The following is a 41,182-nucleotide window of genomic DNA, read 5'->3' as shown; positions in this document are numbered from 1 at the left end:
TGGATGGTCATGGAAATCAAGCAGGTCGTTGAGAAGTGGCATAAGAAAACGGCTCCCTGTAGTGGAAGCCGTTATAGTGCCGTAGTTTAAGGATCGGTCAACCGATCCTTAACTGATCGGCATTACGTATTGCACGGGCTTTATCAGTGACGCGGTTATCAGAACTGGTAAACAATACCTAAGGCGAATTCATCGCCTGCATTCAATTTCGTGCTGACAACATAATCTGTCTCACGCAGCAGGTTGAATTTATACGCAGCATAGACGTTCATATTTTTATTAAAGTAGTACCAGCTACCGGCTTCGATGTAGTTAACCCGCACCGCGTCGCCACCGGTAAAGGTGCCACGCGCCTGCAAATCTTTTCCTTTTGAATAGACATAACCCAGAGAAGGGCGCAACCCGGACTCGAACTGATACTGAACAACGGCTTCGATGTTTTGCGTTTTGTTGGCAAACTGACCGTCGTTTTCACGCGTGAGGTTATGGCTTTCGCCGTAGGTTACCGCGACGTAAACCTGGTTAGCATCATATTTAGCGCCAACAGCCCACAGCTCAGCTTTCTTACCCTGATGGTCACTGCTTTGTGCATCGGTGCGATCGGAGTTGGCATAGGTCGCGCCGAACTTAAATCCGTCGACAGCCCAGGTGGCCGCTGTGCTGTAACCATCGCCGTTTGACTTCATTTTATTACGCTTACTATTTTCGTTCTTACCCTGGTACTGCACGGCAAAATCCAGACCTTCAACCGCGCCGAAGAAATCCGTATTACGCCAGGTCGCAAGACCGTTACTGCGCTTGGTCATAAAGTTGTCGGTGGCAACCCAGGAGTCGCCGCCCCACTTGACCAGCATATCGGTAAACGCTCCCACATTATAAGGTGCGCCGTAGCTGCGCCCGTAATCAAAGGAACCGATCTGCGCCATCTTCAGGCCCGCATAGGCCAGACGCGTCGATTGTGACTGGGTTTCGTCGGGGACATCTGCGCTCAGGTTATGCTCAAAATGACCGTAGCCCGTCAGCACGTCGGTGATTTGCGTTTGACCCTTAACGCCGAAACGTGCGTAGGTAGCATCCACATTATCCCTGTTGTGCTTGTCGGCATCACTCCAGACGCGTTCGCCGACTATTTTCCCGTACAGGTCGACCTTATTACCGTTGTTATTATAAATTTCAGCTGCCTGTACAGTTCCGGCAGCCATTAATGCCGGGATAATAATGGCCAGTGCCTTTCTTTTCATTATTTATTCCTTTGCTATCATCATTTATATGAATATGTTATTGGCGACGATTAAAATAATGTCGCGAAAAGATAGTATTCTATTTAGTTCAATTTATTTACGCATAAAGATGTAACTATATTATATTAAATATTTCAAATTATTTCTTTTGACTAAAGGTATTTTGCAAGTGAATGACAATAAAAAACCTATGCAATCTAGTGATTTAAACGTATTTTTTGGTGTGATAGTTTGCCGGTTGTGTAATGGTTATTAATATATAATCATAATCTGGATGGTTTGGTGCATTAAATTTTTATGGTGAATGCATATTCACGGCGCAAAAAAAAATCCTGGCAGAAAATGCCAGGATCGCGTTGCCAAAAAGTTTTACGGCTAAGTAGAGGTTAAGAAGATAAATAATAATGACGTGAAGATGGTCGCATAAAAAAGACGTAAATGAAATAGCCTTTAGCAATAAGAATGATTATTTGTCTGTGCAATGATTATTACTGAATTAATTACTGATGTGATTATTCTTCGATGGTGATGTTTTTTTGCAACCATAATTTTGTCGAATAAATAATTAGTGTGAATATATCCACAAAAAATATACCTAAACTATATAATGTGAAGGTAATCACCGTCACATTGAAATGACAGGATGCATTTCAGTGAGGACTATGCGAAAGGTAGCATTATGCAACATCAAGCTGTTCGAAGCCTGGGCGGTAGACTGGCCCTGTGGTTGTTCATGATTTTCTGCATCTATTTCGTCTGGAGCCTGTTAAATACTTTGTGGGCGCTTATGCAGAGCGGGGCCCGTGTTGAAAACTGGGCCGCTGCGCTGTCAGTGGTGTTCGCCCTGGTTTTGGTTGGAACTATTCTGGGCGCGATTGCGTGGTACACGCGGCCCGTCGATCCTGATGCCTGATCGCGCGCAAGGTGTTATGGTTTCTTTTTTAAATGCAGGACAGAGCATGAATACCGTTGACTGGCAAACTCGCTTCGACACATGGATGACACAGCATTTTAATCATGGCGATATCGCTCATGATATTTCACATTTTCGGCGGGTATGGAAAACAGCGCAGACGCTGATGCACGGTGAGCAAGCCGATGAGCTGGTTGTCCTGACCGCATGCTATTTCCACGATATTGTCTCGCTGGCGAAAAACCACCCTGAACGCCACCTGTCGTCGGTATTAGCCGCAGAAAAAACGGCTACGGTGCTGGCGCAGGATTTCCCGACCTATCCTGTGAGTAAAATTGCGGCCGTGCGCCATGCCATAGAGGCGCATAGTTATAGCAGCGGTATTGCGCCGCAGACGCTGGAGGCCAAAATCGTCCAGGACGCCGACAGGCTTGAGTCACTTGGCGCCATTGGCCTTGCACGCGTATTTGCCGTGGCCGGATCGCTGGGAACGGCGCTGTTTGATGCCGACGATCCGTTTGCCGAAGAGCGGGAGCTTGATGACAGGGCATTTGCCCTTGATCATTTCCGCTGCAAATTACTTAAACTTCCAGCCAGCATGCAAACCGCGAAGGGGCGGGAACTGGCGAACCAGAATGCAGATTTTATCGTACAGTTCATGGCCAAGCTTGGCGCTGAATTGCGCGGCGATTTTCAGCGTCTGGATGAGGATATCCTTACTCGTTTTGCCAGCCAGGTTCATTAAGAGAGAAACGTGATGGCGGATGTTCATGATAAAGCCACGCGCAGCAAAAATATGCGTGCTATTGCGACGCGGGATACGGCGATCGAAAAACGGCTGGCGGCCTGCCTGGTATCGCTGGAACTGGACTTTCGCGTACAGGATGCGAGCTTGCCGGGGCGTCCCGATTTTGTTCTGGATGACTATCGGTGCGTTGTGTTCACCCATGGCTGCTTCTGGCATCACCATCAGTGCTATCTGTTTAAAGTCCCGGCGACGCGTACGGATTTTTGGCTGGAAAAAATCGGCAAGAATGTCGAGCGTGATGCCCGCGACACGGCGCGTTTGCTGGAGCAAGGCTGGCGCGTGTTGATTGTCTGGGAGTGCGCGCTGCGCGGAAAGCTAAAGCTTGGCGACGAGGCATTGTGTGAGCGGCTGGAAGAGTGGATCTGCGGGGGAGGGCAAACCGCGCAGATCGACACGCAGGGCATTCACGCCATGTAGGTTATTTTTTGGTCTCGCAGGTCGCGTCTTCCTGGCGCTGTGGCAGCAGATATTTACCCAGCGTCACCAGCACGACCGCCATAATAATAATCCCCAGCGCAATCCATTCGACAGAAGAGAGATGTTCTCCGCCAAAGCCGGTACCCAACAAAACGGCAACTACCGGGTTAACATACGCATAGCTGGTTGCCACTGCCGGGGTGACATTACGGATCAGATACATATAAGCATTGATGGCGATAATCGAGCCAAACAGGGCAAGGTAACCGACAGCCAGAAAGCCGGATGCAGGGGGCATGGCGGTCAGCCGCTCACCGGTTAGCGTTGACGCGACCAGCAGCACAATACCCGCCGTGAGCATCTCGATGGCCCCAGCCATCATGCCATCCGGCAGTTCCACCCGCGCGCCAAACACTGAGCCAAATGCCCAACTCATCGAACCTATCAGTATCAATACTGCACCCCACGGATTGCCGCTTAAATTGCCGCCGCTATTGAGCAAAATAATACCCATCAAACCGATGGCGATACCGAGCCACTCAAGTTTTCGCGTCCTGATGCCAAAAAAGTGACTAAAGCACAGCGTGAACAGCGGAACCGTGGCAACGACCACGGCGGCAATACCGGAAGGGACGTTTTGATGCTCAGCGACCGTCACAAAACCGTTTCCCACCGCCAGCAGCAGTATGCCAATCAGCGCAGCGTTTAGCAGAGGGCGCGGCCTGGGAAGTTTATGCCCTGTCAGTAATAAAAAGGCCATCAGCAATGTGCCAGCACTTAAAAAACGAATACCGGCCATCATAAAGGGAGGCCAACTTTCCACCCCGATGCGGATAACAAAATAGGTGGAGCCCCAAATGATGTACAACGCAAAAAGCGCACCGATAAGGGGTAAGACTTGCCTGAAACGCATACTGCCTCGCGGGAAAATATAAAAGACTTATAGTTAACGCGAAAACGATTAAGCTGGCGAGTGCTTAATCGTGCGTTGAGTGTTAAATTTTTGTGGATTTCAGCCAGCACTTTTTCGTTGGCGGATTTTTATTTCATACTCAGTATCACCCAGCGCAATCCGCGCCGTATGCAGAAGAAGGAAGAGAACCTTGGCAGGAAGTAGTTTATTGACCTTACTGGACGATATCGCCACGTTACTGGACGACATCTCCGTCATGGGGAAACTGGCGGCAAAAAAAACCGCTGGCGTTTTGGGCGACGATCTCTCCCTGAACGCGCAGCAGGTGACCGGCGTTCGCGCTAACCGTGAACTGCCCGTGGTCTGGGGCGTGGCGCGTGGTTCGTTGCTTAACAAAGTGATCCTCGTTCCGCTGGCGCTACTGATAAGCGCTTTTATCCCCTGGGCTATCACGCCGTTGCTGATGATTGGCGGGGCATTTTTGTGCTTTGAAGGGGTGGAAAAAGTCCTGCACACCATCGAGTCGCGCAAAAATAAAGAAGACCCGCAGGCATGCCAGCAGCGCCTGGAAGCACTGGCGACACAGGACGCGCAACAGTTCGAGAAAGATAAAATCAAAGGCGCGGTACGTACCGATTTTATTTTATCGGCGGAGATTGTTGCCATCACGCTTGGCATTGTTGCCGATGCGCCGCTGCTCAATCAGGTGCTGGTGCTTTCCGGTATCGCCTTGTTAGTGACCATCGGCGTGTATGGTTTGGTCGGAATCATCGTCAAACTTGATGATATGGGATACTGGCTGGCTGAAAAACGCAGCCTGCTGGCGCAAGGGGCAGGAAAAGGGTTGCTCATCCTCGCGCCATGGCTTATGAAAGCGTTGAGTATCGTCGGCACACTGGCAATGTTTTTGGTCGGCGGCGGCATTGTGATACATGGTCTTGCGCCGTTACATCATGCTATTGAACATTTCGCTGCCGGGCAGCATGCGGTGCTACAGATACTGGTACCTTTGCTTGCAAACCTGCTTCTGGGCCTGGTTATTGGCGCTGTGGTGGTTATCGTGGTGAAGGGAATTTCCCGCTTGCGTGGCCAGGCACATTGAAAAAAACGCACGGCAGAAACTATGCAAAATGAATAAATTTCGTCTAAGGTGAAACAGTTTCGCCCTGATAAAGGAGGCAGTAATGGTCTTTTTGGTCAGCGATGAAGTTGAACCTAAAAATGGTGGTCCGCGCATGATCGTGACCGGTTATGCCAGCGGGATGGTGGAGTGCCGCTGGTATGATGGTTATGGTGTCAAACGGGAAGCTTTTCGCGAAGACGAACTGATGCATGGCGACAGGCAAAGGAGCGTCGAAGAGGTATAACCATAAAAACGCCCGGCATTGCCGGGCGTTTTTATGGTCTGTCATTCCCGAACCAATGATTGGCCGACCGGAAGCATAACAACACCTGTCAGGAAAAGATTGTGAACAAAAATCGCCTGTCTGGAAAGTTAAAAGCCTGGTTCGAACCCTCCCGCGTGGTAAATCTGTGCTTTGTGGTCGTTTTAATCTGCTCTACCGTGCTGACATGGCGAGAGGTCAACGTACTGGAAGGCGCGTATATCTCCAGCCAGCGCAGCTTGTTGGTTAACGTCAGCAATGCGCTCGAAAAGCATATGCAGGTGGGTATCGACAGGCTGCTATTTTTCCGTAATGGCATGCAGCAGGCGCTGCAAATTCCTCTGGGGTTTGAAGTATTTCGCAATATTAAACACGAGTTTGAGCGCGTACGCACACAGCCGCAGTGGCAAATTACGCTTGATGCCCGGCGCACATTACCCCTGTACGGTGTTTCCGATCATTTTGTCAATGAAAGCGGGACGCTTAACCGCGACAATCCGCTGTTACAAAATGAGTTAACAGCGGCGATGGAGCTTGGCTATTTGTATCGTCTCTCCGACGATGCCGATATGCTGCCGCGGCGTGCGTATTATGTTTCTCGCGCTGGTTTTTTTGTCGCAACGCACGCCCTGAACGGTGAGCAGGAGATTGTGCCCAATTATTACAATTTACTGATGCGCCCGTGGTTTCTCGGGCAGAGCGAGCGCGAAAACCCCAGGCGTGGTGTGCGCTGGTTTACCGATCAGGCGCATCGTCCCAGTGAGGCGGACAGTTTTATTACCGCCAGTTTGCCGCTTGATGCGCGCGGATACTGGTATGGTGTCTTAGTGATGAGTTTTCCGCTGACGGTTATCAACGAGGTGATTCATGATGCCTGGCATGTCGCGGATAAGGGCGAATATCAACTCTATGATAGCCAGTTTACGTTATTGACCTCCACCCTGGATGCGGGCAACGCCGAGCAAACCTTCAGCGTTAAACAGCGCCAGTATCTGCAAAAAGAGATAGCGCGCGATCCGCAAGGTGAAGTACGGCTGGGGACGCGTTTCATCAGCTGGCAGAAACTCAAACATTTTGACGGCACATTATTACGGGTACACGTCTTGCACGATGGTATTCGGGATGATTTTGGCCGCATCAGTATTGCACTGTTATTGCTGTGGCTGTTATTCACCACGATGCTGTTTCTGGCATGGGTAGTTATCCGACGGATGGTAAAAAATATGCTGCGCATGCAGCAAACGCTGCAATGGCAGGCGTGGTATGACCCGCTGACGCGGTTATGTAACCGCCGTTCGCTGTTTGAGCGTGCCCGGGTGCTCTCGGAGCAGTGCCGTAGTCAGCAACTCCCGTTATCCGTTATTCAGTTAGATCTCGATCATTTTAAAAATATCAATGACCGCTACGGCCATCAGATCGGGGATTTGGTGCTCACTATGACGGCCGGTGTGATAAGCCACGCGATCCGCGCGCATGATGTTGCAGGTCGCGTAGGAGGGGAAGAATTTTGTGTTGTGCTGCCAAATTGCCCGCTGGCGGAAGCGGTGGAAGTGGCGGAGCGCATACGCTCGCGCCTTAACAGTAAAGAGATGCTTATCAAAAAGCATAAAACTATTCGTATCAGCGCGTCGCTGGGGGTCAGCGGCGCACCGGAGCAGCGAAGTTATGATTTCGAACATCTGCAATCTGTTGCCGACCACCGCCTGTATCAGGCGAAAAAACAGGGGCGAAACCGGGTCTGTTACGAGGACGACGCCGCAAAAAACTGATCCAGTCCTTCGCGCCAGCCCGCCGCGCCTTCCTGCTGCGTGCGATAGACTCTGTCCGGCGTATCTTTGCGAAGCACAATGCCCTCGCGGTTAAGGCCTTTAACCACAATGGCATAATCGACGCTATCCAGCAGCGGCGCATCGTTAGGGCCATCGCCCAGCCCAAGGGTAGAATAGCGTTTCCCGGTGTAATGGCGATAGCGCCGCGTAAGCCAGTTAACCGCCTGATCTTTACCCGCGCGCTCATCCAGCACATGCCAGAAACGCGCGCCCTGCACAAAACGAAGCCCAAGCTGCGCCAGCGCTGCATCAAACGCAGCCATTTGCTTGTCGCTGTCACGCCAGATAAGGGTTTCTGAAGCTTCCTGCAAATGCGCCAGTCCCGCCTGCGTGGCCGTCAGGCCGGTCAGTTCTGCCAGAACATGTTCGCCCAGCTCGCTAAATGTGGTGAACTTCCAGCCGTTTTTATGGCGCATCTGGCTCAGCACGTTGGCTATCTCCTCGTGAGGAGAACCGGTGATGATACGCGGGTAGTTTTCATCATCCTGCCATTTTTCATCCAGTTGAATAACCGCACCGTTCTCGGCAATAAATGGCAGTCCCTGTAGTCCAAGCGTTTTTTGCAAATCAATCATCTCCGCAGCGGTTTTGCTGCTGCATAAGATAACCGGAACGTGGTGCTCGCGAAGACGGGTTAACCAGTCAGCTGCGGCTTGCCATTCGCCGGTATGACTGTCGCATAATGTGCCATCAACATCGGTAAACACCAGTAACGGGTCGTCCAGGCTCGGCATGTGCGGCTCCTATAAACTTTGTATCCACTGGAATACAGTTGTATTTGTTAATTATTAGTTCTGTTAATAAATCTTGTCAGAATCATTTATTGAGGCTAAAGTGGTCGTACATCAGATTCCCTGGTGTACGAATTTTTTAAGTGCTTCTTGCGTAAGCAAGTTTATCCCGGCGGCTTCCGGCGGCCGGGATATTTTCTCAGCGATTCACTTCAGTGACGCTGAAATCATGTATATCCAACTCGAATGCTTCAGCCAGTTCTCGCCAGGTGTGATACTCACGACCGTCCACACTGACGCGCTGTCCTTCGTCATCATCCACGCGCTGTATTTCGCTCTCGCTGATTTCATTGATCGCTTTCAGTAGCGCATCAACGTCCACATTGACGTCGCGTTTCGCGGTCTCGCTATACTCTTTCTCAGTATTCATGCCATCACCTCATTCACCATACCAATGCTTAGTATAGTCGGTAGAAAAATGCGGCTGTTAAACATCAGAAGACTGCCAGAGCGACGGATTTGTTCTAAAATGGCGTAAATACGAGAGGAGGGAGTGATGAAGGTAAACGATCGGGTGACAGTTAAAACGGACGGTGGTCCTCGCCGTCCGGGTGTGGTGTTGGCTGTAGAAGCGTTTAGTGAAGGTACAATGTACCTGGTTTCATTGGAAGATTACCCGCTCGGTATCTGGTTCTTTAATGAAAAAGATCATCCGGACGGCGTATTTGTAGAAAAAGCAGACTGATATTCCGCCCTCCTTGCGTGGGAGGGTGTAGTAATAACAGTTTATTTAACGCATATTAACAAATATACCTGTGGTGACGTTATCGGTCAGACGCACGACGTGATAAATCACTTGTTTATTATGCGTTTTTATTTTTCTTTTAATATTCCCCTTATGTGATGATACCGTCTTGGCTTTAATATTCATCTGATCTGAAATTTGAATCGTATCTTGCCCGGACATCCACATCTTCAGCATACTGGACTCGGTACGACTCAGCGATAGCGTCGGTAAATTAACCGTGCTGGCACTTTTTTTCTCTTTATTCAGACAATCTCCCAGAATATTATCCAGAGACTCTGGTTTAATCGACTTCGAACTGATCAATAAGTTTTTGCGAACCAAAAGGTATTCATCAAAGTGAATATTGGCAATGGCCATAAACACAATAAATAGCGTTCGGGGGTGCTGATTAATAACTTGCTTTATATGCTGACTACTGCATGGGTCATGAATAAAACAGTCTTCGTTGATAAATACCACTGAAGGCTGAAGTGTATTGCAAGCAGCTTCGAGTTCATCAACAGTTTGTATATCGTTGATATCTCGTTTTTTAACCCCCCGACTTGTCAGATACCCTGTTAATCCCAACCGGGTATAACTGCATAAATCCATAATAATCGTCGACATGGCATACCCTCACTCAATGCGTAACGATAATTCACCACCCGCCTGAAGCTTCAGAAGCCATTACAGAAAAAATATTGATATAACTGAAGTGGATAAAGAAAACTCCAGGCGAACCCACTATCCCGTAAAGTTACGTATAATTTGCCAGGAAACATCTTAAAGTAAAGTAAATGTTGTGTTCTGTGAGAGTGTTAAAAACAAATAAGCCGCGTCCTGTGTATGCTTGCAGGTGATTTACGTTTTTCACTTTAGGATTATCCTCAAAGGAAACATTACGGCGGCTAAGGGTTTGTCGTTTGCGGCAACTCGCTGACGATATCGGCTAACAGGTTGAATAATTCGCTGAATAACCGCTCGCAGAACGGTGCGAGCAGGGGCATCATTGCCGCGATCAGCAAAATTCCAACGCTGAGTGTGACCGGAAAACCGATTACGAATACTGATAATTGCGGAGCCATACGGTTCAGCAGACCGAGTGATAAATTAACGGTCAGCAGCAGCGTAATAATCGGTAATGCCAGCATCAATCCATTAAGAAATATCATGCCTGCCGCCCGTGTTAACGCCAGATACGCGTTACTGTTCACCGGGTTCCCACCAATGGGTAACGTGTGAAAGGTATCCACCAGCATTGATATTAACCACAAATGACCGTTAAACGTCAGGAACAGCAGCAGCGCCAGCATATCCAGGATACGGGCCAGGACGGGCATATTAAGATGACTTGTCGGATCAACAAAGGTCGCGAAGGACAGCCCCATCTGCAGGCCAATCAGTTCACCGGCGGTACGGATAGTGGCAAAGGCGAATTGCATGGTAAACCCCAGCGCAACGCCAATGAGGATCTGCTGCATCGCCAGCCATAATGCATCCATCGAAACGATAGGCACATCCTGGGTTGCCGGCAGTGTCGGCGCGATAACTATCGTGATAACGACACCGAGGCCCAGTTTTACCCGGCGTGGAATGCGTGATTCGCTAAGAATCGGCGCGGTCATTATCAGGGCCAGCACCCGCAGCAGCGGCCAGAAATACATGGTCAGCCACTGTAGCCATTGATCGCTGGTGACGCTCAGCATAAGCCTGCTTATCCGATAATATAAGGAATGTTGCTGAACAGGGTACGCATATAATCAAGCAATAAATTCAGCATCCACGGCCCGGCAATCACGATTGCGGTAAATACCGCGATAATTTTCGGGATAAAGGAGAGCGTCATTTCGTTGATTTGCGTCGCCGCCTGCAAAATACTAATAACAAGCCCGGTTATCAGGGCGACCAGCAGCAGAGGGGCAGCGAGAGCGAGAGCCACTTTCATCGCTTCGGTGCCCATCATCATGACCGACTCTGGCGTCATCTCTTACCCTCAACTGTAAAAACTTTGCGCCAGCGAGCCGACAAGCAGCTGCCAGCCATCTACCAGCACAAACAGCATCAGTTTGAACGGCAGGGCGATGGTTGCAGGCGGTACCATCATCATCCCCAGCGCCATCAACACGCTGGCAATCACCAGGTCGATAATCAGGAACGGGATGAAAATCGTAAAACCAATCTGGAAAGCGGTTTTTAGTTCGCTGGTGACATACGCGGGCAGCAAAATGCGCATCGGCACGGCTTCCGGCCCCTGGATAGGCGGGCTATTGGCCAGGCGGGCAAACAGCGCAAGGTCGGCTTCGCGGGTCTGGCGCATCATAAATTCGCGCAGCGGCTGCGCGCCGCGCTCAAGCGCGACATCCACAGAAATCTTGCTTTCGCTAAACGGCTGATAGGCGTCGGTATAAATCTTGTCAATAACCGGCGACATAATGAAAAAGGTGAGAAATAGCGCAAGCCCCAGCATCACCTGGTTTGGCGGAGCAGAAGGGGTGCCCAGCGCGTTTCGCAGCAGGCCAAACACAATGATGATGCGCGTAAAGCTGGTCATCATCAGTAAAATTGCCGGCAGGAAGGTGAGGGAGGTGATAAATACTAGCGTCTGCACCGGCAGTGACCAGCTCTGGCCGCCGCCCGCTAACGGCTGGCTGACCAGCCCTGGAAGTTGCGCGAATGCACAGGGCGACGCCAGCCACAGACCGGCCAGCGCAAGGGATAACAAGCGGCGCATCAGGATCTCCCGGAACGCTTAAGCAAATTCTTCATCACAGACTGAAAGTCTGCATTTTTCTCGTTCACGTCTTCGCTGTTCGCAGGTGCGGGAGGAAGCTTGTGTAACAAATTGATAGTGTTTGGCGTAATGCCAAGCACCAGGCGTGCATCTTCCACATCGACAATCACCACGCGCTCGCGCGTACCGACGCTTGCGCTGGCGCTCACTTTTAATCCCCGCGCACCGGCGGTTTTACCACCAATACCTACGCGTTTTGCCAGCCATGCGGCAATCAGGATAACGGCGATGATGCCGAACAGCGCGCCACTGACTTGCAGCAGTGGCGAACCGGGAATAGCGGAAGGGTGGCTAACCGTAGCCTGTGTTTTCATAGACTCAGCGGCTCAGACGACGCATACGCTCGGAAGGGGTGATAATATCGGTGATACGCACGCCATATTTATCAGCGACAACCACCACTTCACCCTGGGCAATCAAATAACCGTTGATCAGGATATCCAGCGGTTCACCCGCCAGACCGTCAAGCGCAACCACGGAACCTTGCGTCAGGCGCAGCAGCTCTTTGATGGTCATGCGGGTACGACCCAGTTCAACGGTCAGCTTAACCGGGATATCCATAATCAGGTCGATATCCTGGAGATTGCCGCCGACATCACCACCACCAAGCTGCTGGAACACGGCATCCGCCGGGCTCTTATTGCTGGTGGTCGTTTTTTGTTCGTTCAACGCGTCAGCCCACAGATCGTCCATTGCTCCGCTGTTCTCATCGGACGGATTGTTCATATCACTCATTTGGGCTGTTCCTCATTCAGCGAATTCAAAATCGGGTTTATCAGATGCTCAACACGTAACGCATATTGTCCGTTGACCGTACCGTACTGGCTGGTAAGCACAGGTACGCCGTCCACATGAGCGATAATGCGATCGGGTTTATCAATCGGCAGCACATCGCCGGGTTGCAGCTTAAGTATCTGCGACAGGCGCAGGGGAATATCCGCGAAATTAGCGATCAGTTGCAGCTCTGAGTGCTGCACCTGGCGCACCAGATTGTCACGCCAGTTCTGATCTTCCGTGCGTGAGTTTTCCAGCGGCGGGTTGACCAGCGTTTCGCGCAGCGGTTCTATCATGCTAAAGGGCAGACAGATATTGAACTCGCCCGTCAACGTACCGATTTCCACATGAAAAGGGGTGTTAACGACGATATCGTTTGGCGATGTGGTAATGTTTGTAAACTTAACCTGCATTTCAGAACGCACGTATTCCACATCCAGCGGGTTGATGGCCTTCCACGCATCGCTGTAGGCTTCGAGCGCCAGTTTCAGCATGCGGTTAATCACGCGCTGTTCGGTATGCGTGAATTCACGGCCTTCCACTTTAGTCGGGAAACGCCCGTCACCACCAAACAAGTTATCCACGGCAATAAACACCAGGCTTGGCGAGAAAACGAACAGGCCGGTGCCGCGCAGCGGCTTGAGGTGGATAAGGTTAAGGTTGGTCGGAACCGGTAAGTTACGCGCAAATTCATGATACGGCTGGATGCGGATCGCGCCGACGGTAATATCCGGGCTACGACGCAGCAGGTTAAACAGCCCCATACGAAACTGGCGCGCAAAACGTTCGTTGATTATCTCCAGCGCTTGCAGACGCTCACGCACCACGCGGCGCTGGGTATTGGGATCATAGGGGCGAATATCGTTATCGCCGCCCATGCCCGGTTGCGGATCATCACTCTTATCGCTGTCTCCGTTGAGCAGCGCATCGATTTCGGCCTGAGAAAGAATGCTATCGCCCATGTCTTTACCGCAAAATGAAAGCTGTATAAAGAACGTCGGTGACTTCCTGTTTCGGCAGCGAAGGCACTAACGGCGTTGCGATCGTTTCTTTAATCGCGGTCGCGAGATTCTGCTTGCCTTCATTGGTTGCAAGCTGCGTTGCGTCCTGGCGAGAGAACAACAACAGCAGGCGGCTACGCACTTCCGGCAGGTATTCACTCAGTCTGGCGCGCGTCGCATCATCTTTCAGGCGCAGCGTAATGCCCACATACAGCACACGATCGGCATCGCCCAGGTTCACGGTAAACGTGTCGAGAGCAAAGAATACCGGGGCTGGCGGCGGAGGCAGCTCCGCTTTCGCGCTGGTGGTGGGGTGCTGTTGCATACGCCAGTAACTGTAGCCAGCTGTAGCGCATGCCGCGAGGGTGATTAACACCAACAGCGGGATCCAGATAGAGCGCTTACGTTTTTTGTTAAGAGCGGAGTCAGTCATCTGATACGTGCTTCCTGTTAGTACTGCCTATGAGGTGATTATCCCGTGTCCTGTCCGCGTCAAAGCGCGGAAAAGACGGGGATAATCATGCTACCTCTGGCGTTTAGGCAAAGATGTCGACGGCGCCATTGCCGCGCGCGGCGGCCTGAAGACTTGCGGGGGCGATGACTGCGTCGTCATTATCGGCACCAAACAGTGAGTCGGCGCCGGAGTGTGATGCGTGCTGTTGCCGGGAAGATTGCTGCTGTTGCTGGCCTGCGAAGCTTTCGCTACTGATATTGCTCTGGCCTAACTGAATACCGTTCTCCGCCAGCTGCGTACGCAGAACGGGGAGCGCGGCTTCCAGCGCCTGGCGAACATGGCTGTGAGCAGAAACCATATGCAGCTGCGCCTGGTTATCTTCCAGTTTGATAGAAATTTGCACCTGGCCGAGATCTTCAGGGTGCAGGCGCAGCTCGGCGCTCTGCTGACCCTGGCGGGTAAAGAGCGTGACGTGCTGGCTGATATTCTGCTGCCACTCATGGCTACCCAGCGGGGCGCTCACCACAGGAGCTGCTACCGGTGCGCTGCTCTGCGCTGCGCTGACTGTTGTGGTCACAGGCGCAATGCTGGCGGTGGTGTTTGTCGTTTGCAGCGCGTTGTCAGCGTCTTGTTTCACAGCGACTGCGGCGCTCAGCGGCGCATTTTGCTGCCCGTCATCGGCGAGGGCGAACTTGCCTGCTGCGGCGTTATCATTTTTTGCCGCCGTCTGTGGCAGATCGGCACCCGCAGCATTATTCAGCGACGTCGTTTTCAGTGCACGACTGGCCGCGGCAGCAACATCACTTTGCGACGGCTGCGCGCCGGTAGTAAGCTGCGTAGCTTGTTGGTGCGGCAGCATTGCCATCAACGCGCTCAGCCCGGCGAGGTCTTCATCGCTAAGCTCGGTTTTATCTTCACCTGCCTGCGCGTTTTTACTTAGCGCCGCCAGCACATCACTTTTCGCCGCAGGCGTCAGGCCGGAAAAGATTTTTTGCACATCCGTCGCGACCTGAGCATCCGCCACGATGGCGGTTTTATCGCTCTGGCGCGCCAGCAAGTCGGCCAGCTTCTGCGCCGGAGACTGGGCTTCTTCGCCCGTTACCGCCGCAAGTTTACCTTTCTCCAGCTTGCCACCTAAAACCGCGGCCTGCAGATCGGCAAGGGTGAGGGGAGCATCGCTCTGCTGGCCCGGCGTGGCGGACATCGCGCCCGCCAGCAGAGACAGAAAGTCCTGCGCCGTATCGCCGCCCGCTTTACCTGTCTGTGCGCCGGCGGTTGCATCTGATTCTGTCACTAACAGTTTTTGCAACGTGATCATTGGTTTTTCCTCAGGGACGCTCGCTGTGCAAACTCATCCATTTTTTTCTGATCGAGGCGGTTTTCCGCCAGTAGTGCTGCGGCGTTTTGCCGGTCCTGCAATGTAAGCCAGGCCTGTAAACGTTGTTTTTTCTCCCGCCAGCTTCCCAAAGCCACATCCACTCTCTGGGTCCACTGCGCAAGCTGCTGACGGTGTTGTTCAATCGCTTTTTCCAGCGTCTGAATAAACTGCTGATAATTTTGCCAGCGCTGGTTATCGATCCCCTGGCTCATATCGCTATTCAGATTGCTGCGATACTCATGCTGATAATCAATCAGCATTTTGAGTTGCTCTTCGGCTTGCTGGCAGCCCCGGCGCATTTCACCCAGTTTGAGCGCTGCGTCGTCCACCTCTTTTTCAGCCAGATCTTTTAGCGTCGTTAATGCGCTGTTTTGCGTCATGAAGTCAGCTCTCCGCTACATTATGCTGTCGGGAAGATAAGCTCTAATGCCTGTATGGAATCTTCCCAACCAGCCCGTTCGAAAATGCCCTGCTGTAAGAACGCTTCAAGTTGCGGCCACAATGCGATGGCTTTATCCAGCATTGGGTCGCTACCGCGCGCATAAGCGCCAACGCTCACCAGATCACGGTTGCGCTGGAAGCTCGACAGCAACTGTTTAAAATGTCGTACTCTTGCGTAATGTTGTTCAGTGATGAGCGCGGTCATCGCACGGCTGATAGAGGCTTCGATATCAATGGCCGGATAGTGGCCAGCTTCAGCCAGTCTGCGTGACAGAACGATATGCCCATCGAGAATGGCGCGCGCAGAGTCAGCAATCGGGTCCTGCTGATCATCACCTTCGGTCAGCACGGTATAAAAAGCGGTGATCGAACCGCCGCCGTGGATACCGTTCCCCGCCCGTTCCACCAGCGCCGGTAATTTGGCAAAGACCGAAGGGGGATAGCCTTTGGTTGCAGGCGGTTCACCGATAGCCAGCGCGATTTCACGCTGCGCCATCGCATAGCGCGTCAGGGAGTCCATAATCAACAGCACGTGCTGACCACGGTCACGGAAATCTTCAGCAATGCGCGTGGCGTAAGCCGCACCCTGCATACGTAATAAAGGAGAGACATCCGCCGGGGCCGCGATGACGACGGAACGCGCGCGGCCTTCAGCACCGAGGATGTTCTCGATAAAATCTTTGACCTCACGACCACGCTCACCGATTAAGCCAACGACGATAACGTCTGCCTGGGTGTAGCGGGCCATCATGCCCAACAGCACGCTTTTACCCACGCCGGAACCGGCGAACAGGCCCATACGCTGCCCACGGCCAACGGTTAACAGCGCGTTAATAGCACGCACGCCGGTGTCCAGCACATGCTCAATCGGCGTACGCTGCAACGGGTTAAAGGGCTGGGTGATCAATGCGCCAGTTTCGCCTGTGTCGGGTGAAGGCAGGCCATCGAGCGGTTTACCGCTGCCATCCAGTACGCGACCAAGCAGGGCAGGGCCAAGCGGCAGTTGTTTGCCGCTCTGTAAACCTTCGCTGGTCGTCACGCGTGCATAAACGCGCGCGCCAGGTAACACGCCTTCCACCTCTTCAAGCGGCATCAAAAACAAGCGCTGGCCGTTAAAACCCACGACTTCACTTTCCACTTCACGCGTTTCTGCGCCATCCTGACGTTCGATGATACAAGTCGCGCCCAGCGGCAGTTGCAGACCGGTGGCTTCCAGCACCAGGCCGGTAGCCCGGGTCAGGCGTCCATAACGACGAACAGATGGCAGTTGCGCCATCCGTGTTTCAAAATTATCAAGCGTTGTCAGCCAGCGGTTTAAGCGTGCGGTCATTAAACGACCCCCGGTGCCGCCAGGCGGCACAGTTCCTGCCAGCGCGTGGCCACGCTTGCATCAAGGTCGCCTTCATCGGCAGAGACTTTGCACCCGCCCTGATGCAGGGTCGGATCGCCGCGCAAACGCCAGCCGTGTAAACTCAGCGTGGCGCCGAGCATCTCTTCCACACGCTGTAAATCGTCAGGGTGAACGCGCAGCTGCGGTTTGCCGCTGAACAGCGGTTCTTGCTGTAACAACAACTGAATCTGTTTGATAAGCGCGCTGTTATCAACAACAGGTGTCTGGCCGATAACCTGGCGCGCGGCTTCCAGCGCCATTTGCATCAGGCGGGAAGCGATAACACTGTCGAGCGCATCCAGCGTGTTCTGAAACTCGCTCACTAACTGTTGCATGCGCGCGGTGAGAGGAGCCTGCTGCTGGCGGGCCTGATTCACACCCTGCTCCACGCCCTGCGTCAGTCCTTCCTGATAGCCCTGGTCATGGCCTGCTTTACGGCCTTCTGCGAGGCCCGCGTTATAGCCAGCCTCGTGCGCCTGCATCTGAATTTGCGCCAGATGTTGCTGCTGGCGCTGCTCTTCAGAGATCTCGTCTTCGTCCTCGTCTTGCGCGGGTTCTTCCTGAGTTAACAGCGGCGCAAACTCGGCAGCAAACGGGACGGTTAAATCGTCCGGCGTCCAGACCTTCCACGGCATATCGTTAGACATAGGTATCCTCGCCGCTGCCAATTACCATTTCGCCGGTTTCCGCCAGACGACGAACAATAAGCAGGATGGCTTTCTGTTCGTTTTCCACCTGCGAGAGACGTACCGGGCCACGGTTGGCGAGGTCGTCGCGCAGGATATCCGCTGCACGCTGGGACATATTGCGCAGGAATTTCTCGCGCAGCGGCTGCTCGGCACCTTTGAGGGCGATAAGCAGGGATTCCGAGTCCACTTCCTGCAACAGGCGCTGGATACTGCGGTCGTCCACATCCACCAGGTTTTCGAACAGGAACATCTCGTCGATAATTTTTTGTGCCAGTTCGCCGTCGAACTCGCGAACCGCCGTAATAACCGCTTCTTCCTGCTGCGTTTTCATCAGGTTGATGATTTCGGCTGCGGTTCTCACGCCGCCCATTTTGCTGCGCTTGAGGTTCTGACCGTCGAGCAGGTTGTTAAGCACCTCGGTCAGTTCTGCCAGCGCGGCAGGCTGGACGCCGCCGAACGTGGCGATACGCAGCATTACATCGTGGCGCATACGTTCATCAAACAGCGCAAGAATATCCGCTGCCTGCGAGCGCTTCAGATGCACAAGGATGGTTGCGATAATCTGCGGATGCTCGTCGCGGATAAGGTCGGCGGCACTCTGCGGCTCCATAAAGTTGAGCGTTTCGATGCCGCTGGTGGTATCGCGGGTTTCGAGAATATCTTCCAGCAGGCTGGAGGCGCGCTCTTCGCCGAGTGCTTTTACCAGGACCGAACGCAGGTAATCGTTGGCGTTGATATTCAGCGCTGCGAACTGTTCTGCTTCGGTTTCAAACTCCTGCAATACATCCATTAACTGTTTGTTGGAGATCTGACGAACGCTGGCCATGGCCGTACTCAGGTGCTGGACTTCGCGGGCAGAGAGGTGTTTAAACACCTCTGCTGCGCGATCTTCGCCAATGGTCATCAGCAGGATGACGCTTTTGTCCGTTCCGGAAAGATTATTGCTCATGTTCGTTACTCATCCACTGGCGAATGACCAGCGCCACCACGCGCGGATCGTTATCTGACATTTCGCGAATACGCTGGCTCATGACTTCCGCATTCAGGCGCTGATTAGAACGGCGCTGCTGAAGCTGTTCGTCTTTGCTGAGGCGAACTTCCACGGATTCTTCGATTTCTGCCTGCGCCAGCGCAGCTTCTTGTGCGGCTTTCGCTTCTTCCTGGCGGCGAACGATTTGCGGACGCACCGCTTTACGCCACAGCAGCCAGGCGACAATCAATACCAGCAGCCAGCGGCCTGCGGTCATCAACTGATCGATAAACGACTGCTGCTGCCAGAAGGGGAGTTGACCACCCAAATCGTCCGTTGCATTAAACGGCGAGTTAACCACGTTCAGGCTATCGCCACGCTTCTCGGTGTAACCCATCGCTTCACGCGTTAAATCTTCGATCTGCTTTAACTGATCGGCGGTCAGCGCTGCCGTTTTGCCATCGGTCAGCGTGCGGTAGTTAACGACCACAGCCACCGACAGACGCTGGATATCGCCCACGTTCATTTTGGTGTGGCGAATCGTGCGATCGACTTCGTAGTTTGATGTTTCGTTATGCGTGGTGTTGCGCGGGCCGGTCGTCGTTGTGGCTGTTGACGTCGTTTGACCTTGCTGACCATTTTGATTCTGCTGACCGTTCTGCTGGTTAGCCGCTGGCGTGGTGATTGGCGCGGTATTTGCTGGTGCCGGTTGGTTAGAGAGCGCACCCGGCACGCCGCCTGGATACTGGCCGCCAATTTGTTCGCTTTCATTAACCTGACGCGAGCGCAGCGCTGCCTGCGAGGCGTCGCCATTCGGACGATACTGCTCTTCGGTCTGCTCTTTGTTCGCAAAGTCGAGCTGTGCAGTAACCTGAGCGTGCACATTGCCGTTACCGACAATCGGGCCGAGAATCGCTTCGATACGGCGCTGAATGCGGCCTTCAACATCGGCGGTATATTTCAGTTGCGCATCATTCAAATCACGACCGGCGGTGCCGGATTGCGTCAGCAGACGACCGCTCTGATCGACAACCGTGACGTTGCCCGGCGGTAAACCGGCGACAGCGCTGGAAACTAAATGCACAACGGCGCTGATTTGACCATCGTCCAGCGCGCGTCCTGGCTGTAAATTCACGGTGACAGAAGCGGAAGGGGATTTCTGCTCGCGCACGAACAGCGACGGTTTTGGCATCGCGAGATGTACGCGAGCGCCTTTCACCGGGCCGAGCGTTTCAATAGTGCGTGCAAGTTCACCTTCCAGCGCACGCTGGTAGTTCACTTGCTCGCTGAACTGGCTGATGCCGAATTTTTCTTGATCCAGTAATTCAAAACCCACCGCGCCGCCTTTGGGCAGGCCCTGCTGGGCGAGACGCAGACGCAGTTCGTGCACTTTATCCGCAGGGACTTCAAGCGCTCCACCATTGTCGGAGAAACGGTAAGGCACGTTCATTTGGGTCAGTTGCGTAACAATAGCACCGCCATCCTGGTCGGACAGATTGCTGTAAAGGGTGCGATAATCCGGGCTTTTAGCCCATAAAACCAGAGCGACAACAATCGCCACGGCGGCGGCCGCAGCCACCATTAAAGGGATTTTGGGGTTCGCGCGTAAGCGGTTAAGCCACTCAAGAGATTTATTCTGCGGTGCAGTTGTTGCAGTTGCACTCATTGCGCACCTCGTAACTCTGGGTGGATGTTGTTATTTGAGTTGAAAAACAAAACAGACTCCCGGGTCGGCAAACTCGACATTTCCATTAACATGGCCCTGCCATTATTTGATGATTCCGAATTTTCTATGCCTCAAATAACCTGGTTTTTTGTCGCTATTTACCGCCTTTATCCCATTGACAAGCTGTTAATCTTGTCCGGAATCAGAACCTCCTCAGGAAATCATCATGGCTATACAGGGCATTGAAAGCGTTGTCAGTCAGCTGCAGGCTATCGCTGGCACGGCGCGCAATCAGAGCGTGGAGAGCACGCCAACAGTCAATTTTGCCGGGCAATTGCACGCGGCGCTGGACAGGATCAGCGATACGCAAAACGCTGCGCGTACGCAGGCAGAAAAATTTACCCTCGGCGAACCGGGTGTGGCGCTGAATGACGTTATGACGGATTTACAGAAATCATCGGTCTCTCTGCAAATGGGTATTCAGGTGCGCAATAAACTGGTGGCGGCTTACCAGGAAGTGATGAATATGCAGGTGTAGATAATTTTTATCTGCCTGAGTGTCCGGCTCTCATACTTGTTCAGGTAGAGCCGGATAACTTTTTCCCGACTCACATGGGTTGCGAAATACGCCGGGGCTGAGAAGTCTGCAGGTGTGCTTTTGGTGTCTGAAATACGTTTTATCCCCGCCTTTGAAATCACTATTGCGAATTCTTCTATCTTTCTGAATTGACAGTATAAATACCTATCAATTAATACTCCGTGGTAGTAAATATTCGGCTAATTTAATACCGCATTTATTTTGCTATTGTGGCGCCCGGTATTTAACTGAGGCTATCCACAAATGACGAGTAAATTAACCGCGCGCGTGCCGCATGATGCAATATTTCGCCAGTTTTTAATGCAACCCAATATTGCCCGGGATTTTATGGAGATCCATCTTCCTGCTGAGCTGCGCGCCATTTGCGACCTGAGTACGTTGCAGCTGGACTCTGGCTCCTTCGTTGAAGAGAAGCTCCGGCCTTATTACAGCGACGTGCTTTATAAGCTCAATACGACGGCTGGCGATGGGTATATACATGTACTTATTGAACATCAGTCCACGCCGGATAAACACATGGGTTTCAGGCTGATGCGCTACGCACTGGCAGCCATGCAGCGCCATATAGATAAAGGCGGTAAAACATTGCCGCTGGTAATACCGGTACTGTTTTATGCCGGAAAGCGCAGCCCGTACCCCTATTCAACAAACTGGCTAAAAGAATTCGCAGATCCTGACCTTGCAGCCCGACTCTATACCGGCGAACTGCCGCTCGTGGATATCACCATTATTCCGGATGATGAAATAATGGAGCATCGCAGTATGGCTGCGTTGACACTCCTGCAAAAGCATATTCGCCAGCGCGATCTCGCGGAGCAACTCGACAGCCTGACCAGTGTACTGCTTGCAGGCTATCTCTCTTCGTCTCAGGTCATTTCACTGGTACACTACATAATAAAAGCGGGTGAAACATCAGATGCCAAAGCCTTTGTACACGAACTGGCGCGGCGGGTACCGGAATACGAGGAGGAACTGATGACAATTGCAAAACAACTGGAAAAACTGGGCGTGGATAAAGGCATCCAGCTTGGGGTCGAAATCGGTATCAAAGAGGGCCTGAAAGAAGGCGAAAAGCAAGGCAAAATGGAGGTCGCGCGTGCCATGCTGGAAAACGGTATCGACACGCACACGGTGATGAAAATGACCAACCTGAGTGAAAGCGATCTCTCACAGCTCCAGCATTGATTTCACGTCCTGTTACTCCCCCTGTCGCGCCATCGCTGCAAAAATGGGGCAGGGGGGAACGCTTTTTACGTCCACGATGGCTTTATATTATTTGAAACACCGCACTTCTTTCTCCTGTTCTCTTCGCGCTGTGCCAGCGAAAATGTGTATATATCCCGCTAAGTACGAATAACGCCTCGTAAAGACACAATTTGATAAGAATAGTGTATTCTTGAAGGGTATGTTTGCGCACTAAATTATGATTTGAATGAATGTTTCTGCATGAAAGTTAATACGCGTGTTTCATCGGTTCCTCTGCTTTTACTGTTATTTTCCTGCATTATTCCTTTCTATCCTGATCTGCGTTTGCCGCTTTATCATGGCGAGCTGGTAGCATGGATTGAAGGGGCACAGGCGCTTTGGTTGCTCTTTGGCGCGCTGTTTACCGGTTATTACTTGCAGCAAACCGAGCTGCCCGACGGTGCCAGGCGCTTCTGGCGCTGGTCTGTAATCTGGTGGCTGGTGTTGTTTGGCCGCAGTATAAGCTGGGGGCGTGATTATTTTCCTGAGGGGCCAAAGCTACTGTTTCGTGCAATATCAGTCGTGCTGATTGGGGCCTTAGTGCTCTATTTTTTGCTCTCACCAACGCTACGTAAAGAGCTGGCCTGGCGGTTGCGCCATGAGGCGCTGCCACTGTGGACTTTCGCCCTGGTCGTTGTGACATTTATCATTTCAGATAGCGTGGAGCATCATCGCTTTATTGCGCCGTTGTTTTTACATGATACGGGGTATCAGGATCTCATTGAGGAGCTTTACGAAATCCCATTTATGGTCGGTCTGTTCTGCGTTTCGTATGATTTAATGCAGCGGCAAAAATAGCGGCGCTAACGCGCGCAAAAGTACGCCTCCCGTGCTGGCGGGAGGCGAAATACTATTTCTGAATTAAATAACGAATGGTTGGCCCATCCTGCTGAATATCCAGCACCGTATACCCGTGGTTGCGTGCATCATGCGGGATATTATTGATTGATTGCGGACAATCGCTTATCACTTCAAGGATCTCCCCTTTCTTAAGCTGGGGCAGCGCTTCAAGTGTGGCAACTGCCGGGTAAGGGCAGGGTTCGCCGGACATATCCAGACGGTAATCAGGAACAATATTCATGCAACCTCCTTACGGTTCGTCAGCGTCGCGCGACGGAAGAACTGTTTTTCCCAACCGATAACAAACAACAGCGCAGCCAGTAGCAAAAGATAGGTCACCAGCAGGCCGCCAAGGGGGCCAAACGTATTGAGCAGGTTGATTTTATCCCAGCTCGTTGCCAGCGCCGGTGATAAATCGTCCCAGAAGTAAGCGAGAATCGTCGAGCCGATGACGTTACCAAGCCCCACCCACCAGTAATGCACCTGGCCTTCAACGGCGCGGTACATCCAGCCTGTTTCACAGCCTCCTGCCAGCACAATACCAAAACCAAACAGTAAACCGCCCAGTACCGCATTCGGGCCTGCCCACATGATTTTGGCTTCCACACCAAGCTGCACATAGCTGAAAATCCCGATAGCGCTCACCGCCATCCCAAAGATAATCGCTTTTGCCATCATGGTGCGCCCGGTTATCCACATATCGCGGAAAGCTGACGTGAAGCAGATTTGCGCACGTTCAATCAACAAGCCAAAACCCACGCCAAACAGCATTGCCAGCCCCAGTTTCGGTTGATTGAACGCTGTCAGCAACGCCCAGCCAATCATCCCGGCGAACACCAGCATGCCAAGACGAAAGCGACGACGCGCCTGGCTGGGTTTTTGTGTTAACGGCGAGGCGGCTGACACTTTCTGCATTTTTACCGGAATACGAAACAGCGGCAGCAGGGTAAAGCGCGCGCCAAACCAGGAGCCGATGGCCGTCGCAACGGCAAAGAACCAGGCGTGTAGCGAGAACTGAGGGATGCCGGTAAAGAATGCGGCAAGGTTGCAGCCCATGGCCAGACGAGCGCCGAAACCCGCGATGATGCCGCCAATGATGGCCTGCGCGATACGCACACGGCTGTGCGGGAAGCGTAGCTTCACGTTATTTGCCCACAGAGCGGCTGCGAAACACCCGCCAAACATACCGATTATCATCACGCCGTCAATACGTGTCAGCGGCGTACCGTCGAGATGAATCAGTTTGAAGTAACCCCACTCTTCGGTATGAACGCCTGCCAGTTGCAGCAGTTGCCCACCCCAGCGGGTGAATTCACCCGTGACGGCCCAGAACGTGCCGGTAATGCCGAAATAATACGTAGAGAGAATACCGGCGGCGATGACGGCCGGAACAGGTGACCAGAACTTAATAAGAAAGCTATTTTTAAAATATTGCCATGACATGGTAAAGAGCCTCTGAACTCAGAAGGAACAACACGACGTGCAAAAGAAACCGGATAATACACGCGTCAACGGGAGGCTGGCATAAAAAAACGTAAAAACATGGTGCAGATCAAATGCGTTTGCGTCAGGGGAAAGGCTGGCGGCGTTAACGCTTTAATGCCACAATATTTTCTTTCATGGAGCAGGACAAATGATGAAAAAGATAATGATGCTGGGTGCGCTGGTTTTACTCAGCGGCTGCGTGGAGGTGGAGAATTACCAGGCGGTGGTTAAACAGCCTGCGCCGGCGGGACTGGCGGGTTACTGGCAGTCTGCCGGACCGCAAAGCAAACTGGTCAGCCCGGAGGCTATCGCCAGTCTGATTGTTACGCCGCAGGGTGATACGCTTGATTGCCGCCAGTGGCAGCGGGTGATCGCCGTGCCGGGTAAACTGATGCGCGAGGGTGATAAGCTTTATAACGTCACGCAAAAGCGTGAGGTTTATCGCCTGAAGCGTGAAGGCAGTGAACTGACCTTTGACGGCCTGACGCTAAAACGCGTGGATAAACCGACTGTCGAGTGCCAGAAGGCGCTGGAAGATGCCGGGCTGAGTCTGCGCCAATAACCTGTTGTGCCGGGTGTTCCCGGCACATCTTATAGAACATCTTCCAGTACCCACACGCTGACACTGCCGCCATTACAGGTAAACACGGCCTTGCCGTTTTCATCCGTTTTGACGGTTTCTTGCCGGTAGCCGAGAAAATCCCGCCATACTTTGTTGCCGTAATTTTCCCCCAGCGTCACGGTTTTTTCCCCATCGTCCCCGTTAGAAAGCACCACCACGCAGCCGGGATCTTCATCGGTACCGCTGCGGCTAAAAGCGACACAGTTGGGATGATCAAACCACAGGGTTTGCACCCCGTGTGCAAAACGCTGGCGGGCAAGCAGCAGCGGGACGAGCGGTTCGATGACGGGCATATCAATATGGTACTCATTACCATCGTTACCGATATCATCGTAGCTTGCGCCATAGAGATCAGGATAAAACACCGAAGGGATACCGTTTTCCCGCAGCAGGATCAGCGCATACGCCAGCGGTTTAAACCAGGGTTCCACAGGCGCTTCGAGCGATTGCAGCGGCTGGGTATCATGGTTGGCAACCAGCGTCACAGCGTGGAAGGGTTCTGCTTCAACCAGCGTGCCGATGTAAATTTGTCGCATGTCATAATCACGCCCTTGCCGCGATGCTTCATGGAATTTTAATTGCAGCAACGTATCGAACAGCATGGTTTTGCCTTCCACCTGCGCGATGTAATTTTGTAATTTAGCGAGTTCGTGTGACCAGTATTCGGCGACGATAAACAGCGGCTTCGGCGCGACATCCTGTACGTGCTCGATCCACTCTTTAAAAAACCAGGCCGGGATGTGCTTCACGGCATCAAGGCGAAAGCCGTCGCATTGCGTTTGCTCCATCGCCCAGCGCGCCCAGTACTTTATTTCCTCTGTTACCGCATGGTTGCGAAAATCGATATTGCATCCCATCAGGTAATCAAAATTACCCATTTCATCATCCACCTGATCGTTCCAGCCATCGCCGGTGTAATCGTTGATGATTTTAAAAACGCCTTCTTCATCCGGGTTTTCAATATGGTCGATACCGTTAAAGCATTTATAATCCCAGATGAACTCAGAGTATTTTCCGGCGCGGGCGGGGAAGGTGTAGCGTGTCCAGGCGTCGCACTCAATCACTTCATCATCGATTTGCGTGCGATCCTGCTCGTTGACCCGGTTCACGCGGATGCGTTCTTTCTCGTCAGCCCCCATTTTATGGTTAACCACCACGTCCATTAATACGGCGATACCGTTCTGTTTGAGCGCAGCTATCGCGGCTAATAGTTGTTGTTTATTACCGTACTTGGTCGCGATGCTCTCTTTTTGGTCAAACTCGCCCAGGTCGAAAAGGTCATAGCTGTCATAGCCGACGGAAAGCCCACCGGACGCGCCTTTATACGCAGGCGGAAGCCAGACCATATTGATGCCAATATCGTTAAAACCGGCAGCGTTATTGCGCAGCTCTTCCCAGAGCGTGCCGCCCTCAGGGGAGTACCAGTGGAATGTTTGTAATAGTGTGGGATTTTTCATCGCTGTGCTCCAGAAGTCTCAAGAGTGACTCCTGGAGTATGGATGAAAATGAAGCGAAGCGATTACTGATTCATTTCATTTATCTCGCCCGGGAATAAAATGTTCCCGGAGAGACGACCATAAGCGATATTCAGGTTTTTTTGTTTACCCGTGCGGCTTATCAGCCCTTGCAACTCGCTCATGCGCTCCTGCAATAGTTGCTTGAGCTCGACCTCATTTTCCAATACTTTGGCGAGCACAACCTGCGCCTGATCCTGCAACATATGGCTGCCAGGCGGGAAGGGGATCCTGCTGATATCTTCAACAAGTGTAACGTAGGCGACTTCCTGTTCGATAAGCTCATCCCATTTCCCGGATTGAGCGAGGCTTAGCATGGTGCGGCTAAGCGCATAAAGTGAATGCCACTTTTTTAGGGATAAGCTGGAGTCGTTCATCAAAGTTGATCCTGCGCGTTAGAATAACCAGGGCCGATTTGCTTCCATGCGTCAGAAATATTTAGCAGCAGCGTCTCAACTTCATTAATGGCGTTAATGTCATTGCGCAGGTTCGCATGCAACAAGCGACGCACCATATAGTCATACAGTGCGGCCAGGTTATGCGGAAGATCGCCACCAACATCCATATTCAGCCCGGCTTTGAGTCCGTTGTCGATGATATTAATGGCTTTCGACAGCGCTTCCCCCTTTGCCGGGATGTCTCCCGCTTCGAGGAACAAGCGCGCTCTGACAAGCGCGCTATGAACGCCATCAAACAACATAACCACTAACTGGTGTGGGCTGGCACTCAAAACGGCAGATTCAAGTCCCACCTTCTGATAGGCCTGAACACCAGAATTACTATACATACGCCTTCCTTTTAGCTACTGCTGCTGCTGAACTGCGAAGTCAGGTAACTGGAGGTGTTATTCAGTTTATTGATTAACGTATCCAGCTGTGTAAATTGAGTTTTATAACGCGCCATGGTGGCTTCAATTGAAGCTTCCATCGCATCATAACGCTTGCTGAGGGTTTTCAGCGTGGTGTTGATGCCATCTTTCGCATTCTGAATAACACCCTCTTTGCCCGTGGTGGTGCTGAGCATATCGGTCAGTTTATTATTCATCTGCGTGGCAAAACCTGTTGTTTTCCCGTCACCCAGGAAATAGGCCTGCACACCATCCGGGTTTTCACTCAGCGCTTTGGTAAGCTTGGTATCATCAATTTTCAGATTACCCGTAGAGCCGTCGCTGCCTTTAACCGGGTCCTGAGTGATACCCAACTGCGCCATAATGGCATAAGAGCCGCTCTGTACATTGGTCAATAAGCTGCGTAGATCTGACTGTACTCCGCGGATAGTACTGTCACCCAGCAGTGCGCCGTTGCTTGACGATTGGGTGGTAGAACCCTCGTCAGGCTGCACGTATTTGGTCAGCGTCGCAATGGTTGACTGTAATGAGTTATAAGCAGTTACCCAGTCGGTGATGGCTTTTTTGTTCTCGTCGGTAGCACGCGCCACGGTCAGTGTTTCATCGGCGGCACTTTGCGCTTTCAACGTAAACGTCACGCCCGGCAGCGCATCAGAGATGGTGTTGGTCTGGCGCGTAATTTCGATATCGTTGACGCTGACAATCGCGTTCTGCGATTTCGTTTGTTCATTCAGCGCCGCCGAACCGATAACTGCGTTCAGCGTATCATCGCCTGTCACCGTGACCGTCATATCAGAATCGGTACCGGTGGTTTTTGATGACAGCATCAGGCGATAATCGCCGTCGGCGGCTTTAACGACGCTTGCGGTTACGTTGCCGTTGGCGCCGTTAATCGCTTTGGCGATACCGTTAAGCGAGGTGTCTCCGTCGGCCAGTTTCACCGTCAGCGGCGTCGTGGTGCCCGGCTGGGTGATAGTTATCGTACGGGTATTATCAGCCGTTGTTCCGCCCAGTTGCGTCGTGTTGCTGGCAATAGAGTCAGAAGTCAGCACCTGGCTTTTCGCCATCTGCTTAACGTTGACTTTAAAATCACCCACAGATGCGCTGGAGGTCGTCGTCGCCGTAAACGAGGTGTTGGTGCTGCTAACACTCGTTGAGTTCCAGGTCTCCGCTTTGCCAAGCTTCGCGGCGGCCGTTTGCAGACTGGTCAGCGCGCTTTGCAACTTACCATAAGCACTGAGCTGTGCCTGATAGGTCGTTTGCTGGCTGGTAATCGTTGTTAATTTGCTTTCCTCAGCGGTCTGCAGCTGATCGTAAAGATCACCCAACTTAAGATTTGAACCTACCCCGAGGGTACTGATAGTAGCCATACTTGATTCCTTAAGGACGATGGTAGTTTCAGAGTCTTATCGGCCACCTTTGCGAAAAGTTTATACCGGGCAAAAAAAAATTAAGCCAGGAATAAGCACAACTGTTCACGGTTAATATTGCCATTGCATATCGGCACATGTTCAGGTTATTTCGCTATTTATTGATATATTATTAAGCAGCACTAAATAACGTTCTCAATTATCCGGGCGTGTTCTTATTTATATCGTCGATGATATATCGCGAGCGGTTGCCATATATCTATATAAAGGAAATGTGCGGGCGTTAACTCATTAATCTGTGATGGCTAAAAAATATCACTTAAATAGTGTTTTACGGTCGGGATAACAAAGCTTGAGATAAATAAATTCCTTTAAAAACATGGCATTGAAAATTTTTTATGATTATTTCTAAAGTCTGCTGCAAGTGCGTCGATAACCTTGTTGACGGTGAGAGACGCCGTAAGTGTTAGGCACCGAACCTAGAAACCATTTCTCTTTGAAGGAATTAAAATCATGGCAGTTATCAATACTAACCTGTTGTCCCTGACCACTCAGAACAACCTGAACAAATCTCAGTCTTCTCTGGGCACCGCTATCGAGCGTCTGTCTTCTGGTCTGCGTATCAACGGCGCGAAAGATGACGCTGCTGGCCAGGCGATTGCTAACCGCATGAGCTCCCAGATCAAGGGTATGACTCAGGCTGCGCGTAACGCTAACGACGGTATCTCTCTGGTGAGCACCGCTGAAGGTAACCTGAACGAAATCAACACCAACTTACAGCGTATCCGTGAGCTGTCAGTTCAGGCTGCAAACGACACCAACGGTACTACCGACCTGGATTCAATCAACACTGAAATCACTCAGCGTCTGGCTGAAATCGACCGTATCGCTGGCGGCGCTAACTTCAACGGTAAAAAACTGCTGGACGGTTCCGTTTCTACCGCTCTGAAAATTCAGGTTGGCGCTGGCGTGTCTGATAACGACACCATCTCCATCGACAGCACTGCTCTTATCAACGCAACTTCCGGTACTCTGGACGCTGCACTGAGCACCTCTATCTCTGATAACGCCTCTGCACAGGCTGTTATCTCTGCTGCTGATGCTGCAATCGCTAAGATTGACGAAGCTCGTTCTAACATGGGTGCGATTCAGAACCGTTTCGAATCTACCATCAACAACCTGAACAGCTCCATCAACAACCTGTCTGCTGCACAGTCTCGTATTCAGGATGCTGACTACGCTACCGAAGTTTCCAACATGTCCCGCGCGCAGATCCTGCAGCAGGCTGGTACTTCTGTACTGTCTCAGGCAAACCAGGTTCCGCAGACTATGCTGTCCCTGCTGCGTTAATAACGCATCGCTTTGCAAAAAAGGTTGCTGGAAACAGCAACCTTTTTTTATGCCCGTTAGCCTTAACGCAATCTGCAAAATAAGCCGTAGTTAGCCATTGTTTTCCCGCCATAACAGCCTCTGAGCGCATGGTAGCCTTGCGATAATCTACTTATTGCGTGTCGCTTTACGACACCATCAGACGAGTTATCTCATGAGCCAATTTTCACGTTCCCGGGGTATGCATCAGTTTTATCGCGATGTCTTTACGCGCATCATTTATTTACCCGAAACCGATGCGCTGCCTGCGCATATTGTCGCGGAAATCATGACCTTTAAAAGCGCGGATATTGCGCGTCTGGAACCGATGATCCGTGAAGCGCAAACCGAGCTGGATGCGGACAAAGATGTGGCGCTGAAAAATATGCTCTGCGCGCTGACGATGGCAAACCTCGCGCTGGATGGTAAGCAGCAGGGCAGACAGGTTGCCTATCCGGCTGAATTAAGCGAGCGCGTCACGCAAAATATTGTGGAAGCGCTGAAGCTTGATGACAACCTTAACTATTTAGTCGCCGCTATTCAGATCCTGTTTCGTATTAATGAAATCAACTCCGCGCTGTTTCTTATTTCTAACAATCTCTCGCTGGTGAGTGAATCGGCACCGGTGCTGAAAATTTTGCTGCTTATCTGCCTGATGGAAGAGGATTACAACCAGGCGCAGGTGGTTATCCAGGCGCTGACCGCCGATTCAACCCTGATTGGCGAAGATCAGATGACGCTGTTGATGATTGTCTGCGGTATCTGCAAACTTGGCGGCCTGCCGGAAACGTTTATTGATTTTCGCCCGCTGGTCGATGCAAGCCACACGCCTGATTACTCACGCTATACGTGGCTTATCGAAAAACAGCATCGCGAGAAAACCACCGTGCTGGTGGCCTGCGATAAGGGCTACTACTTCGAGCATGCGCTGACGCTTATTTATTCCGTGTATGAAACCAACCGCGACACGCTCGATGTGCACCTGCATATCTATAACTGTGATGATGAATTACATCAGCATGTGCAGGCGCTTGCGCGTGCGCTGCCTGAGCTGCATATCTCTTTGACTCACGAAACCGTTGAAACTCAGCCGGGCCTGAATGTGCATTACGCCTCGCGGCGGTTTATTTTCCTGCGCCATGCGCTGGAAGCCTTCGAAACACCGGTGCTGGCGCTGGATGCCGACTGCCTGGTACGCCGCGGCTGGGTGGATGTTCACGCTGAGGCTGACAACGCCCGCTTTATTCTTACCAGTAACGAGAATGCGCCACTGTGGGAACAGGTCCTCGGCGGCTTTGTTTATGCGCAGCCTGACGCGGTGACGCTGCGCTATTTCGATATTGTCGCCCGCTTTATCGATGAAAACCTGCGTGCGCAAAATGTGCGTTGGTTCCTTGATCAGGTCGCGCTCTCCTTTGCGCTGGATTATCTCCCGCCGGTCGAACAGTTGGCCGTGCAACGTGTGCCTTCCTGCCATCTTATTGAATTTGATCAGGGCTTTGAAAATCCTTTTAGCTGGGTCGTTACCACGGTGAAAAATGCCGATGGAGGCTACCAGCAATATAAACAGGAACTGCAGCAGCGCTATGGTGCGTTACTGGAAAATGCATTAGCGACCGCTTAATTATTTAACTGGACACTGTCACTTGAGCACATTTTACCCGGACTACCGAATTACGCCTGACGCGATGCATGCCGCAGCCGCCATCAATCATCTGGCGAGCGTCACGCCTTCGCAGGCGCGTGTTCTTGAGCTTGGCTGTGCTGGCGCGCAGCGTCTGGTCATGCAGGCCGCTGCCTGCCCGCACAGTGTGGCGATTGGTATAGATATTGATGAAGCGGCAATCGCGCAGGGGCAGCAGTTAGTTTCCTCGCTCGGCAGCAATAATGTCGAATTGTTTGCCGTCGGTCTGGGGGATTTGCTGGCCGTCGATCCGGGTGAATTTGATTACATCATTATTCATGGCGCTTTTTCTTTCCTCGCCAGCGCCGAGCGTGAAGCGCTGCTCGGCTGGTGCCAGACGCATCTCTCTGCCAATGGTGTGATTGGTCTGCGCTGGTCGGTATTGCCGGGTGCTATGGCGCACAGCACGTTGCGTGATGCGCTGCTTTTCCATTTGCAGCGTGTCGAAGAGGGCGGCGATCTGCTCAGCGCCGCGCGCGGGATGCTGAGTTTCCTGGCCGTCACCCTGGAAGAGGGCGCGTTTAAAAACGCCGTGCTTGCCGCCGAAAAACTGGACGATACCACCCTGGCGCTCACTTATCTTAGCCAGGGCGACAGCGCCCGAACTCTTGCCACTTTCGCCGACGAAGGCGCAAAGGCAGGCCTGGGTTATGTGGGCGATTTGCTGCCGCAATACGAATTAGTGGGTTTCTACCCGGAGCATATCAGGCAGATGATCGGCGCGGTCAGCGCTGGCGCTGATCGGGTGATGGCGCAACAGTACCTTGATTACGCGACACAACGTGTGCAGCGCTTTAGCTTACTGGCGCATGCTGAGGCATTAACAACACCGGTAGCGCCGGATTTGCGTAATCTGGAGCAGTTGCACTGGGCCGGCAATTTCACCCGTATGCTTAATTCGAAAGGGCAGACGGTAAAAATGTTTGTTAACGGTGCCGGGGAAACCATTTACACGCCAAATGCCTGCTCAATACAGATACTGGACTTGCTCTCCAGTGCATGGCCGCAATCGCTGAGTTTCGAACAGCTGGTGTTTAACTGCCGCCAGCCTGAAAAGAGCGAAGACGTGCGCAAAGCGGTGTGGGAATCACTGCATGCGCTGTTTATGAACTGTACGAACGGTCTGTACTGGAGCGCATCGCCGGGGTGTTATAACCAGGCGCAGAACGACACATTAGGCACCATTGTCCCGCTGCCCGTGCAACGGCCAGAGGATGAGTTGGCGCTGGTGAACCTGTGGGGCGAGTCAGTAGGGCTGACCGCATGCGAGTGGGATTATCTGCAAGGCGGAATGCGTGCCACGGACGACGACGGGTGGGCTAATTACCTGTCGCTAAAAACCAAAGGGATACTTATTGGTTCGCCGCTGGCGTGGAAAAAACAGCTGCAACTGTTTTTGCGCGCGGGGCGGGTGGAAACGCTGAAGTCTCAGCTTTCTACCTTGTTACTGCTGAGTGTGAGCGAGTCGCGCGGTGGGTTACTACATAGCGAAATACACGAACCGGTGTTAAGCGATGCACGGCAGGATGATGATGCGATCTATGCAGAAGTGAATCGCCTGATCCGCGCAGGACTGTCGCAGGAAGCGCGCCAGTACGCACAATCGTTGCTGCTTGCCAGCCCGGAAAATATGCATATCCTGCGCTGCCACTCGCGCGCCTGTATTCTGACCGGCGCGTGGGAGGATGCGTTGCCTTCGCTGTGTCGCCTGATGGGGTATTACTTTACCAGCCTTGATATCTATTATGACCTTGCGGTGGCATTGCAGAAAAATCGCGAGCATTTCCACGCGCGCAAAATCGTGCATGCGTTGCTGCGCCTCGATGATAAGAACGTCGATTTTTGGTACACGCTGGCAACCATTCATCATGCCTATGGCGATATGGCGCTGGCGGAAAAATGCTGCCGGGAAACGTTACGTTTCCCGCAGGTTACCGCGCGCCATATGGGGATGACCGGCATTATTCTGAGTGATAACCAGAAACTGGCAGAAGCACGTTATTTCCTTGAGAAATCCGTAGAGCTAAGCAACTACGACTTTGATTATTTCACCAGTTTACTCTTTGTGATGACCCATGATTTTAGCGTCACGCCGCAAGAGCTTCGTGAAAAACACTTTGAATATGGGCGTCGCGTTGATGAATGGGCAAAACGTTGCAACGTTCATTTACCGCTGAATAACCTCAAAGATCCTGAGCGTAAATTGCGCGTCGGTTTTGTCTCAGGCGATTTGCGAAAACACCCGGTGACCAACTTTCTGCTGCCATTCTGGGATGGCATGGATCGTGAAAAATTTGAGCTGGTGGCTTACAGCACCACCTTCCTGAATAACGACAGCGTGGCCCACCATCTGCGTGAAACAGCTTTAATGTGGCGGCAGGTGGATGCGCTAAGCAACGTTGAGCTGGCGCAATTAATCAATGAGGATGGCATCGACATCCTGTTCGATCTCTCCGGTCACACCACTTACAACCGTTTACCGGCCTTTGCGCTGCGCCCGGCACCGGTACAAATTTCATGGATTGGCTATCCGGGCACCACGGGCCTTGTGCAGATGGATTACCGGTTGCTTTATACCACGCTTGCTAAATCGGTCGGTTTGCAGGAGCAATTAACCGAGCGAATTATGTACATCGAAACGCGTAAATTATTTGAGCCGCACCCGCAAAGCCCGCAGATCAATACTTTGCCTGCGTTAAGCAACGGTTATGTGACCTTTGGCAGTTTTAACCGGCCGAAAAAAATCAACGACAACGTCCTGCAAATCTGGGCGAAAGTGATGGTTGCGTCGCCGAACGCAAAATTATTACTCGGTTTTATGACAGATGAAGGGCTGGTTGCCTCGGTGAAAAAACGTTTGCTGGGTCTGGGCGTGCGTGAAGATCAGTTGATATTCCGCGGGTTGGTGGAGATTGACGAATACCTTGCCTATCACCACGAAATCGATCTGCTGCTGGATGCATTCCCTTATACCGGCGGAACCACCACCAATCACGGTGCCTGGATGGGTGTGCCAACACTGACGATTGCGGGCAAAACCGTCGCCGGTCAGCAGGGGGTCGATATCATGCGCGCCTACCGGCTGGATGAGTTCGTCGCAACGGATGAAGAGGATTACCTGCGCAAAGCGCTGTACTGGCGCGACCATCCGCAAGAGCTGAACGCGATTCGCTTGGGCATGCGCGAGCGTATTCCGACGGAAAATGAAGCGGGCTATAACATTGCGGGAACGTTTGAAACCGCACTGCGTGAGGCCTGGGCGTTGTATTGCCGTGGTGAAGCACCGAAGTCCTTGCTGGTCGAGGAAAAAACGGTGTCGTTTCTTTAATACTCTCGCCGGTCTGCGGATCGGTTGTTTACAGTGCCGCACTCGAGGTGCACGATGAAAAATATCTACGTCACAAGCCCGTTGCTTCCCCCGCTGGAAGAGTTTGTTCCGTACCTGGAGCAGATCTGGCAGAACAAGTATCTGACCAATGCTGGTCCCTTCCATGCGCAGCTTGAGCAGGCGCTGGCGGAGTACCTCGGTGTAAAGCATCTTTCTCTGTTTTCTAACGGCACCATGGCACTGTTGACTGCGTTTCAGACATTGCGGCTGAAAGGCGAGGTAATCACCACACCGTATTCCTTTGTTGCAACCTCTCACAGCCTGCTGTGGAATGGCCTGACGCCGGTCTTTGCCGATATCGACCCGCACACCTTTAATATGGACCCGGCCAGTATTGAAGCACTGATCACCGAAAACACCAGCGCCATCATGCCGGTACATTGCTACGGTATTCCGTGTGATGTCGATAAAATCCAGCGCATTGCTGATACCTACGGCCTGAAAGTGATTTACGATGCGGCGCATGCATTTGGCGTGAAGCAGAACGGCAGCAGTATTCTGAACTGCGGTGATTTGTCGATTCTCAGCTTCCATGCAACAAAAGTATTTAACACCATCGAAGGTGGGGCGATTATTTGCCCGGATGCGCGGACCAAACAGCGTATCGATTATTTGAAAAACTTCGGTTTCGCCGATGAAACTACGGTGATTGCACCAGGCATTAACGCTAAAATGAACGAAGTGCAGGCCGCTTTCGGTTTATTACAGCTACAGCATATTGATGGTGCGCTGGCTGCGCGCCGTACAATTTATGAACGCTATTGCACTCACCTGAATAATATTACCGGGATCACCTTCTATTCAGAGACGGCACACTTTGAGTGGAACCATGCTTATTATCCGGTATTACTCGATGACGCATACCCGCTCTCGCGTGATGCGCTCTATGAAGCGCTGAAAGAAGAAAATATTTATTCGAGGCGTTATTTCTATCCGCTTATCAGCTCGTTTTCTATGTACCGGCATTTACCTTCGGCGCGACCGGAACATTTACCTGTGGCAAATCAACTGGCAGAAAGAATTCTCTGCCTGCCGATTTACCCGGATTTGGGTGAAGAGGAGCAGATGCGTATTATCGACGTTATTCGTCGTTACGCTGCTAAAACGGACAGCCCGACTGCAGACGCACGGCACGTTGCATAATAAAAAAAGGCTTAGCACATGTGCTAAGCCTCTTTCGTTATTGTTATTATGGCGTTATAACTCGCCAATACACAGTAAACGCTCGCTTCGTGCGAGGTATTTCATGCCGGAGAATTTAAACATCGAATTGATCAATGCCGGATGATGTAAACCTTTGCGAATAAGCCAATCCTCATGCGTCTTTTTACCCTTGCCGACCGGAATAACCGTGACGGAGCGGCAAACAGTTGCCAGATACGACTGAATTTCATCGACCGTAAAAAAGCGAATATTAAACAGCGGGTCGGTTTCCTGCATACTTTTAAAATAATTAGCGAAGCCAATATTGTGAGCGTTATGCACGGTGACAATCATTCTCTTACGCGTGACCCGCGCCTGCTCGATCGCCATTTTTTTGATATCTGCGTCGCTAAATAATCCCCAGAAACCATTGTGGAAGGACAAATCAAAAAAGTTATCCGCAAAGCCAATATTGAAAGCATCCTGTACGGAATAATTTTCAGCCTGAAGCGGATAAAAGTTTCGCGCGCGTGTCACCGCTTCCGGGGAGAAATCGATACCGTAACCGTCGAGGCCTTTATCATTTAACCAGGCAATATCTCGAAAGCTGCCTGCGGCAATCTCCAGAATTCGCTGCTCGTCGCGGCGGCGAACCGCATTAACATAATGCGCATGGCGGGGATCGTTTTGGTAATGATCAAAAATGTCCGGCCACTTGCTATCCCAGTCAGCGACGGTAGTCAGCATTTCCGGCTTTGAAGCTTCGCTCATCGTATTGTCCTGGTGTGATTATTCTGCAACGTAATGACGGGTATAAAATGCCGTCTGGTAAACTTGCTGTGCATCGATTGCCTGAGTGCTGAAACAGGCGAGATGGTTATTCACCATGTCATAACCTGCTTTAACGGAAAACTCGACCCCCGCCGAAAAGCGCGGGTTAATGTCCATCAAAAAATAGCCATCCTGATTACCAATAAATTCCATATTGAAGCAGCCGTTAGCGCCAGTTTCCCGCGCGATAAGGCGCGCAGTATCAAGCAATAACGTATCGGGGATCATTTCAACCGAAATTCCGGCCCCGTTACTGGTACGGATAAGCTCTTTTCGTGCAACGGCAGCGCATAAATCGCCAGATGCCTGGTAAACGACATCGACAGTAAAGATATCGCCCGCCACCTTCGGCTGCACAATCCACTCGTCGCCATTGAGCCGGGTGCGTGCTTCTTCAAGCTCTTGCGCACAGTGAATGTGGCGTAAACCTTCGCTACTGCGACCACGACACGGTTTTAAAATGGCCGGGAAAACGGCTCCATCAGCACGCCAGTCACTCAATGTGCAGCCAGCAAGCGTTTTAATGGCGGGATTTTTGCCAAGTTTTGCCGCCCAGGCATATTTATCACGGCATAATACGGCCGCCCCGGCAGGCATAATGGCAGCCTGAGTCCCTGTTGGCAGGCGGTCGCGGTATAGCGACAGCAGATCGACTTCGACATCGGTCAGTGGAATGACCCACGCAATATGATGTTGCTCACACTGTGAGACAATCGCCTCTATCCACGCCTGCTGGTCAACAGCCCGTGGAATCTGCGCGAAACCGTCAACCAGGCGCGAGGTAAATAACCAACGAGCAGGGTGAATATCGCATCCGTAAACGCGATGCCCGGCATACTGGAGTTGCTTAATCACGACTTCCGCCGACATAGAGCCGATCGCGGTAACCAGGATATTCATTAAATTTTGCCTGAATATTTCTGCTGAATGCGTAAATATGAACAACATTACTGACGCAACAGCAACAAAGTGAGTTATACAAGTGATTTTACAAGTTATTGTCCGGCTTAATTCCGGAATTAGGCTATGCTTTAGCGCTTTTTTTAAAGATACATTTCGCAGTGACTGTTTAATATGTAATAAATAAGCGCAGAAACATATGCATAAATGAAAGCAAATTGTTCATTTTAAAAGCAATGATCCGTTTTTCCTGAGTAAACGCATTTCTATTTGTATAAATAACCCATCATTTCACCCACTATTCATCCGATTAAAAGCCCTCCAGAATCGGATAATCATGCCGATAACTCAATTAACGCAGGGCTGTTTATCGTGAATTCACTCTATACCGCTGAAGGTGTAATGGATAAACACTCGCTGTGGCAGCGTTATGTACCTCTGGTGCGTCACGAAGCATTGCGCCTGCAGGTGCGTTTGCCGGCGAGTGTGGAACTGGACGACCTGCTACAGGCGGGCGGAATTGGTCTACTGAATGCAGTAGATCGATACGACGCTCTGCAAGGAACGGCATTTACCACTTACGCAGTGCAGCGTATTCGTGGGGCAATGCTGGACGAATTGCGCAGCCGTGACTGGGTGCCGCGCAGCGTCCGGCGTAATGCCCGCGAAGTGGCGCAGGCCATGGGGCAACTGGAGCAAGAGCTGGGACGTAACGCGTCGGAAACAGAAGTGGCGCAGCGTCTTGGAATTCCTGTCGAGGAATACCGTCAGATGTTGCTTGATACAAATAATAGTCAGCTTTTCTCCTATGACGAATGGCGGGAAGAGCATGGCGACAGTATTGAGCTTGTGACGGAAGACCATCAACAGGAAAACCCGTTATATCAGTTAATGGAAGGGAATTTACGTCACCGGGTGATGGAAGCTATTGAATCACTCCCGGAGCGCGAACAACTTGTATTAACGCTTTATTATCAGGAAGAACTCAATCTTAAAGAGATTGGCGCCGTCCTGGAAGTAGGGGAATCACGGGTAAGTCAGCTCCATAGCCAGGCTATTAAGCGCTTACGTACTAAGCTGGGTAAGTTATAGGTTGGGGATATTGCATCGCCTCCTGAAAAAATGCCGTACAACGCATTGACAACCAGGAGTTATCATGACGGTGCAACAACCTAAAAGACGGCCTCTAAGCCGCTATCTTAAAGACTTTAAACACAGCCAGACGCATTGTGCTCACTGCCATAAGCTGCTTGATCGCATCACGCTGGTACGCCGGGGCGAAATCGTCAACAAAATCGCGATTTCGCGCCTGGATACACTGCTGGATGAAGCGGCCTGGCAACAGGAACAAAAGGAATGGGTTGCACTCTGCCGTTTTTGCGGCGATCTGCACTGCAAAGAGCAGAGCGATTTCTTTGATATCATCGGTTTTAAACAATATCTTTTCGAACAGACCGAGATGAGCCACGGCACGGTGCGCGAGTATGTTGTCCGCTTGCGCCGTCTGGGTAATCACCTCAGTACGTTGAATATTTCCCGTCAATTGCTGGAAGAAGGGTTCCTTGATGAAAATCTTGAACCCTGGTTACCTGCGACCAGCACCAATAATTATCGGATTGCGTTGCGCAAATATGCGCAGTTCAAAGCGCAGATGCGTTTTGCTTCAGTGCAAAAAATCGCTGTCGGCGCAACATCTGATATATATTAAAAAAGAATAACATGTAGCCGCGTCGTGCTTGTACTTAGCGTCAGGCACACTACACTACAAAAAAAATTCTTAATCGGGGTAACTATGAAACTAGCACTTTTAGGACGTCAGGCGTTGATGGGTGTTATGGCCGTTGCGCTGGTCGCAGGCATGAGCGTGAAGACGTTTGCCGCTGAAAACCTGCTGAATAAAGTCAAAGAGCGTGGCTCGCTGCTGGTGGGGCTGGAAGGCACCTATCCGCCGTTCAGTTATCAGGGCGACGATGGCAAGCTGACTGGTTTTGAAGTTGAGTTCGCCGAAGCGCTGGCGAAGCATCTGGGCGTGAAAGCATCGCTGAAACCCACCAAATGGGACGGCATGCTGGCTTCGCTGGATTCAAAGCGTATCGACGTGGTTATCAACCAGGTAACCATCTCCGATGAACGGAAGAAAAAGTATGACTTCTCCACGCCTTATACCGTCTCCGGTATCCAGGCGCTGGTGAAAAAAGGTAACGAAACTGGCATCAAGTCAGCCGCCGATCTGAAAGGCAAAAAAGTGGGCGTCGGCCTGGGGACTAACTACGAAGAGTGGTTGCGCCAGAACGTTCAGGGTGTCGATATCCGCACCTATGATGATGACCCGACCAAATACCAGGATCTGCGCGTAGGGCGTATTGATGCGATTCTGGTAGACCGACTGGCGGCGCTGGATCTGGTGAAGAAAACGAAAGATACGCTGGCGGTTGCCGGTGATGCGTTCTCGCGCCAGGAAGCGGGTGTTGCGGTGCGTAAAGGCAACGAAGATCTGCTAAAAGCCATTGATGCGGCTATCGACGAGATGCAGAAAGACGGCACCATGAAGGCGCTGTCGGAAAAATGGTTCGGTGCGGACGTCACGAAGTAGTCGTTGCCCGGTAAAAAAGGCGCTTAATTAAGCGCCTTTTTTATTTAGTTTGACCCGTCCTGAATAGCGTTGACACATTCCTGACTCAAACCCGGAGAACGTGATGATGACTGAGTTCAAACGCACCCAACGCGATTATCCTCTATCCTTTAAAATAGCCGTTGTTGAGCAGATCG

General features: G+C 51.8%; 44 protein-coding genes. 18 read left to right on the top strand and 26 right to left on the bottom strand.

Going from position 1 to position 41,182, the window contains the following annotated elements:
• Positions 1 to 158: 158 nt before the first annotated feature.
• On the bottom strand, positions 159 to 1,241 hold the full coding sequence (locus ACTU3N_RS16090; RefSeq protein WP_443087128.1) for a porin: 1,083 nt from the start codon (positions 1,239 to 1,241) through the stop codon (positions 159 to 161).
• 679 nt (positions 1,242 to 1,920) lie between these two features.
• Between ACTU3N_RS16090 and drpB the strand changes: the two genes are divergently transcribed.
• Genes drpB through ACTU3N_RS16075 form a run of 3 tightly spaced genes read left to right on the top strand, consistent with a single transcriptional unit; the run spans position 1,921 to position 3,379 of the window.
• Positions 1,921 to 2,154: a cell division protein DrpB gene (gene drpB / locus ACTU3N_RS16085; protein ID WP_443087127.1), complete on the top strand. Its 234-nt coding sequence runs from the start codon at positions 1,921 to 1,923 to the stop codon at positions 2,152 to 2,154.
• 46 nt (positions 2,155 to 2,200) lie between these two features.
• Entirely contained in the window at positions 2,201 to 2,899 is a 699-nt protein-coding gene (locus ACTU3N_RS16080) for a phosphohydrolase (RefSeq protein WP_443087126.1), read from the top strand.
• 12 nt (positions 2,900 to 2,911) lie between these two features.
• Complete coding sequence (locus ACTU3N_RS16075; protein WP_443087125.1) at positions 2,912 to 3,379, top strand: very short patch repair endonuclease; 468 nt, start codon at positions 2,912 to 2,914, stop codon at positions 3,377 to 3,379.
• Position 3,380: 1 nt separating this feature from the next.
• On the opposite strand, the gene yedA is transcribed toward ACTU3N_RS16075, so the two are convergent.
• Entirely contained in the window at positions 3,381 to 4,292 is a 912-nt protein-coding gene (gene yedA / locus ACTU3N_RS16070) for a drug/metabolite exporter YedA (RefSeq protein ID WP_443087124.1), read from the bottom strand.
• 190 nt (positions 4,293 to 4,482) lie between these two features.
• Here yedA and ACTU3N_RS16065 point away from each other — a divergent pair, with 190 nt between their 5' ends.
• The 3 genes from ACTU3N_RS16065 (at position 4,483) to dgcQ (ending at position 7,446) form a co-directional block, all read left to right on the top strand.
• Positions 4,483 to 5,394 (top strand): DUF808 family protein, encoded by a 912-nt coding sequence (locus ACTU3N_RS16065; protein ID WP_443087123.1) that lies wholly within the window; start codon positions 4,483 to 4,485, stop codon positions 5,392 to 5,394.
• An 82-nt stretch (positions 5,395 to 5,476) separates the two neighbouring features.
• Positions 5,477 to 5,659 carry a YodC family protein gene (locus tag ACTU3N_RS16060; RefSeq protein ID WP_443087122.1) on the top strand — a complete coding sequence of 61 codons (183 nt, stop codon included), beginning with the start codon at positions 5,477 to 5,479 and terminating at the stop codon, positions 5,657 to 5,659.
• Positions 5,660 to 5,760: 101 nt separating this feature from the next.
• Complete coding sequence (gene dgcQ / locus ACTU3N_RS16055; RefSeq protein WP_443087121.1) at positions 5,761 to 7,446, top strand: cellulose biosynthesis regulator diguanylate cyclase DgcQ; 1,686 nt, start codon at positions 5,761 to 5,763, stop codon at positions 7,444 to 7,446.
• Here dgcQ and ACTU3N_RS16050 read toward each other — a convergent pair.
• Together ACTU3N_RS16050 and yodD are read right to left on the bottom strand one after the other, a co-directional pair.
• Positions 7,419 to 8,240, bottom strand: coding sequence for a mannosyl-3-phosphoglycerate phosphatase-related protein (locus tag ACTU3N_RS16050; protein WP_443087120.1), 822 nt, complete (start codon positions 8,238 to 8,240; stop codon positions 7,419 to 7,421). The two genes, dgcQ and ACTU3N_RS16050, sit on opposite strands and share 28 nt — an antisense overlap.
• Positions 8,241 to 8,436: 196 nt before the next feature.
• Positions 8,437 to 8,667: a YodD family peroxide/acid resistance protein gene (gene yodD, locus ACTU3N_RS16045; protein WP_443087119.1), complete on the bottom strand. Its 231-nt coding sequence runs from the start codon at positions 8,665 to 8,667 to the stop codon at positions 8,437 to 8,439.
• A gap of 126 nt (positions 8,668 to 8,793) precedes the next feature.
• Between yodD and dsrB the strand changes: the two genes are divergently transcribed.
• Entirely contained in the window at positions 8,794 to 8,982 is a 189-nt protein-coding gene (gene dsrB / locus ACTU3N_RS16040) for a protein DsrB (protein ID WP_443087118.1), read from the top strand.
• A gap of 45 nt (positions 8,983 to 9,027) precedes the next feature.
• On the opposite strand, the gene rcsA is transcribed toward dsrB, so the two are convergent.
• The 14 genes from rcsA to fliF form a co-directional block, all read right to left on the bottom strand.
• Entirely contained in the window at positions 9,028 to 9,651 is a 624-nt protein-coding gene (rcsA, locus tag ACTU3N_RS16035) for a transcriptional regulator RcsA (RefSeq protein WP_443087117.1), read from the bottom strand.
• Positions 9,652 to 9,932: 281 nt separating this feature from the next.
• A complete protein-coding gene (gene fliR / locus ACTU3N_RS16030; RefSeq protein ID WP_443087116.1) occupies positions 9,933 to 10,730 on the bottom strand; it encodes a flagellar biosynthetic protein FliR in 798 nt (265 codons plus the stop codon).
• Positions 10,731 to 10,738: 8 nt separating this feature from the next.
• A complete protein-coding gene (gene fliQ / locus ACTU3N_RS16025; protein WP_443087115.1) occupies positions 10,739 to 11,008 on the bottom strand; it encodes a flagellar biosynthesis protein FliQ in 270 nt (89 codons plus the stop codon).
• A 9-nt stretch (positions 11,009 to 11,017) separates the two neighbouring features.
• Positions 11,018 to 11,755, bottom strand: coding sequence for a flagellar type III secretion system pore protein FliP (gene fliP, locus ACTU3N_RS16020; RefSeq protein WP_443087114.1), 738 nt, complete (start codon positions 11,753 to 11,755; stop codon positions 11,018 to 11,020).
• Positions 11,755 to 12,129 carry a flagellar biosynthetic protein FliO gene (fliO, locus tag ACTU3N_RS16015; protein ID WP_443087113.1) on the bottom strand — a complete coding sequence of 125 codons (375 nt, stop codon included), beginning with the start codon at positions 12,127 to 12,129 and terminating at the stop codon, positions 11,755 to 11,757. Before fliO ends, fliP begins: the two co-directional genes overlap by 1 nt.
• Positions 12,130 to 12,133: 4 nt before the next feature.
• Positions 12,134 to 12,550: a flagellar motor switch protein FliN gene (gene fliN, locus ACTU3N_RS16010; protein WP_443087112.1), complete on the bottom strand. Its 417-nt coding sequence runs from the start codon at positions 12,548 to 12,550 to the stop codon at positions 12,134 to 12,136.
• Positions 12,547 to 13,551, bottom strand: a complete 1,005-nt coding sequence (gene fliM / locus ACTU3N_RS16005) for a flagellar motor switch protein FliM (RefSeq protein WP_443087111.1) — start codon at positions 13,549 to 13,551, stop codon at positions 12,547 to 12,549. The genes fliN and fliM overlap by 4 nt, the downstream gene beginning before the upstream one ends.
• A 4-nt stretch (positions 13,552 to 13,555) precedes the next feature.
• Complete coding sequence (gene fliL / locus ACTU3N_RS16000; protein ID WP_443087110.1) at positions 13,556 to 14,023, bottom strand: flagellar basal body-associated protein FliL; 468 nt, start codon at positions 14,021 to 14,023, stop codon at positions 13,556 to 13,558.
• Positions 14,024 to 14,126: 103 nt separating this feature from the next.
• Positions 14,127 to 15,362 carry a flagellar hook length control protein FliK gene (gene fliK / locus ACTU3N_RS15995; RefSeq protein WP_443087109.1) on the bottom strand — a complete coding sequence of 412 codons (1,236 nt, stop codon included), beginning with the start codon at positions 15,360 to 15,362 and terminating at the stop codon, positions 14,127 to 14,129.
• Entirely contained in the window at positions 15,359 to 15,802 is a 444-nt protein-coding gene (gene fliJ / locus ACTU3N_RS15990) for a flagellar export protein FliJ (protein WP_443087108.1), read from the bottom strand. The genes fliK and fliJ overlap by 4 nt, the downstream gene beginning before the upstream one ends.
• A 20-nt stretch (positions 15,803 to 15,822) precedes the next feature.
• The gene (fliI, locus tag ACTU3N_RS15985; protein ID WP_443087107.1) at positions 15,823 to 17,193 is read right to left on the bottom strand and encodes a flagellar protein export ATPase FliI; all 1,371 of its coding nucleotides are present in this window, start codon (positions 17,191 to 17,193) and stop codon (positions 15,823 to 15,825) included.
• A complete protein-coding gene (fliH, locus tag ACTU3N_RS15980; protein WP_443087106.1) occupies positions 17,193 to 17,900 on the bottom strand; it encodes a flagellar assembly protein FliH in 708 nt (235 codons plus the stop codon). Before fliH ends, fliI begins: the two co-directional genes overlap by 1 nt.
• Positions 17,893 to 18,891 carry a flagellar motor switch protein FliG gene (gene fliG, locus ACTU3N_RS15975; protein WP_443087105.1) on the bottom strand — a complete coding sequence of 333 codons (999 nt, stop codon included), beginning with the start codon at positions 18,889 to 18,891 and terminating at the stop codon, positions 17,893 to 17,895. Before fliG ends, fliH begins: the two co-directional genes overlap by 8 nt.
• Positions 18,881 to 20,578 (bottom strand): flagellar basal-body MS-ring/collar protein FliF, encoded by a 1,698-nt coding sequence (gene fliF, locus ACTU3N_RS15970; protein ID WP_443087104.1) that lies wholly within the window; start codon positions 20,576 to 20,578, stop codon positions 18,881 to 18,883. Before fliF ends, fliG begins: the two co-directional genes overlap by 11 nt.
• A 226-nt stretch (positions 20,579 to 20,804) precedes the next feature.
• On the opposite strand from fliF, the gene fliE reads away from it, so the two are divergent.
• The 3 genes from fliE to ACTU3N_RS15955 all read left to right on the top strand — a co-directional run bounded on the left by fliE (position 20,805) and on the right by ACTU3N_RS15955 (position 23,219).
• Positions 20,805 to 21,116 carry a flagellar hook-basal body complex protein FliE gene (fliE, locus tag ACTU3N_RS15965; protein WP_443087103.1) on the top strand — a complete coding sequence of 104 codons (312 nt, stop codon included), beginning with the start codon at positions 20,805 to 20,807 and terminating at the stop codon, positions 21,114 to 21,116.
• A 303-nt stretch (positions 21,117 to 21,419) separates the two neighbouring features.
• Positions 21,420 to 22,361, top strand: coding sequence for an Rpn family recombination-promoting nuclease/putative transposase (locus ACTU3N_RS15960; RefSeq protein ID WP_443087102.1), 942 nt, complete (start codon positions 21,420 to 21,422; stop codon positions 22,359 to 22,361).
• Positions 22,362 to 22,622: 261 nt separating this feature from the next.
• Complete coding sequence (locus ACTU3N_RS15955; protein ID WP_443087101.1) at positions 22,623 to 23,219, top strand: hypothetical protein; 597 nt, start codon at positions 22,623 to 22,625, stop codon at positions 23,217 to 23,219.
• Positions 23,220 to 23,271: 52 nt separating this feature from the next.
• Here ACTU3N_RS15955 and yedF read toward each other — a convergent pair whose 3' ends face one another.
• Positions 23,272 to 23,502, bottom strand: a complete 231-nt coding sequence (gene yedF, locus ACTU3N_RS15950) for a sulfurtransferase-like selenium metabolism protein YedF (protein ID WP_443087100.1) — start codon at positions 23,500 to 23,502, stop codon at positions 23,272 to 23,274.
• Positions 23,499 to 24,704: a selenium metabolism membrane protein YedE/FdhT gene (gene yedE, locus ACTU3N_RS15945; protein ID WP_443087099.1), complete on the bottom strand. Its 1,206-nt coding sequence runs from the start codon at positions 24,702 to 24,704 to the stop codon at positions 23,499 to 23,501. Before yedE ends, yedF begins: the two co-directional genes overlap by 4 nt.
• Positions 24,705 to 24,894: 190 nt before the next feature.
• Between yedE and yedD the strand changes: the two genes are divergently transcribed.
• Complete coding sequence (gene yedD, locus ACTU3N_RS15940) at positions 24,895 to 25,308, top strand: lipoprotein YedD (RefSeq protein WP_443087098.1); 414 nt, start codon at positions 24,895 to 24,897, stop codon at positions 25,306 to 25,308.
• Between the two features lie 29 nt (positions 25,309 to 25,337).
• On the opposite strand, the gene amyA is transcribed toward yedD, so the two are convergent.
• The 4 genes from amyA to fliD all read right to left on the bottom strand — a co-directional run bounded on the left by amyA (position 25,338) and on the right by fliD (position 29,099).
• A complete protein-coding gene (gene amyA, locus ACTU3N_RS15935) occupies positions 25,338 to 26,825 on the bottom strand; it encodes an alpha-amylase (protein WP_443087097.1) in 1,488 nt (495 codons plus the stop codon).
• Between the two features lie 62 nt (positions 26,826 to 26,887).
• Positions 26,888 to 27,259: a flagella biosynthesis regulatory protein FliT gene (gene fliT / locus ACTU3N_RS15930; protein WP_443087096.1), complete on the bottom strand. Its 372-nt coding sequence runs from the start codon at positions 27,257 to 27,259 to the stop codon at positions 26,888 to 26,890.
• Positions 27,259 to 27,669, bottom strand: coding sequence for a flagellar export chaperone FliS (fliS, locus tag ACTU3N_RS15925; RefSeq protein WP_443087095.1), 411 nt, complete (start codon positions 27,667 to 27,669; stop codon positions 27,259 to 27,261). The genes fliT and fliS overlap by 1 nt, the downstream gene beginning before the upstream one ends.
• An 11-nt stretch (positions 27,670 to 27,680) precedes the next feature.
• Positions 27,681 to 29,099, bottom strand: a complete 1,419-nt coding sequence (gene fliD / locus ACTU3N_RS15920) for a flagellar filament capping protein FliD (protein WP_443087094.1) — start codon at positions 29,097 to 29,099, stop codon at positions 27,681 to 27,683.
• A 513-nt stretch (positions 29,100 to 29,612) separates the two neighbouring features.
• On the opposite strand from fliD, the gene ACTU3N_RS15915 reads away from it, so the two are divergent.
• From ACTU3N_RS15915 to ACTU3N_RS15900, 4 genes are all read left to right on the top strand, one after another.
• Positions 29,613 to 30,449: a flagellin N-terminal helical domain-containing protein gene (locus ACTU3N_RS15915; RefSeq protein WP_443087093.1), complete on the top strand. Its 837-nt coding sequence runs from the start codon at positions 29,613 to 29,615 to the stop codon at positions 30,447 to 30,449.
• A 193-nt stretch (positions 30,450 to 30,642) separates the two neighbouring features.
• A complete protein-coding gene (locus tag ACTU3N_RS15910) occupies positions 30,643 to 32,091 on the top strand; it encodes a hypothetical protein (RefSeq protein WP_443087092.1) in 1,449 nt (482 codons plus the stop codon).
• A 22-nt stretch (positions 32,092 to 32,113) separates the two neighbouring features.
• A complete protein-coding gene (locus tag ACTU3N_RS15905; RefSeq protein ID WP_443087091.1) occupies positions 32,114 to 35,479 on the top strand; it encodes an O-linked N-acetylglucosamine transferase family protein in 3,366 nt (1,121 codons plus the stop codon).
• A 54-nt stretch (positions 35,480 to 35,533) separates the two neighbouring features.
• Positions 35,534 to 36,682: a DegT/DnrJ/EryC1/StrS family aminotransferase gene (locus ACTU3N_RS15900; RefSeq protein ID WP_443087090.1), complete on the top strand. Its 1,149-nt coding sequence runs from the start codon at positions 35,534 to 35,536 to the stop codon at positions 36,680 to 36,682.
• Between the two features lie 54 nt (positions 36,683 to 36,736).
• Here ACTU3N_RS15900 and ACTU3N_RS15895 read toward each other — a convergent pair whose 3' ends face one another.
• Positions 36,737 to 37,453: a class I SAM-dependent methyltransferase gene (locus tag ACTU3N_RS15895; RefSeq protein WP_443087089.1), complete on the bottom strand. Its 717-nt coding sequence runs from the start codon at positions 37,451 to 37,453 to the stop codon at positions 36,737 to 36,739.
• 18 nt (positions 37,454 to 37,471) lie between these two features.
• Positions 37,472 to 38,413 (bottom strand): ATP-grasp domain-containing protein, encoded by a 942-nt coding sequence (locus ACTU3N_RS15890; protein WP_443087088.1) that lies wholly within the window; start codon positions 38,411 to 38,413, stop codon positions 37,472 to 37,474.
• A 372-nt stretch (positions 38,414 to 38,785) separates the two neighbouring features.
• Between ACTU3N_RS15890 and ACTU3N_RS15885 the strand changes: the two genes are divergently transcribed.
• The 3 genes from ACTU3N_RS15885 to tcyJ all read left to right on the top strand — a co-directional run bounded on the left by ACTU3N_RS15885 (position 38,786) and on the right by tcyJ (position 41,006).
• Positions 38,786 to 39,505: an RNA polymerase sigma factor FliA gene (locus tag ACTU3N_RS15885; RefSeq protein WP_443087087.1), complete on the top strand. Its 720-nt coding sequence runs from the start codon at positions 38,786 to 38,788 to the stop codon at positions 39,503 to 39,505.
• 64 nt (positions 39,506 to 39,569) lie between these two features.
• Positions 39,570 to 40,121 (top strand): flagella biosynthesis regulatory protein FliZ, encoded by a 552-nt coding sequence (gene fliZ / locus ACTU3N_RS15880; protein WP_443087086.1) that lies wholly within the window; start codon positions 39,570 to 39,572, stop codon positions 40,119 to 40,121.
• A gap of 84 nt (positions 40,122 to 40,205) precedes the next feature.
• Positions 40,206 to 41,006, top strand: coding sequence for a cystine ABC transporter substrate-binding protein (gene tcyJ, locus ACTU3N_RS15875; protein ID WP_443087085.1), 801 nt, complete (start codon positions 40,206 to 40,208; stop codon positions 41,004 to 41,006).
• Positions 41,007 to 41,182: the final 176 nt, after the last annotated feature.

Source organism: Vagococcus sp. WN89Y (genome assembly GCF_052220145.1).
GTDB lineage: Bacteria > Pseudomonadota > Gammaproteobacteria > Enterobacterales > Enterobacteriaceae > Kosakonia.
The sequence above is the reverse complement of the archived record's forward strand: the minus strand, read 5'-3'. Positions and strand labels throughout refer to the sequence as shown.

Bases quoted from the DNA above. Each gene is read 5' to 3' on its own strand.
- ACTU3N_RS16090 (WP_443087128.1), bottom strand. From the start codon at position 1,241: ATGAAAAGAAAGGCACTGGCCATTATTATCCCGGCATTAATGGCTGCC.
- yedF (WP_443087100.1), bottom strand. From the start codon at position 23,502: ATGAATATTGTTCCTGATTACCGTCTGGATATGTCCGGCGAACCCTGC.
- rcsA (WP_443087117.1), bottom strand. From the start codon at position 9,651: ATGTCGACGATTATTATGGATTTATGCAGTTATACCCGGTTGGGATTA.
- fliN (WP_443087112.1), bottom strand. From the start codon at position 12,550: ATGAGTGATATGAACAATCCGTCCGATGAGAACAGCGGAGCAATGGAC.
- fliD (WP_443087094.1), bottom strand. From the start codon at position 29,099: ATGGCTACTATCAGTACCCTCGGGGTAGGTTCAAATCTTAAGTTGGGT.
- yedE (WP_443087099.1), bottom strand. From the start codon at position 24,704: ATGTCATGGCAATATTTTAAAAATAGCTTTCTTATTAAGTTCTGGTCA.
- tcyJ (WP_443087085.1), top strand. From the start codon at position 40,206: ATGAAACTAGCACTTTTAGGACGTCAGGCGTTGATGGGTGTTATGGCC.
- ACTU3N_RS15955 (WP_443087101.1), top strand. From the start codon at position 22,623: ATGAAAGTTAATACGCGTGTTTCATCGGTTCCTCTGCTTTTACTGTTA.
- fliT (WP_443087096.1), bottom strand. From the start codon at position 27,259: ATGAACGACTCCAGCTTATCCCTAAAAAAGTGGCATTCACTTTATGCG.
- ACTU3N_RS16060 (WP_443087122.1), top strand. From the start codon at position 5,477: ATGGTCTTTTTGGTCAGCGATGAAGTTGAACCTAAAAATGGTGGTCCG.
- dsrB (WP_443087118.1), top strand. From the start codon at position 8,794: ATGAAGGTAAACGATCGGGTGACAGTTAAAACGGACGGTGGTCCTCGC.
- ACTU3N_RS15890 (WP_443087088.1), bottom strand. From the start codon at position 38,413: ATGAATATCCTGGTTACCGCGATCGGCTCTATGTCGGCGGAAGTCGTG.
- yodD (WP_443087119.1), bottom strand. From the start codon at position 8,667: ATGAATACTGAGAAAGAGTATAGCGAGACCGCGAAACGCGACGTCAAT.
- fliE (WP_443087103.1), top strand. From the start codon at position 20,805: ATGGCTATACAGGGCATTGAAAGCGTTGTCAGTCAGCTGCAGGCTATC.
- fliF (WP_443087104.1), bottom strand. From the start codon at position 20,578: ATGAGTGCAACTGCAACAACTGCACCGCAGAATAAATCTCTTGAGTGG.
- ACTU3N_RS16080 (WP_443087126.1), top strand. From the start codon at position 2,201: ATGAATACCGTTGACTGGCAAACTCGCTTCGACACATGGATGACACAG.
- ACTU3N_RS15910 (WP_443087092.1), top strand. From the start codon at position 30,643: ATGAGCCAATTTTCACGTTCCCGGGGTATGCATCAGTTTTATCGCGAT.
- amyA (WP_443087097.1), bottom strand. From the start codon at position 26,825: ATGAAAAATCCCACACTATTACAAACATTCCACTGGTACTCCCCTGAG.
- fliR (WP_443087116.1), bottom strand. From the start codon at position 10,730: ATGCTGAGCGTCACCAGCGATCAATGGCTACAGTGGCTGACCATGTAT.
- fliH (WP_443087106.1), bottom strand. From the start codon at position 17,900: ATGTCTAACGATATGCCGTGGAAGGTCTGGACGCCGGACGATTTAACC.
- fliM (WP_443087111.1), bottom strand. From the start codon at position 13,551: ATGGGCGATAGCATTCTTTCTCAGGCCGAAATCGATGCGCTGCTCAAC.
- fliO (WP_443087113.1), bottom strand. From the start codon at position 12,129: ATGAAAACACAGGCTACGGTTAGCCACCCTTCCGCTATTCCCGGTTCG.
- fliG (WP_443087105.1), bottom strand. From the start codon at position 18,891: ATGAGCAATAATCTTTCCGGAACGGACAAAAGCGTCATCCTGCTGATG.
- ACTU3N_RS15895 (WP_443087089.1), bottom strand. From the start codon at position 37,453: ATGAGCGAAGCTTCAAAGCCGGAAATGCTGACTACCGTCGCTGACTGG.
- fliL (WP_443087110.1), bottom strand. From the start codon at position 14,023: ATGACTGACTCCGCTCTTAACAAAAAACGTAAGCGCTCTATCTGGATC.
- fliZ (WP_443087086.1), top strand. From the start codon at position 39,570: ATGACGGTGCAACAACCTAAAAGACGGCCTCTAAGCCGCTATCTTAAA.
- ACTU3N_RS15900 (WP_443087090.1), top strand. From the start codon at position 35,534: ATGAAAAATATCTACGTCACAAGCCCGTTGCTTCCCCCGCTGGAAGAG.
- ACTU3N_RS15960 (WP_443087102.1), top strand. From the start codon at position 21,420: ATGACGAGTAAATTAACCGCGCGCGTGCCGCATGATGCAATATTTCGC.
- yedA (WP_443087124.1), bottom strand. From the start codon at position 4,292: ATGCGTTTCAGGCAAGTCTTACCCCTTATCGGTGCGCTTTTTGCGTTG.
- yedD (WP_443087098.1), top strand. From the start codon at position 24,895: ATGATGAAAAAGATAATGATGCTGGGTGCGCTGGTTTTACTCAGCGGC.
- ACTU3N_RS16075 (WP_443087125.1), top strand. From the start codon at position 2,912: ATGGCGGATGTTCATGATAAAGCCACGCGCAGCAAAAATATGCGTGCT.
- fliP (WP_443087114.1), bottom strand. From the start codon at position 11,755: ATGCGCCGCTTGTTATCCCTTGCGCTGGCCGGTCTGTGGCTGGCGTCG.
- ACTU3N_RS15915 (WP_443087093.1), top strand. From the start codon at position 29,613: ATGGCAGTTATCAATACTAACCTGTTGTCCCTGACCACTCAGAACAAC.
- fliQ (WP_443087115.1), bottom strand. From the start codon at position 11,008: ATGACGCCAGAGTCGGTCATGATGATGGGCACCGAAGCGATGAAAGTG.
- fliK (WP_443087109.1), bottom strand. From the start codon at position 15,362: ATGATCACGTTGCAAAAACTGTTAGTGACAGAATCAGATGCAACCGCC.
- drpB (WP_443087127.1), top strand. From the start codon at position 1,921: ATGCAACATCAAGCTGTTCGAAGCCTGGGCGGTAGACTGGCCCTGTGG.
- ACTU3N_RS16050 (WP_443087120.1), bottom strand. From the start codon at position 8,240: ATGCCGAGCCTGGACGACCCGTTACTGGTGTTTACCGATGTTGATGGC.
- fliS (WP_443087095.1), bottom strand. From the start codon at position 27,669: ATGTATAGTAATTCTGGTGTTCAGGCCTATCAGAAGGTGGGACTTGAA.
- fliI (WP_443087107.1), bottom strand. From the start codon at position 17,193: ATGACCGCACGCTTAAACCGCTGGCTGACAACGCTTGATAATTTTGAA.
- fliJ (WP_443087108.1), bottom strand. From the start codon at position 15,802: ATGACGCAAAACAGCGCATTAACGACGCTAAAAGATCTGGCTGAAAAA.